General features: G+C 62.2%; 53 protein-coding genes and 1 pseudogene (1 of these 54 running past the window's edge). 33 read left to right on the top strand and 21 right to left on the bottom strand.

Annotated elements, in window-relative coordinates:
- Together IYY11_RS04785 and IYY11_RS04780 are read right to left on the bottom strand one after the other, a co-directional pair.
- Window positions 1-360 carry the 5' portion of a P-loop NTPase gene (locus IYY11_RS04785; protein WP_124740536.1) on the bottom strand. It extends 327 nt beyond the left edge of the window, so the window shows 360 of its 687 coding nt (coding positions 1-360); the start codon lies at window positions 358-360; its stop codon lies beyond the left edge, outside the window.
- 11 nt (window positions 361-371) lie between these two features.
- The gene (locus IYY11_RS04780; RefSeq protein ID WP_124740535.1) at window positions 372-770 is read right to left on the bottom strand and encodes a hypothetical protein; all 399 of its coding nucleotides are present in this window, start codon (window positions 768-770) and stop codon (window positions 372-374) included.
- A 417-nt stretch (window positions 771-1187) separates the two neighbouring features.
- Between IYY11_RS04780 and mobC the strand changes: the two genes are divergently transcribed.
- Window positions 1188-1595: a plasmid mobilization relaxosome protein MobC gene (gene mobC / locus IYY11_RS04775; RefSeq protein WP_164479495.1), complete on the top strand. Its 408-nt coding sequence runs from the start codon at window positions 1188-1190 to the stop codon at window positions 1593-1595.
- Window positions 1592-4558, top strand: coding sequence for an LPD7 domain-containing protein (locus tag IYY11_RS04770; RefSeq protein WP_154454024.1), 2967 nt, complete (start codon window positions 1592-1594; stop codon window positions 4556-4558). The genes mobC and IYY11_RS04770 overlap by 4 nt, the downstream gene beginning before the upstream one ends.
- Window positions 4559-4695: 137 nt before the next feature.
- On the opposite strand, the gene IYY11_RS04765 is transcribed toward IYY11_RS04770, so the two are convergent.
- Both IYY11_RS04765 and IYY11_RS04760 read right to left on the bottom strand, forming a co-directional pair.
- The gene (locus IYY11_RS04765; protein WP_154454025.1) at window positions 4696-5943 is read right to left on the bottom strand and encodes a type II toxin-antitoxin system HipA family toxin; all 1248 of its coding nucleotides are present in this window, start codon (window positions 5941-5943) and stop codon (window positions 4696-4698) included.
- Window positions 5936-6271: a helix-turn-helix domain-containing protein gene (locus IYY11_RS04760; RefSeq protein ID WP_154454026.1), complete on the bottom strand. Its 336-nt coding sequence runs from the start codon at window positions 6269-6271 to the stop codon at window positions 5936-5938. The genes IYY11_RS04765 and IYY11_RS04760 overlap by 8 nt, the downstream gene beginning before the upstream one ends.
- A gap of 191 nt (window positions 6272-6462) precedes the next feature.
- On the opposite strand from IYY11_RS04760, the gene IYY11_RS04755 reads away from it, so the two are divergent.
- The 7 genes from IYY11_RS04755 (at window position 6463) to IYY11_RS04725 (ending at window position 12601) form a co-directional block, all read left to right on the top strand.
- A complete protein-coding gene (locus IYY11_RS04755) occupies window positions 6463-7140 on the top strand; it encodes a vWA domain-containing protein (protein ID WP_154454027.1) in 678 nt (225 codons plus the stop codon).
- Window positions 7122-7946, top strand: a complete 825-nt coding sequence (locus IYY11_RS04750; protein WP_154454028.1) for a PP2C family serine/threonine-protein phosphatase — start codon at window positions 7122-7124, stop codon at window positions 7944-7946. The genes IYY11_RS04755 and IYY11_RS04750 overlap by 19 nt, the downstream gene beginning before the upstream one ends.
- Entirely contained in the window at window positions 7946-9892 is a 1947-nt protein-coding gene (locus tag IYY11_RS04745; RefSeq protein ID WP_154454029.1) for a helix-hairpin-helix domain-containing protein, read from the top strand. Before IYY11_RS04750 ends, IYY11_RS04745 begins: the two co-directional genes overlap by 1 nt.
- Window positions 9893-9990: 98 nt before the next feature.
- A complete protein-coding gene (locus IYY11_RS04740) occupies window positions 9991-10329 on the top strand; it encodes an invasion associated locus B family protein (RefSeq protein WP_154454030.1) in 339 nt (112 codons plus the stop codon).
- A gap of 15 nt (window positions 10330-10344) precedes the next feature.
- Window positions 10345-11025 (top strand): SOS response-associated peptidase, encoded by a 681-nt coding sequence (locus IYY11_RS04735; protein WP_154454031.1) that lies wholly within the window; start codon window positions 10345-10347, stop codon window positions 11023-11025.
- Window positions 11022-11315, top strand: coding sequence for a DUF3761 domain-containing protein (locus tag IYY11_RS04730; protein WP_154454032.1), 294 nt, complete (start codon window positions 11022-11024; stop codon window positions 11313-11315). The genes IYY11_RS04735 and IYY11_RS04730 overlap by 4 nt, the downstream gene beginning before the upstream one ends.
- 386 nt (window positions 11316-11701) lie before the next feature.
- Entirely contained in the window at window positions 11702-12601 is a 900-nt protein-coding gene (locus tag IYY11_RS04725) for an ArdC family protein (protein WP_154454033.1), read from the top strand.
- A 67-nt stretch (window positions 12602-12668) separates the two neighbouring features.
- Here the strand turns inward: IYY11_RS04725 and IYY11_RS04720 are convergent, their stop codons facing one another.
- The 12 genes from IYY11_RS04720 to IYY11_RS04665 all read right to left on the bottom strand — a co-directional run bounded on the left by IYY11_RS04720 (window position 12669) and on the right by IYY11_RS04665 (window position 25332).
- The gene (locus IYY11_RS04720) at window positions 12669-15083 is read right to left on the bottom strand and encodes a type IV secretory system conjugative DNA transfer family protein (protein ID WP_196402910.1); all 2415 of its coding nucleotides are present in this window, start codon (window positions 15081-15083) and stop codon (window positions 12669-12671) included.
- Between the two features lie 15 nt (window positions 15084-15098).
- Window positions 15099-16073 (bottom strand): P-type DNA transfer ATPase VirB11, encoded by a 975-nt coding sequence (gene virB11, locus IYY11_RS04715; RefSeq protein WP_246695855.1) that lies wholly within the window; start codon window positions 16071-16073, stop codon window positions 15099-15101.
- Window positions 16048-17391: a type IV secretion system protein VirB10 gene (gene virB10 / locus IYY11_RS04710; protein ID WP_246695846.1), complete on the bottom strand. Its 1344-nt coding sequence runs from the start codon at window positions 17389-17391 to the stop codon at window positions 16048-16050. The genes virB11 and virB10 overlap by 26 nt, the downstream gene beginning before the upstream one ends.
- Before the next feature lie 16 nt (window positions 17392-17407).
- Window positions 17408-18256 carry a P-type conjugative transfer protein VirB9 gene (gene virB9, locus IYY11_RS04705; protein ID WP_154454036.1) on the bottom strand — a complete coding sequence of 283 codons (849 nt, stop codon included), beginning with the start codon at window positions 18254-18256 and terminating at the stop codon, window positions 17408-17410.
- Complete coding sequence (locus IYY11_RS04700; protein WP_154454037.1) at window positions 18253-19044, bottom strand: virB8 family protein; 792 nt, start codon at window positions 19042-19044, stop codon at window positions 18253-18255. The genes virB9 and IYY11_RS04700 overlap by 4 nt, the downstream gene beginning before the upstream one ends.
- A gap of 5 nt (window positions 19045-19049) precedes the next feature.
- The gene (locus IYY11_RS04695; protein ID WP_154454038.1) at window positions 19050-20144 is read right to left on the bottom strand and encodes a type IV secretion system protein; all 1095 of its coding nucleotides are present in this window, start codon (window positions 20142-20144) and stop codon (window positions 19050-19052) included.
- 200 nt (window positions 20145-20344) lie between these two features.
- Window positions 20345-21061 carry a type VI secretion protein gene (locus tag IYY11_RS04690; RefSeq protein ID WP_154454039.1) on the bottom strand — a complete coding sequence of 239 codons (717 nt, stop codon included), beginning with the start codon at window positions 21059-21061 and terminating at the stop codon, window positions 20345-20347.
- Window positions 21062-21073: 12 nt separating this feature from the next.
- Complete coding sequence (locus IYY11_RS04685) at window positions 21074-21742, bottom strand: hypothetical protein (RefSeq protein ID WP_154454040.1); 669 nt, start codon at window positions 21740-21742, stop codon at window positions 21074-21076.
- Window positions 21732-24167, bottom strand: a complete 2436-nt coding sequence (locus tag IYY11_RS04680) for a VirB4 family type IV secretion system protein (RefSeq protein ID WP_154454041.1) — start codon at window positions 24165-24167, stop codon at window positions 21732-21734. The genes IYY11_RS04685 and IYY11_RS04680 overlap by 11 nt, the downstream gene beginning before the upstream one ends.
- A gap of 9 nt (window positions 24168-24176) precedes the next feature.
- Window positions 24177-24467 carry a type IV secretion system protein VirB3 gene (locus IYY11_RS04675; RefSeq protein ID WP_154454042.1) on the bottom strand — a complete coding sequence of 97 codons (291 nt, stop codon included), beginning with the start codon at window positions 24465-24467 and terminating at the stop codon, window positions 24177-24179.
- Window positions 24467-24784 carry a TrbC/VirB2 family protein gene (locus tag IYY11_RS04670; protein ID WP_154454043.1) on the bottom strand — a complete coding sequence of 106 codons (318 nt, stop codon included), beginning with the start codon at window positions 24782-24784 and terminating at the stop codon, window positions 24467-24469. Before IYY11_RS04670 ends, IYY11_RS04675 begins: the two co-directional genes overlap by 1 nt.
- Window positions 24781-25332: a lytic transglycosylase domain-containing protein gene (locus tag IYY11_RS04665; RefSeq protein ID WP_196392044.1), complete on the bottom strand. Its 552-nt coding sequence runs from the start codon at window positions 25330-25332 to the stop codon at window positions 24781-24783. The genes IYY11_RS04670 and IYY11_RS04665 overlap by 4 nt, the downstream gene beginning before the upstream one ends.
- A gap of 441 nt (window positions 25333-25773) precedes the next feature.
- Between IYY11_RS04665 and IYY11_RS04660 the strand changes: the two genes are divergently transcribed.
- From IYY11_RS04660 to IYY11_RS04635, 6 genes are all read left to right on the top strand, one after another.
- Window positions 25774-26106, top strand: coding sequence for a hypothetical protein (locus IYY11_RS04660; protein ID WP_154454045.1), 333 nt, complete (start codon window positions 25774-25776; stop codon window positions 26104-26106).
- Window positions 26103-26720: a hypothetical protein gene (locus tag IYY11_RS04655; RefSeq protein WP_154454046.1), complete on the top strand. Its 618-nt coding sequence runs from the start codon at window positions 26103-26105 to the stop codon at window positions 26718-26720. Before IYY11_RS04660 ends, IYY11_RS04655 begins: the two co-directional genes overlap by 4 nt.
- A gap of 233 nt (window positions 26721-26953) precedes the next feature.
- Window positions 26954-27493: a hypothetical protein gene (locus tag IYY11_RS04650; protein WP_154454047.1), complete on the top strand. Its 540-nt coding sequence runs from the start codon at window positions 26954-26956 to the stop codon at window positions 27491-27493.
- A 23-nt stretch (window positions 27494-27516) separates the two neighbouring features.
- A complete protein-coding gene (locus IYY11_RS04645; protein WP_154454048.1) occupies window positions 27517-28284 on the top strand; it encodes a hypothetical protein in 768 nt (255 codons plus the stop codon).
- Between the two features lie 8 nt (window positions 28285-28292).
- Window positions 28293-28856: a thermonuclease family protein gene (locus tag IYY11_RS04640; protein ID WP_154454049.1), complete on the top strand. Its 564-nt coding sequence runs from the start codon at window positions 28293-28295 to the stop codon at window positions 28854-28856.
- A gap of 2 nt (window positions 28857-28858) precedes the next feature.
- Window positions 28859-29767 (top strand): toprim domain-containing protein, encoded by a 909-nt coding sequence (locus IYY11_RS04635; RefSeq protein ID WP_154454050.1) that lies wholly within the window; start codon window positions 28859-28861, stop codon window positions 29765-29767.
- 273 nt (window positions 29768-30040) lie between these two features.
- Here IYY11_RS04635 and IYY11_RS04630 read toward each other — a convergent pair whose 3' ends face one another.
- From IYY11_RS04630 to IYY11_RS04620, 3 genes are read right to left on the bottom strand one after another with little or no spacing between them, the layout of a single operon-like run.
- Complete coding sequence (locus tag IYY11_RS04630; RefSeq protein ID WP_154454051.1) at window positions 30041-31432, bottom strand: exonuclease domain-containing protein; 1392 nt, start codon at window positions 31430-31432, stop codon at window positions 30041-30043.
- Between the two features lie 11 nt (window positions 31433-31443).
- Window positions 31444-31956, bottom strand: a complete 513-nt coding sequence (locus tag IYY11_RS04625) for an ImmA/IrrE family metallo-endopeptidase (protein WP_154454052.1) — start codon at window positions 31954-31956, stop codon at window positions 31444-31446.
- 2 nt (window positions 31957-31958) lie between these two features.
- Window positions 31959-32276 carry a helix-turn-helix domain-containing protein gene (locus IYY11_RS04620; protein ID WP_196392045.1) on the bottom strand — a complete coding sequence of 106 codons (318 nt, stop codon included), beginning with the start codon at window positions 32274-32276 and terminating at the stop codon, window positions 31959-31961.
- Between the two features lie 184 nt (window positions 32277-32460).
- Between IYY11_RS04620 and IYY11_RS04615 the strand changes: the two genes are divergently transcribed.
- From IYY11_RS04615 to IYY11_RS04600, 4 genes are read left to right on the top strand one after another with little or no spacing between them, the layout of a single operon-like run.
- Complete coding sequence (locus IYY11_RS04615; protein WP_154454054.1) at window positions 32461-33168, top strand: multiubiquitin domain-containing protein; 708 nt, start codon at window positions 32461-32463, stop codon at window positions 33166-33168.
- Window positions 33165-33497: a hypothetical protein gene (locus IYY11_RS04610; protein WP_154454055.1), complete on the top strand. Its 333-nt coding sequence runs from the start codon at window positions 33165-33167 to the stop codon at window positions 33495-33497. Before IYY11_RS04615 ends, IYY11_RS04610 begins: the two co-directional genes overlap by 4 nt.
- Complete coding sequence (locus IYY11_RS04605; RefSeq protein ID WP_154454056.1) at window positions 33494-34009, top strand: hypothetical protein; 516 nt, start codon at window positions 33494-33496, stop codon at window positions 34007-34009. The genes IYY11_RS04610 and IYY11_RS04605 overlap by 4 nt, the downstream gene beginning before the upstream one ends.
- Window positions 33996-34919 carry a HesA/MoeB/ThiF family protein gene (locus tag IYY11_RS04600; protein ID WP_154454057.1) on the top strand — a complete coding sequence of 308 codons (924 nt, stop codon included), beginning with the start codon at window positions 33996-33998 and terminating at the stop codon, window positions 34917-34919. Before IYY11_RS04605 ends, IYY11_RS04600 begins: the two co-directional genes overlap by 14 nt.
- A 144-nt stretch (window positions 34920-35063) precedes the next feature.
- On the opposite strand, the gene IYY11_RS04595 is transcribed toward IYY11_RS04600, so the two are convergent.
- On the bottom strand, window positions 35064-35627 hold the full coding sequence (locus tag IYY11_RS04595) for a helix-turn-helix domain-containing protein (protein ID WP_195838309.1): 564 nt from the start codon (window positions 35625-35627) through the stop codon (window positions 35064-35066).
- Window positions 35628-36010: 383 nt separating this feature from the next.
- On the opposite strand from IYY11_RS04595, the gene IYY11_RS04590 reads away from it, so the two are divergent.
- The 8 genes from IYY11_RS04590 to IYY11_RS04555 all read left to right on the top strand — a co-directional run bounded on the left by IYY11_RS04590 (window position 36011) and on the right by IYY11_RS04555 (window position 48137).
- Window positions 36011-36379: a hypothetical protein gene (locus IYY11_RS04590; RefSeq protein WP_154454059.1), complete on the top strand. Its 369-nt coding sequence runs from the start codon at window positions 36011-36013 to the stop codon at window positions 36377-36379.
- A gap of 80 nt (window positions 36380-36459) precedes the next feature.
- The gene (locus IYY11_RS04585) at window positions 36460-38523 is read left to right on the top strand and encodes a ParB/RepB/Spo0J family partition protein (protein ID WP_154454060.1); all 2064 of its coding nucleotides are present in this window, start codon (window positions 36460-36462) and stop codon (window positions 38521-38523) included.
- Between the two features lie 177 nt (window positions 38524-38700).
- Window positions 38701-39114 carry a hypothetical protein gene (locus IYY11_RS04580; protein ID WP_154454061.1) on the top strand — a complete coding sequence of 138 codons (414 nt, stop codon included), beginning with the start codon at window positions 38701-38703 and terminating at the stop codon, window positions 39112-39114.
- A gap of 140 nt (window positions 39115-39254) precedes the next feature.
- Window positions 39255-43700, top strand: a complete 4446-nt coding sequence (locus tag IYY11_RS04575) for a strawberry notch-like NTP hydrolase domain-containing protein (protein WP_196402909.1) — start codon at window positions 39255-39257, stop codon at window positions 43698-43700.
- Window positions 43701-43711: 11 nt separating this feature from the next.
- Complete coding sequence (locus tag IYY11_RS04570; protein ID WP_246695847.1) at window positions 43712-44713, top strand: toprim domain-containing protein; 1002 nt, start codon at window positions 43712-43714, stop codon at window positions 44711-44713.
- A gap of 310 nt (window positions 44714-45023) precedes the next feature.
- Complete coding sequence (locus tag IYY11_RS04565; protein WP_154454087.1) at window positions 45024-45851, top strand: sulfurtransferase/chromate resistance protein; 828 nt, start codon at window positions 45024-45026, stop codon at window positions 45849-45851.
- Entirely contained in the window at window positions 45848-47221 is a 1374-nt protein-coding gene (chrA, locus tag IYY11_RS04560) for a chromate efflux transporter (protein ID WP_195838310.1), read from the top strand. Before IYY11_RS04565 ends, chrA begins: the two co-directional genes overlap by 4 nt.
- 25 nt (window positions 47222-47246) lie before the next feature.
- A complete protein-coding gene (locus IYY11_RS04555; protein ID WP_154454063.1) occupies window positions 47247-48137 on the top strand; it encodes a DUF1259 domain-containing protein in 891 nt (296 codons plus the stop codon).
- A gap of 127 nt (window positions 48138-48264) precedes the next feature.
- Here the strand turns inward: IYY11_RS04555 and IYY11_RS04550 are convergent.
- Window positions 48265-48897, bottom strand: a pseudogene (locus tag IYY11_RS04550) (tyrosine-type recombinase/integrase).
- A 755-nt stretch (window positions 48898-49652) separates the two neighbouring features.
- Here IYY11_RS04550 and IYY11_RS04545 point away from each other — a divergent pair.
- The 6 genes from IYY11_RS04545 to IYY11_RS04520 form a co-directional block, all read left to right on the top strand.
- Window positions 49653-50057, top strand: a complete 405-nt coding sequence (locus IYY11_RS04545; RefSeq protein WP_109025217.1) for a FixH family protein — start codon at window positions 49653-49655, stop codon at window positions 50055-50057.
- A 14-nt stretch (window positions 50058-50071) separates the two neighbouring features.
- Complete coding sequence (locus tag IYY11_RS04540; RefSeq protein ID WP_246695848.1) at window positions 50072-51313, top strand: TolC family protein; 1242 nt, start codon at window positions 50072-50074, stop codon at window positions 51311-51313.
- Window positions 51310-52731 (top strand): efflux RND transporter periplasmic adaptor subunit, encoded by a 1422-nt coding sequence (locus tag IYY11_RS04535; protein ID WP_196398832.1) that lies wholly within the window; start codon window positions 51310-51312, stop codon window positions 52729-52731. Before IYY11_RS04540 ends, IYY11_RS04535 begins: the two co-directional genes overlap by 4 nt.
- A complete protein-coding gene (locus IYY11_RS04530) occupies window positions 52728-55889 on the top strand; it encodes an efflux RND transporter permease subunit (protein ID WP_196402908.1) in 3162 nt (1053 codons plus the stop codon). The genes IYY11_RS04535 and IYY11_RS04530 overlap by 4 nt, the downstream gene beginning before the upstream one ends.
- 34 nt (window positions 55890-55923) lie before the next feature.
- A complete protein-coding gene (locus IYY11_RS04525) occupies window positions 55924-56136 on the top strand; it encodes a hypothetical protein (protein ID WP_154454066.1) in 213 nt (70 codons plus the stop codon).
- 199 nt (window positions 56137-56335) lie between these two features.
- Window positions 56336-57671 (top strand): HAD-IC family P-type ATPase (locus IYY11_RS04520; RefSeq protein ID WP_281431677.1); only part of this gene is annotated, 1336 nt, incomplete at its 3' end.

The following is a 57671-nucleotide window of genomic DNA, read 5'->3' as shown; positions in this document are numbered from 1 at the left end:
ATTGACGACCCACAAGGTCACCAGGCGCCGCTTCAGTTCATCGAGGGTGCCGCTCAGCGTGACGCCGTAGGCCCCTACCCCCTGGTTGTTGCGCGCCGCCGTATTGACGATAACGGTCTTGTCCGCGTTTTCGTCACAGAGATTGACGAGCCGAATCCAGCCGTCGGCATCGTCCAGATTGACACCCTCGCACGGGATCTCTTTCTCATAGTTCTGCATGACGTCAGGATTTGACGTGTCGGCATCGACCACGACAACCGCCTCGCCGCGCGCCGTGAGAAAATGGATGAGCGCCATTGTCACCATGGACTTGCCGACACCGCCCTTGCTGCCGCCGATCATGTAAATCGCCTTATCCATTCGCCGATCTCCTAGATTTCATCGCGGTCGCGACGCACGCGGAAGGACGACGCGCGCGGCACAGGTTCAGACTCGATGGTCCCGGTGGATACGGGCCTTGTAATTTCCGATGACGTAGGCACCCGCATTTTCCCATTCGCGCGGAAGGGATGGCTTCCCCGCTTAGAGCCGCGCCGGGCCTTTTGTTCGGCAAGCTGTCTCAGCACCCGAAATAGCGAGGGAGCCGAAATCATAATGCCCTGCTCTCTGAGGTAATCGAGAAGTTGAGCATTCGTCAGTCCGCGGCCTTTCGCCTTCATCAAAGGCCCATAGATCGCGCCAATTTGTTCGCGCAGCGTGAGCCGACGGTTCGGCTTCAGCGCGTTAATCCCCTCCTTCAGACGCTGCAGGTCCTCACCGGTGAGCTTCATGCGAGCCTCTAATAAAATGGCAACTATTTAGACCCACTCCCTTCCTTACGCAAGACCTTTATGACAACGATGCGAGAGCATCTTGGAGATCGAGCTAATATGCGCCTGATGCGACGGTGAGAATTTTATGCGAGTCCGCTGGGTCTCTGTGTGAGACGCTTTCGATGTTGATCTAAGAGCCTCGTGAGACTCTCTTGATAGTGCGCTGAGAGTGTTCCGAGACTGCTTTGAAAACCGCACAAAGCCTCGAAAAACGTTGAGAAAATGAGGGTTTTGCCGTATACAAAGCGAAGAGTGGTGATGAGTGGCAGGATAGGGATTTTGTGAAACAAAATCTGTATGTGCGCTCGCCGCGCCGGCCATGTTCGCGTCCGGCAGTTTGCCAAAGGCAAACCGGACGCTAAGGACGATCGACGAATGGCGGACAAGCGACATTACGATCGGCGCAAGACGCGATTTATCGGTTTCCGCGTCGATGAGACGGAGGCGGCGGCGTTTCTGTCATTCTGCGAAGCGAGGAATCTGACGACAACAGAAGCGCTGCGTCGCATGGTTCGCGCGGCCAGCGACATGGGGCCGACGTTTGACGGCGAAGGACGCGTCGAAGTCGTCGAATTGACGCGACAGCTGCGCGCGATCGGCGTTAATCTCAATCAAGCCGTTCATCATATGAACGCGGGCAACGCTTTCCCGGGAGAGAATGTGCGCGCGTGGCTTATCGAAGCGCATGGGATCATGCGGACGCTCGACGCGCTCTACGCGTCATTGACGTATCGAGCGCGGAGACGCGCCGAGACGGCGATCGAGAAGGACTGCGCCTCATGACGACTCTCGCGGCGCTTGATCTTTCGATTCTGACGGAAGGCTTGCAGCGTCGTCTTGCGGCGAAGAATCGGGCGGCGCTGGACGATCTTGCGGCTGCGGTGCAATCGGCTGAGCGTTACCGCGCGCAAACAGCCAACAGCTCGCGCGCGGCGCCCCGGCCCCGACACGACGAGCGGCCGGACACAGGGCCGCGCGCGCCGGCGCCAGGCGAGAAGTCCCGGGCCGACGATGAATTGCGCGTGAAGCGCGCGGTCGCAGCGAAGGGCAGCGTTTCGCAGACCGACGTCTCGGCGCGTGCGCCCGCCGCGGTTGCGCAAACGGCGCGACCCTCATCGCCGGCACTGGGCGGCCGCGCGCCGGCGACGGGCGCAGCGATCGCATCCGTGCGGTCCGCCTTGATCGCGAAGGCTAATCTTGCGGCCGGCTCGCAGGCGGCGGTCGTCAAGATCGCGAGTTTCGGTTCTGGCGCGGCACGGGCGAAATCGCTTCTGAACTATCAGAGCGACAAGGGCGAACTGACGCTGGAGCGCCATGATGGGTTGATGATCACCGGGCAGCGCTCCGTCGCCGACTTCGCCGCCACGTGGCGCGCCGAAGATGGCCGCGCGCCGTCCAACGACGTGCTGCAGTTCGCAATGCGGTTCGACCGCAGGCTGGAGGCAACGCAGGCGCAAGACGCGCTTACGGAGGCTCTTCGCGGCCATCACTATGCATGGCGGCTTTCGCAGCATGGCGCGCATAGCCGCGTCGACATCGTCATGACGGCCGCGAGTCGCGAGCGCAATGCGGGCGGCCGGCTTCACCGGATCTACGACAATCAGCGGTCGATTGACGGTTTGCGCGATCGGTTGGAGGGCGCATTCGGCCGGGACGCCGAATTTACCGACCCGAAATGGGCGCATGGGGTCGAGGGCGCCACGACGGCGCTGGCTCGACTTACCCGCGGCGGTGAGATCGAGGTATTTGGGCCGGACGGCCGTGTGCTCAAAGATGAAGCCGAGCGCCTCGCGCGCGAGCTGCCGAACCGCCCACCGCGCGCCGCGTCGCGTGAGGCCAATGTCAGCCTGGAAATCGCCAAATCCTGGCGGCCGCATATGCGATCGAGCGCGCCGCGCGACTTTGCGCATGTCATTTTGAGCGCCAAGCCCGGCACGGACAAAGCGGCGTTTATGGACGCCGCGCGGGCGACCCTGGCGCGCGCGTTTGCCGGACATGAGTATGTTTTCGTGATGCATACGAACCGAGAGCATATTCATGTGCATGCGGCGGTTCGACTTGTCCGGGACGACGGCAAGCGGCTCGACCCAAAAATTCAGGATTTTTCGCGCTGGCGCGACACGCTCGCGGCCGAAGCCCGCGTCCGCGGGATCGCCATGGAGAATGTCCGGCGGTTCGATCAGGCGCACGCGCCAGCCTACAAGCTTAAAGACGTGAAGATGCTGGCGCGTGGCATTGCGCCGCCGAGCGTTCGCCGGCGCATCGAGCGTGTGAAGAACCGTGAAATTCACAGACCGACGCGCGAGGAAGGCCGGCGGCGCGCGCAGGATGCCGCCCGCCAATGGCGGAACGTCGCCGCCCTGTCGCCGCGTCGATCGCCGCCGCCAGCGCCGGGCGCCGTGCGCCTTTATCGTCTCGACAGCGGCGGCGATCGTCGCGGCGCGCTGTTTGCCGCCGATATGGAGACGGCTGCGGCTTATGCGAAGCCAGGTGTCGCCGCACGGATAATTTATGTGGACGTGCCGGCCGCTCGAGTAACCGAGCTGAAATCCTCGCGAACGCAGCCCGGCAAAGTTTTTGTCGTGCCGCGCGCCATCAGCGCTCTAAGCCGACCGTTGGACGGCGCGCCGAGCGCCGCTATCGCGCATTTTCAGCACCGCGCCCAGAGCGCTCTAAGCGGTCGCGCGCCGTCGACCGACATAGAGGAGAAAGGCCCCATGCGAACAACCGAAACGATGATCGCCGCGCGCGACAGCATGGCCGATACGATTGCGAAAATCGACAAGGCGCTTCCCGACGATGAGGCGCGCGCGCAATTCGCCGAACAGTCGCGCCGGCTACTCGACAAGGCCGACGAAGCCATCGCCGCGCAAACCAATCTCGAACAGCAAAAGGCGGATGTGCAGGGCGACCGCTACGTGAAGCCGGAGCCCGCGCGTGACCTCGGGCCGATTATCACGTTCGAGCGTAAGGGCGACGAGATCCATTACCACCGACACGATGCGACCGGCGCGCTGCAAGTGCTTGCCTTTGTCGACAATGGGAAGCAGCTCGATATTCGCGACTGGAATAACGCGGATTCCGTCAACGCCGCGCTCAAAGTGGCGTCCGAAAAGTGGGAAACGCTCAACATCACCGGGAGCGACGCTTACAAGGAGACGGTCGCGCGGCACGCCGCCGAGCATGGCTATAAAATCACAAATCCCGAGATGCAGGATCGCATTCGCGAACTTCGCGCCGAGATCGAAATGAACCGCGCGCGGATTGCCGAAGGCCAGGGCCAGTCGGATGAAAATCAGCAGGCCGCGCCCATGGCGCGGCAAGACAAACGAGACGAACCCGCCCGCGCCGAAGGTCCGACCTCGACGGCGGCCGAGCGCGAAATGCGCCTACAGGATATTCGCGGGCGAGTGGATCGCGAAGCGGCGCGCGAAACGGAACAAGGCAACCGCGCGCAGGCCGGCAAGGAAGCAAAGGCTGCGCAAACGAACGACCAGCCCCGCGATCGCTCGCAGGGCGAGGCCGCAAGCGCGCGTGAAGCTGATCGATCCATGGAGGACAACACGCGCCGCGAAATGCCCGCCGATCCCCGACAGAGCGAGCAGATGCAGAACCTTCGCGACCAGCAATCGCGCGTGCTGAAACAGGAGGAAGAGCAGCGGCGCGTCGATCAGGAGAATGCGGCGCGCATCAATCGCGAGCTGGCGCAGCCTAGGCGGTCGGAATCCGAGGGCGAAAGCCGATAGTGTTGCTCGGACCTGCAGCTTCAGGTCGCTCCTCCTGCGCTCAGCTGGTCATGTCTTCGACGAGGTCGACGGCAGTGACGTCGATCGGCGCGCCTGGCGCAGAACCCAATGGTCTGCGAGGAAACAGGACGGACTGGTCAAAGCGCGAGCGCCCGCTTGAGATCATCGTGCTCAAAAGCGCTGGCCATGCGGGTGATCTCGGCCGAGCGCGCTCCGACAGCCTTGGCGGCGTCACGCCATGTCGCCGTCACCGCCGCGACCTCCTTGATGATTGCGCGTGCCTGCGGCAGCGTCAGCGCGAAATACTCTGAAGCCTTCTCCAGAAGATCGAGCGAGCACGTGCCCTCGTCGAGGTCGATGTTTGTCGTCAGTACGCGCGCCCTGAGGTCCGTTGGCGTCGGATTGAGGTCATAGGCGGGCGAGAGCGACCATCCTGCCTTGCCGAGCCAGAGGAAGCCGTGGTTGCGCAGATGATCATCGACATTGGAGATCAGCACATTGAAGACGACGCGCCGGTAGAGTGCGTGGGCGTCGGCCTTTCCCTGCGCGCCATGTTGGGCAAGGGCATCTACAATCTCGGGGTAGCTGCCACGCTCGCCATCCTTGGCGCCCATCATCGCCATAGCGGACAGGAACGGGAGGCGGATCGCGCCGTGGCGATCGAACCGTCGCGACAGCATGGCCGCTTTGCCGGCAACGTCGACGAGTTCATGTTGCGGCGTGACGATGCCGGCTTGGCCGGCCAGCCGCAGCGCGATCCCCTCCCAGGTCTCTATGCTGTAATCATCGGTCTCCTTGGGAAACTTGGCGATGGAGAGTTGGCCGTGTTGGTCGATGATTGACGCCTTCGGCCGCGCGCCGCCGAGGGAGGAGCCGGGCGCGAAGATGAGTTGAAGGTCGTCGGCTGTTTCCTCGTCCCGGAGAATCCGCTCGGTGATCTGGAGCAGACGACCAAGCTCGATCAGGGCTGGCACGCCTGCCCCGATCGGCGCCTGGAAGACCTCGTCACCGACCCGACGAAACCGGAGCGCGCCAAGCCGGGTCTCATCGGCGACTCCCAGCAGGTAGTCGCTTTCCGAGAGCGTACGGACAGCGCGGCCTTCGCGTTCGGCGAGCCGACGTTCCGCACGCTGCATCAACCGCCGACCCCAGGTGTCTGGCGCAGAGTCTCCGATCGAGCCGAAAGTCGCGAGACCGGCAGGAGGCGCGAAGGCGCCGCGGGTCAATGCGAGAGCAGGCTGAAGCGAGAAGCGGTCCGCGTCATCGAGCCAGGCGTCGTCATATTCGAAGAGGATCGTCTCCACGCCCCGGACGCGATTGCTCCTCGCCCTTCCGACCGGGCGCGTGCGTCCCTTGAGATCGATGTCGACTTCGAAGTCAGCCATCGCGAGGCGATCCCTTTGGCCGCTTGAGGTGGACGCGCTTGGGCAGGTCGGCGCTCGCAAGCGCTTGGCCGACGCTGTCATTGCCGATGTCGGCGACTTCGCTCAGCCCGTCGAGCAACCCAAGCGCCTGGAGGACTCCGGCATAAATGCCGATGCTGACGTTGGTGTCCCCGGCCTCGACCCTTTGCAGGGTCGATCGGGAGGTGAAGGCGCGTTCGGCCACCACAGCCATCGGCAGCCGCCGGCGTCGGCGGGCGTCGTGAATGTCCGCCCCGAGCTTGCGTAGCGCACGGCGCACTGCGGCGGGAGGATTGTGAGGAGTGGGCACTTGGAGCCTTGGCGCTACAGAAAACATAATTGTGTAGCACAAAGATTACAATTTGCCTAGATGTAAGCGCCGGTCCGTCGGCGATCAGAGGCGTTACCTCCCATTCGAGACGCAGGCGCGGCGACCGGACGGTCCCTTGACGATCCGGAAATGCATGGAGTCATTATGGCGAAAGTTTCAAGGAGGCCCGAATGTCCAGTTTCGATCAGATCCCATTCAACGCGGATGATTTCACCGACAATCCGGAGCCGCGTTGTCCATGTCTTTTGCTGCTGGACACTTCCGTTTCCATGCGGGGCCGACCAATCGACGAGCTGAATGCCGGCCTGATTGCTTTCAAGGACGAGTTGATGAGCGACAGTCTCGCTGCCAAGCGAGTCGAAATCGGCATCGTGGGCTTTGGCCCCGTCCAAACGATATCGGAATTTGCGACCGCCGATATATTCGTCCCGCCGACGCTGTCGGTAATCGGGGATACCCCGATGGGCGCCGCAATAACTCAGGGACTCGAACTCGTCCGGCAACGAAAGGAAGTCTACAAGAGTAACGGCGTCGCCTATTACCGCCCGTGGATTTTCCTGATCACGGATGGCGGACCGACCGACTCTTGGCGACACGCCGCAGATATGGTTCGCGAGGGCGAACAATCCAAGGCATTCCAATTCTATGCGGTCGGCGTCGAAGGAGCCAATTTCGAAACGCTTGCTCAGATCTCCGTCCGTCAGCCGTTGAAGCTGAAAGGTTTGCAGTTTCGCGAACTCTTCCAGTGGCTCTCCAACTCGCTCGGGTCGGTATCTCACTCGCAACCCGGCGACGCCGTGCCGCTCGCGAACCCGACGGCGCCTGACGGATGGGCTTTTGCCGGATGATCCATAGCGGATGGCGGATTGCAGCCGCCTCGGCGATTGGTTCGTCGCATGTAAAGCAAGGGACGGTTTGTCAAGACAGCCATGCCTGCCAAGTCCTGACGGACCGCGACGGCGGAACGGTGATAGCGCTCGTCGTTTCAGATGGAGCCGGCAGCGCCGCCTTGGCGGACGAAGGGTCCGATTTGGCATGCCGAACCATCGTAGAGGCCGTCGAGGTCTTCCTCGCTCGCGGGGGACGAGTCTCGGACCTCTGCCTCGACGAGGCCCGCTCTTGGGTCGAAATGGTCCAGGAGGCCATCTCCCTTCGCGCCACGGACGCGGGGACAACCCTGCGGGATTACGCGTGCACTCTTCTCGTCGCCGTCATCGGGGAGGACGGCGCCGCTTTCTTGCAGGTCGGCGATGGCGCGATGGTCGTCGCCGACGAGGGAGGCGAATGGGCATGGGTGCATTGGCCGCAACGAGGCGTCTACGCCAATTCGACCTTTTTCGTCACGGAGAGCGGCGCCGCGGACCGTATGGCTTTCGACCTCGTTCCAAGGAAGGTTGACGAAGTCGCGCTATTCACAGATGGCATCGAGTCTCTGGTCCTGCATTATGCGACCAAGAGCGTCCACGCCCCGTTCTTCGAGAAGATTTTCGGTCCCGTGAGATTGTCGACGGCAGAAGGCCTCGACGTCGCATTGTCCGGCGGGCTGGAGCGGTACCTATCCTCGCCCGCGGTATGTGACCGAACCGACGACGACAAGACCCTCATCCTCGCGACAAGAGTCGAGGCGGCTGAACGCCCTGCCGAAGCGTCATAATGACAAAGCCGCTGCCCAAGGTCCGAGATTCCAAGGGATCTGTTACTCTCGGGCGACTGCTTGGACGAGGCGGAGAAGGCACCGTCTACGAAATCGCAGACCGAAGCGGCCAAGTAGCGAAGCTCTATCATCAAGACGTCTCCTCGGAAAAGGCATCCAAGATCGAGACGATGGCGTCGTTGCAAAACGACCGCCTGCTTTCGTTGGCCGCATGGCCGCTAGATCTGTTGCGCTCCACCGACGGCAAGCCTGTGGGCCTGCTAATGCCGCGCGTCGACGGCCACAAGGACATCCACAACCTCTACAGTCCACGCAGCCGCAAGGCCGAGTTTCCTGCCGCAGACTGGCGGTTTCTAATCCGATCTGCCGCGAATACGGCCCGCGCTTTCGCCGCCATTCACGAAACCGGGTGCGTGATCGGCGACGTCAACCATGGCGGCGTCTGCGTCTCGGACAAGGCGACAGTCCGTCTGATCGATTGCGACTCGTTCCAAGTCAGTGTCGGCGCGCGTCGATACCTTTGCGAGGTCGGCGTGCCGACGTTCACGCCGCCTGAGCTTCAGGGGAAACGTTTCCGCGGCGTCGTCCGAACGCCGAACCACGATAACTTTGGGCTGGCGATCCTCATTTTCCATCTGTTGTTCATGGGACGCCACCCGTTCGCTGGCCGGTTCCTCGGGCGCGGAGACATGAGCATCGAGAAAGCGATTGCGGAATTCCGCTTCGCATACGGCGCCAACAGTTCCACGTTCCAAATGGAGCCGCCTCCGAACGTGCCACCCATTGGCATTGCCTCCCCGGCTATCGCCTCGCTGATCGAACGCGCCTTCGCACAGAGCGGCGTACAAGATGGCCGTCGGCCAACCGCGAAGGAATGGGTCGCGGATCTGGATAACCTGGAGAAGCAGACCAAGGCCTGTCGCATCAACGCTTCTCATTATTACGTTGGCGGGCTTGATCATTGTCCGTGGTGCAGATTGGAGGCGGCGACCGGCGCCGTTCTGTTCAGTTTCGTGATCAAGACCGCGCCACTAGGCGGCATTACTGGCAGGATCGATGTCGGCTCGGTATGGGCCAGAATAGCGGCGATCCCGTCGCCCGGCCCGGCGCCGAATCTGCCCGATTGGAATAAAACGGCGCCGTCAAAGGAGGCTCTCGCTCTGGGACGACAACGCAGGTTTAGGAATGCCGCGAAATATGCCGGATTGATCGCCATTATCGTAGTCTTGATGGGCGCCATGCCCGCCGCAGCGTTCATCTGGATCGTTGGCGGTCTGTTCGTTCTGTCAGGCGTTTCGAAGCAATCGGGAGACGGCTCGGAGAGCGCCAAGTTCCGCGACGCGGTGGTGCGCGCCGAGGGTCACTTCAAGACGTTGAAGGCACGCTGGGATCAGGATGCCAGCGACCAACGGTTCACGACCCACTTACGCCAACTGCAACATGAAAAGGAGCAGCTTTTGGATCTCCCGAACCTGCGTCGGCGCCGCTATCAGGAACTCGAGAGAGCACGCGAGCGCGATCAGCGAAAACGTTATCTCGAAGCCATCCAGATCGAACCGGCCAAGATCCCCGGAATCGGCCCGGGCCGGAAAGCAATGCTTGCCAGCTACAACATAGAAACGGCTTGGGACGTCAGCGAAGCCCACATCACGAAGGTGCCGGGCTTCGGACCGGCGCTCACGCGCGAACTGATGAAGTGGCGCCAAGTCGTCGAAAGCGGGTTCAGATTCGACGCCTCCAAAGGTGTCGATCCCCGCGACATCGCCGCGCTCGATCGCGACGTCGCCGATATGAAACAAAAATTGGAACAGAGCCTGATCAACGGGCCGCAGGCGCTCACAAAAATTCGTGATCACATTCTGGCTCAGAGAATCGCCTTGAAGCCAAGCATCGAACAAGCTGGGAAAGTCCTCGCGCAAGCCAAGGCTGACCTGAGCGCAATTTAGAATATTTTTTCAACCAGGAAGTCGAGGGGCAAAGATGCGCGTTGGAGGAGTTGAACTATGGCGATGATGCTACGCCCGAACTGTAGCGCGCGCGCTCAATTCCTCGTCGCCATTGCCCTGCCGACGTTCAAGTCATTGTCACTTTTACAAAAATTCCGGCAAGTCCCAACGCTGTCATTCAAATCATTGCGCCGCTGGACACGTTTCTGCTGGAAGGCGCGAGGATGAAAGTCGATCAGGACGAGATCGGTAAGCTTCCCTTCTTCAAGTGTGCGCCGATCGGCTGCGCCGCGGAAGGACCGATCAGCGACGATGTGATCAGCAAGCTTCTGACCGGCAGGAATATCATCATCACGATCTACATTCGTCCCGGCGAAGGGCTTCGGCATGTTCTCTCGCTCGACGGCTTCGCGGATGGATATAAAGCTTTGAAGTGAATTGCGAGCATCATCATGTGCGGTCGTTTCACACAGCGCCTTTCATGGGAAGAGTTGCACAGGCTTGCCGACCTGATCGGGCAGCCCCGCAACCTCGCGCCGCGCTACAATATCGCGCCGACGACCCAGATCGAGGTCCTTCGGCCTGCGGAGACGGGCGGCAACGAGCTCGTCCAGATGCGCTGGGGGCTCGTGCCCGGATGGTGGAAGAAGCCGCTCAAGGATCTTCCTGCAACGTTTAATGCCCGTGCGGAGACGGTCGCCGAGAAGCCTATGTTCCGAACAGCCTTCAAGACGAGACGCTGCATCATTCCCGCCTCGGGCTTTTACGAGGGGACGGGCAAAGCGGGGGCGAAAACGCCGCACTATTTTTCGGCGCGGTCCGGTGAACCGCTCGCCTTCGCCGCATTGTGGGAGCAAGCCAAGCATCCTGGCACAGGCGAGCCTCTCACATCGGCAACAATTATTGTCGGCGCGGCGAACAACTGGATGAACCGTTTCCATGATCGGCAGCCCGTCATTCTCGACTGGCGCGACGCCAACGCATGGATGCGCCGCGATGATCCAGGCGCGCTCCAACGCGCGCCCCTGGAAGATTCCTTGAATGAATGGATTGTGTCGACTCGTGTCAACAAGGCAGGCGCCGGGGACGACGATGCATCGCTTGTTGATCCCGTTGAGACTGTGCTCCTGTGACGCGGGCAATTTTTTTAGCTCTTGGACTTTTATTGAGTGCGAGCTTTGCGCTCGCGAAGTCGCCGCTCAAGCCCGAACTCGCGCCTGGAACGCCAATTGAGTCGCAGCTACAGGAACATGGCCACTATTCCAATTCGAGCGGCGAGGATGTTCACGCGCCAGCACATAGCAGAACCGGCGGCGCGCCGGATGGCGCAAGCGCGCGTTGTCGCGATTCAACCTATAGCTTTTCCCATTCTCGTAGTGGAACTTGCTCGCGGCATGGCGGCGTCGGAGAGTGGTTGCGTTGAAAGCGCGACGCTCGTGTTTCAGAAGCGGACGCTACTCGCTTCGATCAGCGGCAGGCCTTTGGCGTGAACGTCAGCCGTTCCGTTCACCCGATGTGCGGAACCGCTTGTCGCTTCCGCCTCAAACCCAATCGAAGGCGCGCTGAATAGGCGCATGCTATGGTCGTCCGAGTAGGTTCGCGCAGCGCTTACCCCTTCTTCGCGCTCCTCAGCGCCGCACGACCTGAATCATCGGTCTATGCCTGGCAGGCGGGTCCCAGCGCCGCAACGGCGTTGCCGTCTTCCACTTCGTTTCATCCCTGCGGGTGCGGCCCTGTGCTGCCCCCTGCCTCTTCGGCGACCGATCAGGTCGCGGCGGTCGCGGCCGACCAACCGAAGAGGAAAGACACATGTCCCGCGAATCCAGCCTGGACATCCATCAGGAAATCACCAGCCGCATCATCGCCGCCATCGAAGACGGCGCAGGCGAATTCCGGCTCCCCTGGAATCGCGGCGGAGCCTCAGGTCGCCCACGTAACATCGCCTCCGGCAAGCACTACAATGGCGTCAATGTCCTCGCCCTCTGGGTGGCCGCCCTGCATCAAGGCTACGCGCAGCCCATCTGGGGCACCTATCGCCAGTGGCATGAGAAGGGCTGTCAGGTCCGGCGTGGCGAGCAATCCTCGCTCGTCGTCTTCTACAAGACCTTCACCGTCGAGACCGACGGCGAGGACGCTGCTGAGCCCGAAACGGCCGAGCGCTTGCTCGCGCGCGCGAGCTATGTCTTCAACGCCGACCAGGTGGAGGGTTACGCCGCTCCCGAGGAGACGCTTCCCGTTACTCCCCTCTTCTCTCCGATCGACGAGGCCGAGCGTTTCCTCGCCGCTACCGGCGCCCGCGTCACCGAGTCCGGCACGAAGGCCTGCTATCGTCCTTCGACCGACGACATCATGATGCCCGAACGCACCCGCTTCGCCGGCAGCGAGACCATGTCGGCAGGCGAGGCCTTTTACGCGACGCTGATGCATGAGCTGACGCACTGGACGGGCCATGCGTCGCGCTGCGCCCGCGACCTGAAGAATCGCTTCGGCTCTGAAGCTTACGCGATGGAAGAGCTTGTCGCCGAAGTCGGCGCGGCGTTCCTCTGCGCGGATCTGGGCGTCACGCCGGAACTTCGCCCCGATCACGTGAGCTACATCGCCAACTGGCTGACCGTGCTGAAGGCCGACAAGAAGGCGATTTTCACCGCCGCCTCCAAGGCGCAGCAGGCCGCGAATTATCTCACGGTCCTTGCCGGAGAGCGCCCATAGCGCGCATCGCCAATAATCGGCGGAATTACAACGCAGCGCCTCTCGCAGGCGTAGAACATCCGTTCGATTATTGCTCCGCAGTCTCCGCTTCCACAGCCGCGGTCAGCGCCGCCAGATCGCCGGGCGTCGGCGTATCAATGAAGAGCTCGGCTTGAACGCTTAACGCGTCGACAAGCGCGCCGAGTTTCGCCGCGTCGTCTATGTCAGCGCGCGTCGCGGCCGACTTCACAATTTCAGCCGTGATGTCCGATCGCCCTTTTACCTCATGCAACTGGGCCAGCATGTCGTCGCCAATACGAAATGCGGGGCTCTCGGGCGAGCCGCTGTCATTGGACGTTGCGCCATCACCGATGGCTGGCTCAAAAAACGGCGCGGAGCTGGCGATGGCCGCGGTGGCGACAGGAGCCGCCGCTCTTGGCGTGGCTGCCGCGCCGGTCGCGGGCGCCATTTGGGCGCGTTCATCATTCAACAACCGACGTGCCGAATAGACTTCCTGCCTCAGAGCGGCCGTCGCCGCTTCTGGTGAAGGGGCCTTCGCGAAGATCCTTTTTCGGGTTGCGCGCAGCTCGCCAAATCGCGCCGGCTCAATCCGCAGCAGGTTCAGCAGTTCCGCCGTGGCGCTGTTCCCGGTTTCGGTCATCGCCTGCACAAACGCCGCCTCGAACGCAGAGGCGTCGAGATAGAGTGCACGCGCTTCGCTCACGACACGATCTTTCGCCACAAGATGCTTGAAGCCGCCCGGCGCGCCGGGGACGACCGTTTCGATTTCGCCGCCCTCCGCGTCCGTCACGTCAGGAATGGCGATCCGATGCGCGAACCCCCGCGAGGCCTCGACCCGTCGCTTGAACCTGGCTTCCTTGAAGAAATGCGCCTTGTCGATGACGGCGCCATATTCGCCGCGCACCAGCAGCACCGCCTTGGTCGCCTCGAGGCGGCGCATCGCCTCGCTCGTCATCAGCGGCTGCAGCTCCCACCGTCCTTGCGTCGTGCGCGTCGCCCTGCCCTGTGATCCGCCGAATCCGGCCCCGACCGACGTGCCCCATCCTTCGCGGCGGACGTAGTGTTTTCCGAGTTCCTCGGCGCAGTAGCGCGCCGTCGTCTCATCGCTGACGCCGATGAGCAGCTTCACGTCCATATTGCCGATGAGCATGTCGCGCGTCGGCTTGCCGTAACGAACGTCGAGCTGGGTCAGGCCTTGGGCGATGACGGCGATCTGAAAGCCGTAGCCGGCGACGAGCGGCGCGCGATCGACGATTTCGGGCATGCGGCCGAACTGAAAGAATTCATCGAGCATCAGCAGCAGCCGATGCGGCTCATCGAGACCCGGCAGATTGCGCAGCAGGACGTCGTGCACCTGTTGGACGAGCAGACGCACGACGGCTTCGACCGCCGCGAAGTTTCCGACGGGCGTTCCGATCAGGATCGTGAAGGGACGTCGCCGCAGCTCCGAAATTTTGAAGTCGGATCGGCTTGTCGCGGCGTCGACGAGGCTGTTGTTCCACGGCTCCAGGGCCGTGACGATATGCGACTCGAAGGATTGACGCTGCTTTTCTTCGCGGCTGATATGCTGGCGGAACTTGTCCTGCACGAAGGCGTTGAGCCCCGGCTCATTGGCCAGAATATTCGCCAGTTCCGCGACGAGCGGGCGACCGCGGCTGAACATTTTCAGCGCCGCCTTGATCGTCCGCCCTTCGATCGGCGGCTCGCGCGCGTCGAGGACATAGGCCAGGAGACCCGCAAACAGTCCGCGGGCGGTCTCGGCCCAATAGGGATCGCCAGATTGCGACAGCGGGATCAGGCTATGCGCGATATTCGCGACATCGGTCGCGCGCTCCGGCCAAGGCGACACGAGATCGAGCGGGTTCCAGCAGTGCGTCCGCGCAGAGCCGGGCGAAAACATGAAAACGTCCTGCCCCAGCGCCGCGCGCGCCGCGCCGATCTGGTCCCACATTTCGCGTTTGATATCGAGCCCGATCAGCGATCCGCGCCATTCGATGGCGTTGGGGAGGACGAAGCCGACGCCCTTTCCCGCGCGCGTGGGGCCGTTGACGTAAATATGACTGGCGCCGCTATAGCGAAGATCCTTGCCATTGAAGCGGCCGAGGAAGACGGAATAGCCAGGCCGCCCGTTCAGCAGTCCCGCCTTGCGCAAATCGCGTTCTGTCGCGAGCCGGGCGCCGCCGGACGGCTGGCGCGCCCCGCCGAGCGACTCCAGGACTTGCGCTAATCCGAGCGTCACGAGCGCCAGCGCGATCAGCCCGCCCAGAAGGGCTTTGGTCGCGAGCTGCTGAACCACGGGAGACGCCCATTGCCGATAGGCGACTTGCGCCGGCAAGACGATCTCATGGCCGTGGGCAAAGCGATGCCACAGCTCCCACGATTTGGTTTGCAGTCCGACGAGGGCCGCGAAGGACGCTTCCCAGGCAATGAGCGCGCAGGCAAGGGCGATCAGTCCGATGATCCCATAGGCGAGAGCCCGCATGACTCGCCCTTTCCGTTACTCGCCGCCATAGCCGCGAAAATAGATTTCCGCGACGCCGCGCGTCGGGCGGCGTCGCAGCTGGATGACCATCGGCACCACCGAACGCACATATTCGATGATTTCCGCCTTGGTCAGTTTCAGATTGGATTGCAGCGTCATCAGCGCGAGCCGCTGAAACGCGCCGTAGGCGCTGTCGGCGTGCAGCGTCGTCAGCGAGCCGGGATGACCGGTATTGACTGCCTGCAAGAAGGTCGCGGCTTCCGCGCCGCGAATCTCGCCGAGAAACAGCCGATCGGGCCGAAGACGAAGGCTCGCTTCGAGCAGCTCCTGGACTGTCACATCGGCAAGGCCCTGCCCGCCTTTCGAGGCGACGAGCGGCAGCCAGTTCGGCTGCGGCGGTTTCAGTTCGCGCGTGTCTTCGATCGATACGACGCGCTCCGTCTCCGGCACATGTTTGAGCAGCGCATTGAGGAACGTCGTTTTACCCGAGGACGTTCCCCCGGAAATAATCATCGTCACATGATTGACGACGGCGAATTCGATCGCGCGCCGAATGCCATCCGGCGAATGATCCTTGAGGAGAGTGGCGAGCTCCCGCTCGATTTCCGGGTATTCGTCGGCCTCAAACGTCCTGGGGCCGCGGACTTTGACGCCATTGAGCGCGCCGCGCGCCCGATAGTCGGCGAGCGTCAGATTGGCGATGACTTGCTTGCGGATCGAGAATGAGCCGCCATGCGGCGTCGCCGGCGCGAGCACCCCCTGAAATCGCTCGCCATGCGGCATCGCGGCCGAGAGCAGCGGCGTCGACGAATTGACCGACTGTTGCGTCGAGGCGGCGACATGCGTTGCCAGCCGCGTGATCGCTTCCTCGGTCAGCTCGGGAACGTCGAAGCGCTCCATATGCGGCTTGCCGAGCGCTTCCACCCAGACTTCGCCCGGCCTGTTGGCGCAGATTTCGATGACGTCAATATCTTCTAACCAGCGCTGAATCGGACGCGCAGCCTCGCGGAAGTAGACCGGCAGCGTCTCCCAGAGCGGGCGCGTCGCAACCTCGGGCGCCTGCGGCTTTCTTGGGGTGACGAAGTTCATACAACGCCTCTTTCACAGGATCGGGGTAGAGATCGGAGAAATCGAGATCGCGTTTGACAAACACGATCACGGGCGTTCCCTGGTCGATATGGATCGTCGGCGGAACCTTGATGTCGTTGCGCAAGGCTTCCTGCGCCATGCGCGTGATGCTTTGTGCGACCGTTTGCGCACCGATCTGACGCGCATTCAGTAGAATTTGTCCCTGCGACACTGCATTGAGCGGGATCAGCGTTCCCGATGCGGGATCGAGTACGAATTGCTGGCCTTGATTCTGATTGAAATTTTGTCCCAGCGCCGACGCGAATTGCGCGGCCCCGCCGGCCAGCGTCAGCAATGTGGCGCTGCCGAAGCGTTGCAGGAAATGGGTGTCGACCTCGCCGGTTAGCCCCGAACGACCAAGCGCATCCGTTCCCGGCGATTGCAGCATCAGCGACACGCCATCGGCGCGAAGCAGGCGCGTCCACACGACGAAAACCCGGGTCTGCCCATAGGCGAGACCCGATTTATATTCGCCGGTGAGCATCGTTCCTTTCGGGATCAGAACGCGGCGGCCATCAAAGGAATAGACATCTTCCGTTGTAATTGCCCGCACCATGCCCGTCAGATCAGACTGGATCGCCGTCTCCAGCGTCGCCCGGATCATGTAGCCTTGCGGGACAAGGGCATCAGTCCGCCTGATTTCTTCCGCGTAAGCCTTCGTCACCTGCCGCTCAGAATTGGCGAGGAACCGCCGATGCGGATCTTCCTCCTTGTCTTCGGCCGTCACTCTTGACGGATCGCCATTCGTGAGGCCTTCCTTGTCGCTGACGATCAGCATCGGGGAGCGCAGACGCGCCTGTATTCTCGCTTCCGCCTCCTTGCGCAGCCGCTCCAGTTCGGCGAGGCGCTTCGCTTCGCTATCGTCGAAAGGTTCCGCCTTCGGCGCGGGCGGTGGATCATTCACAACGACCGGCGGCGGGATCACGAATTTGTTTTGAGGCGGCGCGGGCGCCGGCGTCGCGTTGATGCCGAGCCCCGGCTGCAACCTCGCCGTCGCGAATGTTTCTTCGGCGACGTTTTGCGGCCGGTTCTGCTTGCGCGCGGACGCATACCAGAACAGGCCGAGGACAAGCACGGCGAGGGCGAAGAAAAGCGCACCCAGGGCCATCCCCGGATTGGACGACTGGCGCGTGATGGTTTCGCCTGCGAGGCGTCCCTCCTCATCGAAATCCGCAGCCATGTCGGTTTCCCTCCGTCTATTGCGCTGATGACGCGGCCTGCCCCGGCGCTAAAATCTGCGTCCAGAACGGTTGCGTCGCGTGTTCGGCTTGATATTGCGGCTGCACATCGGTTTCCCACGTGATCGGCGCGGGCATGGACTCGGCGCGCAGATTGAACACGCAGGCCATCTCGTCACCCTTTCGCATGGTGAATTGCCCGGCGACCTTGTCGACCACGATAATCTCGCCTTCGCGGCGGTAATTGACGAGCGTTTCGCTGCGATCGGGCTTCACGAGGAAGATCGCCGGGACCTCTCCGCCGAACCGGAAATAGGTCTTGATCCCGTCGTCAAAGACGAAATCGGGCTTTGCCGTGATCTGGCCTTTGTAGGTGTAATCGAAATTCGTGCCGGGCCGCGACATGAGCGCGCGATAATTGGGCATCGCGGCCTTCGCTTTCGCGAGCGCCAAGAGACGCTGATCCTCTTCGACATCGGGATAGGTAAAGCGGACCTTGAACACCACCGACGCCCGATTATCGACGGCCCGCAGGAGAAAATTGTAGATGCGCTTTCGCGTCACGACGTTCATATTGGTGACGGCATGGGTTTCGAGCGGCTTGATGAAGAGAAAGCGCTTCGACTGGTCCGGCACAGCCTGCCATCCGACGGAATCGCCGATCGCGACGGTTTCGATGCGTTCATCGTCACCAAACGCGACCATCGTCGAGACGCCGAGCGCGCCATGCACCACGACAACATTGTCACGCTGAAACGGCACGGTTCGGATACGGGAGTCCTGGATGACTGCGCGCGGCGCCTGTTCGGCCAGCGCGGGAGCGGCGGCGAACATAGTCAACACCAGAAGAAGGGAGATCGCTCTCATGGCGCGGGGGCTCCCGTCGGTGGCGCAACGGTCGGCGCTTCGACCGGGGCCGCGCCGACGATTGGCGCGACAGTCTCCTGGTCCTTCCGATATTCGATAACCTGAAAGCCGAGCGGATTGTCCCACCGCCATTCGTTCTTCATCGGCTCCGCCGTGTAGCGAAAGCGCACATTCGCGGCCCAGTGCTCTTCCATCCGCTCGCGATCGCTTGTGCGAACGGAGGTAAAGCGCACGGCCGCTGTCGCTGGCGATTTGGGGTTCTCCATCCACCCTTGCGACAGGAAATTCACGCTATGAACGATGACGCGGATGCGGCCGTTGATCCCGTAGAGCTTGACCGGGTTATGAAGATTGTTCGGCGAGAAGGCTTCCTGCAGATCCTTGCTGGCTTGTCCGGCTGAGAGCAGCGACGCCAGCTCGAAATTGTCCCGTAGGGCGGGCGGATCATAGGTTTCGCGGGCGCGAATGTAGCGAACGATATTGGCTTGCGTGACCGCTTCGCGCTGCGAAATCGGCCCGCCTTCTTCCAAAGGTTTGGCGACCTCGACAAAACCCGTCGCCTTGTCGACGAGCAACGTCACGACTTCGGTTGATTTGAGTGGAACCAGCGACAGCAGGGTCAGCAGCCCGATCGCAAGACAAACGAGCGCCGCGACCGCGACGACGCGCCAGACATTTCTTGAAATCTCGAGACGCCGGTAAATATCCCGCTCCCAGCGCGCGCCGTCGTGAAAGTAGGACTCGTTCACGAGGGGCTGGTCGACCCCGTTTCCCGCCTTGATTTGCATCTGCCTCAGCCTTCACGATTTCGGGCGCGCGCTTGCGCGACGCGGGCTTCGATCAGCGCGCCCGCCACTTGCTCGGCGCGTGGATCGGCGGAAAAGTCGCGACTGCCAGCCCCGGGCGAAATCGTCGCCGCCCCTTGGGTTATGGTTGCATGTGGGGGCGGGAGCGCGGCCGGCTCCGACCGCGCGCCGCCGCCATTTTGCCAGCCTCGCGCGATACGCCAATACGCATAATCTCTCACGCCGCGCATAGCGGTCCCGGGCAAGGCGTTGTGCAACGCATGTCCGCCGGCGATCGACGCGGCGATCGACAGGGAGAGCGGCAAGATGAACGATCCCACAAGGCACAAAATCAGAAACGGCGCGATGACCGTCAGACCTGAACTCACGTCTGTGATCCCGCTGAGATTGTTGACCGTCGCCGTCATCAGCGTGAGCAGAAAGCCGAGAACGCCATAGACAATCGCGGGAACGATTGCGTATTGGGCGCAGGTCCGCAGCCACCCGGAAAAGAGAGCCGACGAGAACTCGAATAGCGCCATTGCGATAAAGAGCGGCGCGAGCCCGAGCAGAATGAAGAGCGCAATCTTGCCGACCAAAACGTAGGTGATCGCGAGCGCCACGAAAATCACTGTGAGCAGAACCAGGACAATCGCCATTAGCGAAAGTCCGATTGCGGCTCCCCATCCGCCGGAAGCGGCGATCACCTTTGCCGCTTGCATCGCGGTCGAAAACAAATTCGAGAGCTGGGCCGCGACGGTCGTTTCCGGCGCGCCGCACGACGTGCCTCCCGTTCCCGTGCAAATGGCCGTCGCGATTCCGTTCGCCGTCTTCGTAAACACCTCGACGACGATCTGCGAAAAGTCGCTCCAGTAAAAGCCAACGGCGTAAATCAGGCCGATCCGAAAGATTCGCCACAGAAACGCGCCCGCTGTCAGCGGCGCGCGGCCGTAGACCATTTCATAGCCCCAATATGCGATGTAAGCCGTCAAAGCGACGGTGAAGACGGGAAGCAGCTCGGTCGCGATCGAATCGTAGATCACTTCAATGGCGCTAACCGCGATCGTGTCGACCCTCTGAAAGAGCTGCGTCACCATATCCATGGTGGCGTGGCCTCAGCGATTGACAGGGCGCATCGGCCCGCAATCGTCGGCATAGGCGGCGCCGAACGTCATCCTGCTATCGCGTGTGCAGGGCGCAATCAAATCCCTGTGCGCGCAGGACGAAAGTGCAACCGTCCCGACCGCCAGGGCGGCGACAAGCGCCGATCTTATCCACCATCGCCGCATTCGCCTGCCCTTTCTCACTGCCCGACCAGCGTCGCCTTTGACGCATCGAACGACATCATGTTCGAGAGTTTCGACTGCGCCGCCAGATCCTGCTGTTGCTGCGCATTGAGCGACGCGTTGGTGAGATTCACGGAGCCGATCAGCTCATTGATCGTCAGCCCCGTCTGCGTCTGTATCTGCGAGTTTTGATCGACCGAGGCCTTGATGTCGGCGGACGAGCCGATTTGGCCTTGCGCGCCCTGGAAGGCCGAGGAGCGCGCGGTGGAGGCCGCCTGTCCGCCCGCCACCGCCGCCGTAACCGCCGCGGATGTATTGACCGCGCCCGAATAGGCTTGGTCGGTCGGCGCCCCGGCGGACGAGCCGCCGGTGAGCGTTTTGACAAGATTGAGCCCGTTGATGATATCCGACGCCAGCGCGCCATAGGAGCCGAGGCCGTTCATCGACAGGCCGCCGCCGCCAAGAAGCGAACCCAGCTCCGGCACGCTCGACATTTGAAAGCCGCCGCCAAGGCCCATCGAGGACAGCGACCCGGTTGAGCGGCTTCCGGTGACGGCGGCGAGTGTCTGGTTCACCGTGTTCAATATGTTCTCATTCGAGTTCATGATCTGCGCCGTATGCGACGCTGTTTGCTGCGCTTGCATAAATGTTGGATTGTCATGCACCGCCATTTGCGCATGGGCGGTGCCGGCGCCGGCGAGTAATGCGAGGCAAATGAAAAGCAGAGTCTTCATGATCGCACTCCCCTATTGAGGCGACACACGCGGGTCGACGAATGTCGCCCGTGCGGGGTCGAAGCTAAAAATATTGGCGGCGTAACTGCTGCCGCCTGTGACATTGACGTTGCGCTGATTCACGAGTTGCGTGGTCAGAAGCCCGGCCATAATCAGCTGGTTCCAAAGCGCGCCAATATTCGATCTCGCTTGACTGTTTTGGTCCCATGCGCCCTGCGCGAGCGGCAGCGCGCCGATCGCCAGCGACGCGTAGCGTTGATCCGACGTGTTCGAGGCCAGCGCTGGCGCCATTTGTTGCAGCGATGAAACCGTTTGCGCCGACGCCTTCAGATTGAGGGACTGCGGTGTATAGGCGGCGGGCCCACTTGTCGGCTGCGTCGGGGTTAGATTGCTCAGATCCATATTGGAGAGCGAACCGCCGGACGCGTCGGACCGGGAACCCGACACGTCAGCGCTGCCCACAGGCGGCACGGAGCCGGCCGCCGAACCCGGCGTCTTATGGCTCTTGGTGATCGCTTGCGACGGCTCGAGCGTCTGGTCCTTATAGACCCGCGCCTTTTTTATGCAGTCGGCGATGCTCTTTTCCGTCCCCTCGCGTGGCGGATCGATCACAGGCTCGATCGCTCCCGCCGTAGCGGCCCACAAGAAGCCGGCCACGGCGACGCCAAGGCTAAGCCGCATCGGCGACCTCCTTTCGGGCTTCGGTCCAATCGCAGAAGATGGGCACCCAGATGCGCGGATCATTCCCGACCCGCGCGCGCAATTCCTCGCATTCGGCGACCGTCTCGACATTGCCCGAGAGCACTTTCACAAAATCGGGCATGTCCGAAAGATCGAGACGCGCGATGACCGAGTCCTGGTCATGCTTGATCAAAAACTGACGGGAGTCGGGGTGGGTGTTGAGAACCCATACGAATTCGCGTTCCGACAGCTTGAAGCCTTCGACATAGCTCGCATAATCCGCCTTCGCGTTCGGGAAGAAGATATTCGTCGGCGTCTGTTCGAGCAGCGTGTGCCCCATGGGCGACTGGATAATGTCTTTTGCCGACTGCGTTCCGAATCCGACAATGCCGTTGAGCTTACGGATGGTTTTCAGCTTGTCGTTGAGAAAGGACGCAAACTTGTCGTCGGTCAGGATTTTCCATCCCTCATCGATGAACAGCATCATGGGTGTGCCATCCATCATCGCTTCAATGCGGTGGAAAATGTAGCCGAGCGCTGCGGTGCGAATATCGTCGTCTTCGAGCACTTTCGTCATGTCGAAGCCGAAGACGCCGTTTGTGGCCGACCAGCGATCGACGTCATTATTAAACAGCCAGCCGCGCGCATTGGTCCAGACGTCGAAGCGCGACGCGAGATCGTCCTGCCCCATTCGTTCGGCGCCGCGCAGCAATTGCGCAACGTCGGAAAACCGGCGCTCGCGCGCGGGAATCGAGAAAATCTGGTCGACCGCGCATTCGATAATCCTGATTTGCTGCGCCGACAGGTCCGAGCCATCGCGTGGCCGGACCATGAAGCTCAGCAAGTCGTGGAGAAAGGCGCGGTCTTCGGCAGACCCCGCCAGTTGCAGCGGGTTGAAGCCGGTTGGCACGCCCGGCGCCAGAACCTCATAGGAGCCGCCCATCGCCCGGATCAGCGGATCGGCGCCGCGATCCTTGTCGAAGAAGGCGACGCGCGGGCGCGGCGTCACGCGCATCGCTTGCGCGAGCAGAAAGCCGAGCCCGACGGTTTTGCCCGAGCCGGTCGGGCCGACAACGGTAAAGTTGCCAACCTGCCGCCGATGGAAATTGAACCAGTATGGCGTCTGACTCGTCGTCTCCAGGACGGAGATCGCCGGTCCCCAACGGTTCTTGTCCTTCTGACCGACCGCGAAGTTATGCAGGGATGCGAAGCCGACGAAATTGCGGGACGAAATCAGGGAGCGGCGGGCGATATAGCCGAAATTGCCCGGTAACTGCGCCCAGAAGCACGGCTCCGCGTTCATGTCTTCGCGAACGATAATCGTCCCGAAATTCTGCAGCTCCTGCGTCGCCGCCTGCACGCAGGATTCCATCTCGCGGATCGTGCGGCCGAGCGCGCAGACCGTAAGATGATGGTAGCCGAGCACCGTCGCGCCTGTGACCAGCTCGTTTCGCGCGATCGTGATCGCCGCCTCGACTTCGGTTCCGGCTTCGTCGGAGGCTTTGATCTGGCGCTCCACCTTCGCAATATGCGTCATGACCGGCGCCCGATCTTCGAGCGCGAAGGACTGCGACACGATCAGCTCATGGGGAATGCGGAGCAGCCCGTCGAGCATCCCGGCCCCCGTATAGGCGGGATATTCGCGAACCGAGAGCATTGCCCCGAACCGCGTATCGGCCGATGAGGCGCCGCGCAGTTCCAACGCCTTTTTTCCGAAGGTGACGCGTTTTGTCGGGAGATAGGCGTCGAGCGGCATGCGCGGCAGCGCAAGGCTCAGCGGCGCGCCGCCATTGATGAGCATCGTCAGAAACTCCGCGATTTCGGAACAGACGACGCCTTTGCGCATCACGCAGCCGAGGGCGCGCGGCGCATAGCTCGCCATCTCCTTGCAATAGTTCGCCGTCGTGTCTTTCAGCTCGCGGATCGCCTCCCGTTCGATTTCCTTCTCGTCAACGCCGAGGCCCTTGCGAAAGAGAGTCGCGGCCCTCTCCGCCATGCCGACCTTGCCGACGAATCCGCGCCGAATGATCGTCACATAGAGATCATTCACAAACATGCGCTTTTTCGCCTGTCCTGCCATGTAGCGGCGATCCAGCTCCCGGCAGAACCAGTTGTCGAAATCGCCGCCGATTTCGGGCGTGACCTCTCGGCGGATCGTGTGGCAATAGATGGCGAAGCGGCTATCGTTCATCGCCCGTAGCAGCGTGTTGCGCGCCGAGAGCCGCATATCGATGTCGGCTTGATCGGCCGTCTGGAAGCAGAAGCCGCCGACTTTCACGACCATGAGGAAATGACCGTCTTTGGTTTTGACGATCTCTTCCCCTACGTGGCGGAGATAGGGAATATGCTTCGCAATCAAGGCCTCTTTCGCCTCGATCGCGCCGAACGTCAAAGACCGCAGAATGTGCTTTGCGAGTTTTGCCACGTCGCCACCTCACGGCTGGTAGGAGTCGCCACCCCAAAATCTGTGATTGCGGGTAATCGGACACTTGCCGAAGCGCGTCAGGATCACATCGACAAAACGATTGTCCCGAACCGTGAGCACATACGCCACGGCATGTATCGGCGGAAACAACAGGAACATCAGCAGATTCTTCGTGTTGATGAAGATCAGCACGACAACGCAGCATTCGAGAACAAACAGCACATAGGGAACGCCGAGCATCATCGGCGGCCGTGTCAATCCGCCGACGAGAGGATCGAGCTTCGGCCTGCTTGACGCCATCAGCGCCCGCCCATCCCGCCGGTTAGCGACGTCACCACCTGCGCCGCCCCGAAGATCAGCGCGACGCCAATGACGACAGAGAACGCCCATCCCCATGGAATGCGCGATGTGAGCGCGAGATAGCCGACCGCCGCCACCGCGACCGTTGCGGCCGTCGTCGCGAAGGTCCCCGTCATAAAATCAAGGACGCTCGACAGCGCGGTGTTGAGCGGCTGAAAGGTTGCGGATGAGGCTAGAGCCGCGTCGCTCGACGCGAAAATCGCAACGCAAATAATCAAACTCAGCAACAGGCAACCACGCCCATTCCCAACGTTCATTTCACCTCTCCATCATTATCGCTGCTGACGTAAAGCACCGAGCCGCCGATCCATTGCTGTCCTTTGGAATCAGCCTTGGGTTTCTCCGAAGCCTCTTGAACGGACGGCTCGTGGGATCTGGATTGCTTGGCCACGCCCCCAGCTTGCCGATTCAAATCCCCTTCAAAGCCGTAATATTCGTTGGTTGCATTCGCGACGTAGCGTACTGTTTCCGCAATCGCCGGCACGCCGCGCGATTGGTGAACACGTTCAGGCCCGGCGTTGTAGGCGGCGGCGATCAGCATCAGATTCCCGCCAAATTGTGCGCTGAGCTCCTTCAGGAACAGCATCGCCCCGTGCACGTTCTCAACCGGATTGCATATGTCGCGAACACCATATTGCGCCGCTGTGTCCGGCATCAGTTGCATGGGGCCGCGCGCGCCCTTGCGCGAATTAAGAGCCGCTCCGTCATTCGATTCGAGCGAGAGGATGGTGAGGGCGAGTTTTTCGTCGACGCCGACGCTTGCCGCGTCGCGCTCGACGAGATTGCGTAGGCTCGCGTCGTCCATCGCGCTTTCACAACGCTCACCGCGAGCGCCTTCGCTGGCCTGTGCCGCGCCGATCGACGTCTGACGCCGCTTGGCGGGGGGGTGAGCGACGGGGCCCGCCTGTTCGGCCGCTGCGTCAACGGCGACGAGACGCCCGAACCTCTCTGGCACAACCTTGGTCGGCGCATCCTGACGAACGTCTTCAGCCCTCGCGACCACAGCGGTCGGCGTGCTTTTGCGCGCGCCGTCGTTCTGGGCATGGGCGCTTAACGCTGGGAACACGCAACACACGGCAGGCAGCAAAAGGTTCCGCATGGCGAATCTCCGCTGGAGTCGCCTTCCTGTAACGGGCATCTAAGAAATTGGCAACTACCAAAAATTGCGCTAATAAGTTTGCGAGGCGTGCCGTTGAGGCGTGCGCTTGCGCGACCGCGCGCGACAACCAGTCAGGCTGGGCGTTTCATGTCGAATAACGAACCAAACAACCATTATTACGAGCCTGCCGTTCGGTCGTTAGGCCTCATTGAAGGCGCTATCATTGTGATGACCGTCGGCGCGATGGCAGTGGTGCAGTGGCTGGACGAGCAGCCCTTGCAGGTTTTTGGCTGGTTCCTCTTTCCGATCGAATTTCTGTTGAACGCTGTATTTTTTCCCGGGACGGAAACGCGTTTGCGAAAGAATGGTGCCGCGTTGCTTGAAGCTCTCCCGATGTTCTTGCTGAGCTACGTTCTGTATCGCTTTGCAAAAGCGGCGATTTCCGTTCTGCGCCTTGTCCTGCCGAAGCGCCCGCAATGAATTGTTGGGAGCTTTTGCGCGCCAAGAGCGCCGCGATCCTTCTTGTTGGCTGTTACTCCGCCGTTGCAATCGCGCAGACCTACACGGCGGACCCGGGAACTTGGCGCCCCGTCGCCTATTCGGACCTTACGTTCCCGCGCGGCGAAGCCGAATCATTCGCGTCGCTTTGGCAGGACAGCCTCGATGAGAGCAACAGGAAGTCGGCGCCCATCGATTCTGGTGGGCTCAATATGAGCATCGCTGTTGGCAATCGCGGCGCCAGCGAGTGGCACTTCTCGATCAATTTCCAGACGAAACTCGTCGCCTTCAGCGTGCTCAGCACGCCCTACCTGTGCACCGACGAGTATCCGTCGCCAACACAAGGTATCCGAATCAAGGTTTGCCCGTCGCGTCTCGCGACGTTTGAAAACAACAGCTACAGCGTCATCGACGGCGCCGCATGCTTTGTCGAGAAGACGCCTGGCGCGCCGGCTGAGGACTCGACCGCGACCGTCACTTATGCCGCTTACGATGTTCCGACGCGCACGATCCGCCTGCGCTACACTGTGTCGCATCAAGAGATCGACCGCTGCGCTCAATCCGTGCCACTTCACCCGGAGAATGCGGTGCGGTAGCGCGCCGTCAGCGGCTGATGAAAAGGAGCCACGCCATGCAGCACATCACCCTTCCCTCGCGATCAAGGCCGACCATGCGGATGATAGCGCGAGCGGGCGGCTATGAGCGTCAATCACAAAATCCGTCTCCACAAGCGGACCCTCGGATTTTCTGTCGGCGCTTTGCGCCTTTGACGCCGCCGCGCGGTCCCGCCGTATCCATGGCATTGGCTGGCAATGTGAAGGAGGTCGTCATGAGCGCTGCAACCGTCATCGCGCTTCTCATTCCGTTCACCGCCGGCGCCGCACAAGCTGAATCACATCGCCTTATCGCTCAGGAATTTTCGCTTGTCGGCGCCGGCGACTTGCAAAGCGTCATTTGGGCCGACAAGCTGCCGCAGCTTCAAGCGAGCCGCAACGCCCTGCAGCGGGCGGCTCCGAGCGCTCACCTAAAATCGATCGCGCAAGTCTGGACGGCGACTTTCTCGGGAAACGGTCGCTCCTATGTCGTATCTGCGATCAATGACGGCTGCGAATCGAGCTCCGCGGCTGAGAACGCCTTGATTTGCCCGGTCCGCATCGCCGAAGTTGTCGGTGGAAAGGTGCAGGTTGTCGCCGATACGACGCTGCCGATTTCGTCGGTACGCGGCAATGCCGGCTACGACGCGTCATCCAATGCAAATTCGCAATACATGACCATCGCGTCGTTCGACCCCGTGTCGCGCGCAATTTCTTTCACCGACGTTTCCGCCGGTCAGAAGACCGCGCTTTCCGTTCGCGTCAATCTCCGATAGCCGTTTCCCGCAAGAGGCCCGAAATGCGACGCCACTCATTCACAATCGCAGCGTTGCTTACCACGGCGGGCGGCTCGCCGGTCGAGGCGTTTTTCGCGGCGGGCTGCACCAATCAGCATTATTCCGCGTCCGACGTCGCCACTGCAATCCAAAACTGCGACAGCGCCAGTGACACACTGAAAAGCAACGCATGCAATTTTGGCGGAGCGGCGATGGCCGAGTCTGGGGGCAATACCTGCGAGTCGAATGGCAACAACTTTGGCGTCCTTCAGCTTACACGCGGGAATCTTCCGCAAGGCATGACGTCCGATGAATATCTGCGCCTCCCGATGCAACAGCAGGTGTGCACCTGGGCGCAGCAGGTCGGCAATTCCAATACACGCGGCGGCTACGCTACGCTCGCCAATAATCGTAATGTCGGTGGAACGCCCGTCACATCAGGTATGTTAATGGCCTGCTTTCAGTTCGGTCAGCTGATCTGCAAAAACGACATCGCCTTCATGCAGTCACACGGCGGGGCTTGCGCAACCGCAGGCAATGGCGGCGTGCGGGCAACAAATGCGACCCTCGCGAACGGTTCTGCAAATCTCGACGGAAATAGCCAGTCGATTTGCTCTTGGGGTGGCGCGATCCAGAACAAGATCAACCAGGCAGCCGCCACCTGCAGACCGGGCAATGACGGAAATAACAATGGCGGCACTGAGTGCCCCGGCAACGGCACGACGCCGAATGGCGTCATCCCACCGACGCCAGGCAACGCGCCCGTGCAACTTCCGCCAAATCTGGCGTGACGAAAACCATGCGCGCCGCAGCACGACTCGCCCTCATCGTCGCATCGACGGCGCTCCCCTTGCTCGCCAGCGCACAGACGCAAACGGTGAGTGCGCTGCCAGTGTTCAATTTCCCGCAATCCGGCGTTACCTTCCAGACCGGCGACACTTGGTCCGCCAACGGTCAGACCTTTCGGCTCTATGGCGTTCAGAGCTGTATTCGCGGGACGTTTTTCACGAACTCGGCCAAGGTCCGCACCGATTGTGGGGAGGCATCGGTCGCCTATCTCGCTGCGATCGTTCGCGACGCGAAGCCTCGATGCACTGCTATTGCGCGGGCTGGCGCGCCACCAGTCATCTTCTCGGTTTGCGCCGTCCATATCGGAAGGAATACGCTCGACCTCGGCACCGTGCTTATCACGCAGGGCTTCGCCTTCGCGGCGACTGACGCCGCCGGCAAAGCGACGAAATTCGAATACGCCGTCGCCGAGCGCGAGGCGTCGAAAGCAAAGCGTGGCCTTTGGGCTGCGGCCGACCTACCCCACCCGTCGAAGATCCTCATCGAAGCGGCGCGCGGCGCTCGACCGCGATAGCGATGCTGGTAAGCGCCGATGCCGTCGCTCAGCTCCTGGGCGGGCGACGCGAGGGACGTGGCTATCTCTGCCATTGTCCGGTGAAGACTCATGGAAAGCAACGCGGCGATCGACGGCCCTCGCTCAGCGTCAACAACGGCGACAAGGGCGTGATCCTGCATTGTTTCGCTGGCTGTGATCCGCGCGATGTTATCGCCGCCATCAACGCCGTTGACCTGAACGCGCGCGCCGAAATCACAGATCGACCGCCGCTCAAGGACAAGCCGGCGCCGAAAACCACGAGCGCCTATGCGCGCCGAATCTGGCAATCGGCGGTGTCCGTTAAGGGGACGATCGCCGAGGGCTTCTTGGCGGAGCGCGGTCTACCGACCACGCCGCCGGCGTCAATCCGCTTCCTACCCTCCTATCGCTACGACAAAGAGCGGCCGCGAAGCGCCCTGCCCTGTCTTGTTTCCGCCGTCCAGGCGCCGACGCGCGAAATCATTGGCGTTCAACTCACCTTCCTGCATCCGTGCGGCCGGCGCAAAGCCGACGTTGAATATCCCAGGCGTGCGATCGGCCCGCTCGGCGCGTCCATGCTCCGCCTCGCACCGGCCGCTCTCGCGCTTGGCATCGCCGAGGGTTTCGAGAAGGCGTGGGCCGCGCAATTGCTATTCGACGAGCCTGTATGGGCGACGCTTGGCGCCGACCGCTTCGGCGTCGTCAATTGGCCCAACGACGTGACGAGGCTCACGATCTATGCCGACAACGATGGGCCGGGCCTCAAGGCCGCACGTGAACTGCGCGCCGCGCACCCTGAAATCACGGTTCGAATCCTCTACTGCGTCGCGAAGGGTCAGGACTTCGACAAGCTCTACAAGACCGTGGCTGGGGATCGCGCCGAAGCCCTAAAACGCATAATCGAGGAATGAACGCCAAAAGCGGAAGTTTGGCCCGCTTCGCTTCGGTACCAAATGGGCCACTTGCCGCCCGGCAGCTATTCGGTGGCGAACCTGCCGAAGCGGACGTCCCGCCAGAGCGCGCGCGTTCGCGCGCATTGACGATGCGCGCCATCTACAACCGTCCTCGGCGATGCGCCCGCAGTCTGCCTCCGGAAAACCTGGTGATGGCGGTCGCTCGGCTGCCGCCCCCGCGATGGGCCCCCGCCGGTCCAGACGGGATGCTAGGCCGAGTGGCCAGTGGCCTCACGCGGCGGCGACCAGCTGCGCCTGCAGATAGGCCCGGTAGCTCCGCAGCGAGGGATCAATCGTCACGACCTCGGCCTGCAGCGCGTCGAGCTCGTGAAGTGTCGCGGCGAAGGTGCGACCTGGGGCGTTCGGCTCCTGGCCCCTGAGGCGGCCCCAGACGGCCAAGTCCATCCGCCCACGCATGTCGGCGTCCAGCAGATCGGGACGTTCGAAGTAGATGAGCCGACGCGCAAGCTTTTTCAGCCGAGGGTCTTGGAAGCGGTCGATGATGGCGAGGCGGTCGGGCCACGGCGCGGCGTGGAAGCGTCGGCAGACGCCTTCGTCGTGGTCCTCGATGAAGTCGTCGTAGATTTGAAGCTCGACGTAGCTCGACTTCGACCAGGTGGGTTCCGAAGCAATGGCGGCGGCAACAAGTCTACGAACGAAGTTCTCGTCGCCGCGAACGGCGGCGGCGGTCGCCTCGAGGTCCGCCTCGGTGAAATCCCCGAGCAACTCGGCGTCCAATTCCCAAAGCTCGGTGACGATCGGTGAAGCGTTCGCCTTCAGGCGGCGGATCGGCCCTTCGCGCTTCGACACTTCGGCCAGCAACTCGTCCGCCGTCATTCGCCGCAAGGTGTTGTGGTCGGCCGTCAGATCCAGGCAGTAGCGCACGTTCTTGTCGGCCGGCTTAAAGCCGATGGCCGTCACAGGATGAACGTCCTGCCGCCCGCCGGTGAACTCGAACGCCGCGAAGGCGTCGTGTTCGGCGATGAACTCAATGACGGCCGCCTTGTTAGAGAAACGCATGAAGCTCGACCAGAGAACCGGCGCCTTGGCGGCGATCAGCTGGCAGAGCGCCAGGGTCGTCGCCACGTCGGCGTCGGCGGTATGGGATCGGCCGGGATCGATCCCATTCGCCCGAGCAAGCTCGGCCAGCCGGAAGACCCGGCGGCCATCCGCGTCACGAGCGCACTTCAAGACATCGGGTCGGAGCGTCCCGACCACGCGGGCGAGCTTGAGCAGATCGCCGCGCGAGTTGCCCTTCATGTTGGTGATGAAGATCGGCGGTCGTAGGGCCTCATAAAGCGCCTGGCGCAACACCTCGTCGTCGTAACCGACCGAGTTAAAGCCGATGAACATCGAAGGTGTCCAACGTATCAGGGTCTCGTGGATGCTGCCCATCATGGCGTCATATGACGGACGCAGCGGGTCGATCAGATCACCGTAGCGGGCCCCGGTAATGTGAAGGGCGCCGGGCGAGGGAAGAATGTGCGGCCGAAGGCGGCCCTCGAACTCGACCCGCTCGACCACGGCAAGGCTCTCGTCCGTCCGGACCGCGGCGAACTGTATGATTTGGTCGAAGCGCTTTTTGAGGCCTGTGGTCTCAAGGTCATAGATCACGAAGCCCATTGGTCCACCCTTTAGATCCGCTGAACTCGGAATTGCAGCGCCATGGTGCTGACCTTGAACTTCTTAGCCAGGGCCTGGACCGCCTCCTCGTCTTCGAAGTCGAGGTTGTGGCCATCGAGGGCGGCGGCGAGTAGCGGCTCGGGCATCAGGAGTTCGGCCGCGAAGTTATTAGCCTCAATCTCCTGATCATCGACGCCCTCAGAGGCCAAGCTGTCGCGCCGCAGGCTCCCCTTGTCGACATGCACGCCGCTGGCCTCGAGCACAGGTCGGTGGAGGAGGATGTGTCCAAGCTCGTGCGCCAGGGTGAACCTCTGGCGGGTCGAGGCGTGAAGAGAGTTCACGCCGATCATCGGCTGGCCGTCCTTGATGAAGGCCATCCCCGAAAGTTCTCCATCGAAAGGCCCATACTGCACGACCACGCCGGCCGCCCGTATGATGCGATCAAGCGGTACAGGCGCGGCGCGCACACCGTGTTCTTCGATGAGTCGGAGCGCCGCCGCGCGGGCCTTGGCCTTGTCCGCCATGGTCAGCGCTTTCCGGCTGACTGAACGAACCGCTGCACCAGCGCATGCTGCTGCTGGCTGAGTGGACTGCCGTGGGTGGTGATCGGCTGGACGTCGTCGGAGAAATCAAAGCTCGCGGGCACGAGTTCGATGATGGAGGCGCAGTCGAGCGCGTTGGCCAGGCGGAAGACGTGGTGCATCAGGACCTTCTGGCGACCGGTTTCGATATTGGCGAGCGACGCGCGGGTCAGCCCGATCTGCGCGGCGATCTCGGCCTGAGTGCTGCCCCTCTCGTTCCGTAGGCGTGCGACGTTTTTGCCAAGCTGCCGGTAGATTTCCATGTCGTCCATGCAAACATAATGACAGCTTTGCGAAGCTGTGTCAATGGAGCTGACATCTAATGTGCTTTACACAAACATAAACGCCAGCGATAGTGCGTTATATTGACTCCGTGAGGAATTGCTGTCATCACCATTGTCGCGGGCCGGCGTTGGCCCTGAACCCAAGACCGAGGTGAACCACCCCATGACCCAGCTCATTCCCCAGGAGGAGAGCGCCATCGACCGAGACGCCGCCGGCGTTTTCTCGGTCGAGCTTGGTGACGAAACCTTCCAGTTCCGCCGCGTGCGTTTCGACGACCGCACGGTGGTCGGCGCGCAGATCGCTGAAGCCGCCGGCGCCCATCCGATCGAGGCGTTCGTCATCCTGCGCCACCTGCGTTCTGGCGAGCTGGAGTCGATCCGCCCCACCGAACCCGTCGACCTGGGCGAGGAAGGCGTCGAGCGCTTCTTCGTCACACGCGGCGATGACCTCCACCGCTTCACCGTGGAGGGGCTCTCGATGAAGTGGCCGAAGGCGAAGCTGGCGGCCAAGCACATCAAGTTCCTGGCCAAGGTTGAGGATGGGCGGGTGCTCGTGCTCGACAACGAGGACGGCGACGTCGTCCTCGACGACGACGACCAGGTGGACCTGGCCGGCAAGGGTGTGGAGCGGCTGATGCTGCGCAACCCGCCCAAGACGGTGACGGTCTACTACAAGGAGGCGCCGTTCGAGCTGGAACGGGGTGTTTACACAACCGAACAGCTGATCGCGGTGTTCTCCGCCCCGGCTGGCTACCTGCTCGACCTGATTGAGCGGGACGGCGAGTTCCGCGAGCTGAAGCCGGGCGAGCACATCAAGATCCGCGAGGGCATGGAGTTCTCCTCGCACCCGCCGGCGGGGCACTCGTCGTGAGGGACCCGGCGTCAGAACTGCGCAAGCTTCGCCGGATCTGCCGTCGGGCCGAACTCCACGAAGATGGCGGGCAACCGCTCGTCCATCTTCCGGAGTTGCGGGTCCAGCACGCGGGCGCGGTGGAGACGGTCGACGGCCTGCTCTGCCCCCGCCAGCACAGCGGCTACGTCTCCCGCCTTTTCCTGTCGAAGCCCTTCCCCAACCGCGGCCAGAACTGGACCACGCACAACATCCTCGGCGCGCCATGGCACGCCATGTCGTGGAACGGCGTCGATCCCGGCCTCGGCTGGGACGAGATCCTGGGCGCGCATTTGAGGCCGCTGCAATGACGGTACATCTGAAGATCGACGGCCGGCTGCTGGACGCCGTCCGCCAGGACCTCCATCGGCCGCACGCCTTCGCCTACGAACGCGTGGGCTTCTTCACGGCCGGCGCCGCCGACCTCGGCGACCGCCTGCTTCTAACGGTCCGCGACTATATGCCGGTCGCGGATGAGGACTACGAGGTCAACCGCAAGGTCGGAGCCAAGATCGGCTCGGCAGCCATGCGCAAGGCCGTGCAGTCGGCCTACCGGCCTGCGGCGGCGCTGTTGCACGTCCACACGCACGGCGGCCACGGCAAGCCAGGGTTCAGCGGCGTGGACTTGAACAGCGCCAAGGACTTCGTCCCCGGTTTCTTCGAAACCACGCCGCGTATGCCGCACGGCCTGCTTGTCCTAAGCAACGACGCCGCCCACGGCCTCCTGTGGCTGGCCAACCACCGGCCGCCGGTGACCATCGACCAGTTCCAGCGTATCGACGCGCCGATGCAGCGCGAATGGGGGGCCCATGACCTGGCTTGATCGACAAAGCTTCCTCGGCGCGAACAGTGACGCGCGGCTGGCGGCGGCGACCGTCGGCCTGGTCGGACTGGGCGGCGGCAACTCGCATGTGGCCCAGCAGCTGGCCCACCTTGGGATCGGCGGCTTCGTCCTCCTCGACGACGACATCATCACCCTGACCAATCTCAACAGGCTGGTCGGCGGCACCCTGGAGGACGTGAAGGCTGAGCGCCCGAAGGTGGAGATCGCCGCACAGGTGATCCGCGCGGTGAACCCGGACGCGCGGATCGTCATGCGCCGCGCCAAGTGGCAGGATGTTGGTGACCTTCTGAAGGGCTGCGACATCATTGTCGGCGGCCTCGATCATATCGGCTCGAAGGACGAACTCGAGGCCTTCTGCCGCCGCTTCATGATCCCCTACATCGATATGGGCATGGACGTAACACCGTTGCCGAGCTCGGGGCAAAGCCTGGTTAGCGGCCAGGTCGTGTTGTCGATGCCCGGCGAGCCCTGCTTGCGATGCCTGCAGCTGGTCACCGATGAACGACTGAAGGCTGAGGCCCAGCGGTACGGCGTCGCCGGCAGCAGGCCGCAGGTCGTCTGGCCGAACGGCGTGCTGGCGTCGACGGCCGTGGGCCTGGTCGTGCAACTGGTGAGCCCCTGGATGGGAGACCCGCCCCGTAGCGCGTACTTTGCCTACGACGCCAACCTGGGGACGGTCGTCCCGTCCGACCGCCTGACGCGGCGGCACGGCAAGGCTTGCCCGCACTATCCGGCGAGGGCTGTCGGCGACCCGATGTTCGACGTTCGGCGGTATCTGGATCGCCTGGATGTGCCCCCAGCCCAGGAGGCACCGCCCCATGCGACGGGCCTCCGCGCCTTGATCGCGGCGGTCTTGGGTTGGTTCGGGAACAGGACTCCGCGCGGCTGAGGCCGGCCTTGGGCGAGCGCGGCGGCGGTGAATATCTCATCAGAATGCGCGGCCTCGCGCGGGAGACCTAATCGCTGACCCAACAAGGCGTCGAGGCGGGCGCTGGGGGCGCAAACCAAGGAATGGACCCTGTGCGCTCGCTCCTTATGCTCCTCGTTGAGCAGGAAGCCGCGCAACTCGCGAAGTTTTTGGTTTCGCCGCGCGGTTGGCGCCGCTCGCCGGTTTGCGTGCTGATTCGACGCCGAGCAATTCCCACAAGCTGATGTCCAATCGTTCCGCGAGTTCGACGAGCACGAGCAGCGACGGGTTCGATACGCCATCGGTGATGAGGTAGAGCTGCGGTAGGGAAACGTTCAGAAATTTTGCAAATTCCTGTTTGGTCAGGCCGCTATTGCGGAAGCGCTCGTTTACGACGGCGCCGATCGTCTCGACCATTTTCGCCCCGGAGGGATTCTTACGATCGCGAACCGGCTTGGCTTCGAGCAACTCGTAGAGCGGGACGCGAAGCTTTTTCGAAATTTCCGCCAACATCGTGATGGACGGGTTCCCGAGCCGGCGACGCACATAGCGAAATTGCGACCCTGACATGCCGACGAATTCGGCGAATTCCGGCTTCGACAAGCCGCTTGCCGCGTGTTCGGCGATCAGTCGGTTCGCAAGGTTTGCAAGATAAGGCGAATCGAGCCGATCAGCGATCGTGACGACCATGAGCCGGCGTCGTCGATCCGCCTCAGCCTTACCCCCCGCTTTATTAGCCTTACGCGACCGCTTTGGCCCGCTGCCGACCATCTTGCCCCGAAAAACTCACGAAACCGCCCGCGCACTGTCATAGATTCCCGTGCGGCTGCCAAGGGCAATTCGGGAATTTTTGCCAGTTTATTAGACTTGGCCGGCTTGCGCGTCGCGCCGCAGCGCACCCAAAACGGGACCATCGTCGGTCAAGCCACGCTCGCGGGACAGTCTGCCGCCCGCAGCCGCGCGCCGGGCCATTCGCCGAAGCTTTTCCAAAGAGCGAGAGCGGGGAGCGCGCTTCACGACGGGATGGAAAGCGAGAGAGAGGCTCCCGCGCGCCCGTCGCGGAGGTTGCGCTCATGACCGACAGTTACGCCGAGACGATCGCCAAGGCCCTCGCCACTGAAGGTGGGCATCTCAGTATCGGAAGAGGCGGGTTTTCATTGCATTACGAGGCCGGCTGGCTGAGCGGCTATGACTGCGAGACAGTCAAAGCCGCGGCGATCGCGGCGGGCTTGCCCGTGATCGATAGCCGCATGGTCGATTTGGGAAAGGTCGCGGACCTCGCGGTTCCTGGTCCGATGATCGCGGTCGGCAAGCCAGCCGATCTGCCGCCCTGGCGCGCGCTCTCCTATGCGCCGCTCGCCGCGGTCGCCGAGGCTTACGCGCGCGCGGGCGCCGAGGTGCGGAACGTGCCCGGCTGCGGCGGCGGGGAGGCGGCGGCCTGAGAGCGAGAGAGCCCTTTGGGCTTTTCGACGGAGAACAGGGTGAGAGAGGCTCTCGCCCATCCGTCGCGGAGTTCAGGGACATGGCGAAGATTGTTCTGACGGCGGCGCGGGATATCGCGCTCGACAAGCTTGTGGCGTCGGATGCGAATGTGCGGCGGATCAAGGCGGGGGTGAGTGTCGAGGATCTGGCCGAGGATATCGTAAGGCGTGGACTGCTGCAGTCGTTGAGCGTGCGGCCCGTGTTGGACGACGGGGGCGCCGAAACAGGGCAATTCGCGGTCAGCGCGGGCGGGCGACGTCTCGCGGCGCTTAAATCGCTCGTCAAGCAGAAGCGCCTCGCGAAGAACGCGCCCGTCCCCTGCATCGTGAAAACCGACGGGATCGAGGAAGAGGATTCCCTCGCAGAGAATACGATGCGCCAGGCGCTGCATCCGCTCGATCAGTTTCGGGCGTTCAAGAATCTGCAGGATCAGGGCGTCACGATTGACGAGATCGCCGCGCGGTTTTTCGTCGGCGCGCCGGTGGTGCGACAGAGACTGAAACTCGCGGCGGCGAGCCAGAAACTGCTCGACCTTTACGTCGCCGAGGAATTGAGCCTCGAGCAGCTCATGGCCTTTTGCGTCACCGACGACCGTGCGCGGCAGGAGGAAGTTTGGGAGACTCTCAGCCGGTCCTACAATAAGGAGCCCTACACGATCCGGCGCCTGCTGACCGAAGGCGCGGTGAAGGCCGGTGACAAGCGCGCGGTCTTCGTCGGCGTTGAAGCCTATGAGGCGGCGGGCGGCGTCGTCCTTCGCGATCTCTTCCAGCAGGATCACGGCGGCTGGCTGCAGGATGTGGCGCTGCTCGACCGTCTCGCACGGGAGAAGCTCGCGGAAGCTGCCGACGCGCTGCGCGCCGAAGGCTGGAAATGGTCGCAGATCGCGATCGATTTCCCCTATGGTCACACGAATGGGCTGCGGCGGCTGCCGGCGACATTTGCGCAGATCTCGGAGGAGCAGAAGGCGCGTTACGACGCCGCGCTCGCCGAATATGACGCGCTGTCGGATGAGCACGAGGGCGCGGAAGATCTTCCCGAAGAGGTCGACCGCAGGCTCGCGGAACTCGAAAAGGAAATCGCGGCGGTTGACGAGCGACCGGCCATCTACGATCCGACCGAACTCCCGCGCGCCGGGATTTTTGTCAGCATCGACTATGACGGCACCCTGAAGGTCGAGCGCGGCTTTGTCCGTCCCGAAGATGAGGAGCCCGCCGGCGCGCCGGCCGCTGGCGAACCCAGGGGATCTGTGGTCGCCCCAAAGCCTGCGGGCGACGGCGCAGTCCGCAACCCTTATGAAACCGCGGCCGACCGGGACGAGACGGAAGTCTCGTCAAAACTCTCCGACCGATTGATGAGCGACCTCACCGCGCACCGCACGCTGGCTCTGCGCGTCGCCCTCGCCAATGATCCGGAGGCGGCGTTTCTCGCGGCGACCCATGCGCTGGCGCTGAAGAGCTTTTACTCTTCCGGTCGCTTCGACGGCTGCGTGGAGATCGACGCCAAATCCGCGCTACTCGGCGGCTATACTTCCGGCCTCGCCGATAGCGTTACGGCGCGGGCACATGATGAGGCGCAGGGCCATTGGCAATTGCGATTGCCCAAGAAATCGGACGATCTCTGGGACTGGCTGGTCAAAGCGGATCGCGAGTCGACGGCCGGGCTTTTCGCCTTTTGTGTCGGCCAGAGCGTCAACGCGCTGCAGCTTCCACACGAACGTCGCTCAAAGCCACTGGATCACGCCGATCGACTGGCCGAACATGTCGGACTCGATATGAGCGCGCATTGGACGCCGACGGTTGAGAGCTATTTCGGCAAGGTCACCAAGGCGCGGATCCTGGCGGCGGTGCGCGAAGCGAAGGGCGAAGCGACGGCGCAGATGATCGATCATCTGAAAAAATCCGACATGGCTGTCGAAGCGGAGCGCCTGCTTCAGGGAACCGGCTGGCTGCCCGAGCCCCTGCGCGGCGCGTCAACGCAGGCGGCCGACGCGCAAATCGTCCAAACGGAGGAAAGCGACGCCTTGCCGGATTTTCTCGGCGATGATGACGACGCGGCTCTGCCCGACGCTGAGGAAGAGGAACCGCACGCCACGGCCGCGGAATGATGCTGGACGCGGGATGGCGCGGGCTGTCCCGCCCTCCTCCGCGGCTGCCGCGTCGATGCTGACGTTCGGCGCGTCCGCTCGAGACGCGCATTCGTCGCGCCCTGAATTTCTGTCTTCCGACACCGTCGCGCGCGCACTGGCGCGCGCGTCCTCCTTCCATTTTTGAAAGGCGCCGCCATGGGCTGGCTCTATATGCAATCGCTTGGCGGTCACGCAGGACCGCGTGAGTATCTCGACGCGCAATTCACCTTCGAGAATGCGGAAGGCCGATCAAAGATCCTGCGCTCAACGCTCCTTGGCGACACCTATTACGCCGCCGTCGAGCAACAGCGCCGCAACGGCGGCGAGAGCGCCGTCTTCGCGTTCGTCTGCCTCACCGACTACAACCCGCGCGACGCCGAAGGCTTCGTGTTCGGATACAAAGATATGACCGAGCACATGGGGCCCTGCGAGAGCGACTGCCCCGAGGACATTCTGGATCTGCTGACGCCGACGGATCGGCCTTACGCCATAGCCTGGCGCGCGCGCTGTCGCGCGAACGCCGCCGCGCGGCGCAGTCAAGCAACACAAAAATCCGCGTGGTCGTCCTGACGGATTGGCGGCGGCGTCATGGCGCTGATCGTCGGCGCGGCGGCGGGGGAGAAAAGAGCAAGAGGGCTTGGCCGGGAGGGCGAGCCCGGGAGGCGCAAAGAGAGAGCGTCCCGGGCTGGTCACAATCCCGGAGACACTCGATGAGCCCGATCCTCGCCGCTACGCCCCGCCAACAAGCCGAACTTTCCTTCATTTCGACAGACAAGCCGCATGCGCTGATGATGGCGGCGCAGACGCTCGTCACGCACCTTGCAAAGGGACGCGTCATCGACGCCCCTGCCCTGCGCGCGGCAATGGAAGGCGCGTTCGGCGCGAGCGATGCGCAAGGCGCCTGGAGCTGGAAGGGCGCCTACGAGGCGGTTGAGGCGGCGCAGGTTTCGTTCCTGCGTCGCTATGGGCCAGCAATGGCTGTGCGGACTGCCAATGATCCGGCGCGCATTCTCGCGATGCTCAAGAAAATCGCCGCGCTGCTGCCGAGCGAAACGCGCCGCTCGGAGGAAGCCCAAGCGCTGCAGCAATTCTCGACGCCGCTGGAATTCGCCTATGTCGCGAGCATCGCGGCGGGGATCGTTCCGGGCGATGTCGTGCTTGAGCCTTCCGCCGGCACGGGGATGTTGGCCATCCAGGCCGAACGCGCCGGCGCGAAACTCATCCTCAATGAATGGGGAGAGACGCGCGCCGATCTCCTGAAACGTCTATTTCCTGAAGCGCCGCTCAGCCGCATCGACGGCGCGCAGCTCCACGATCGTCTCGACGCCGATCTGGTTCCCAGCGTCGTCTTGATGAACCCGCCCTTCTCCGCGTCGCCCTTGATCGAGGGACGGCACGCCGCGGCGACTTTCGAGCATATCCGCGCTTCTCTCGCGCGCCTTCAAAATGGCGGACGCCTCGTCGCCATCACGGGTGAGAATTTCTCCCCGACCGCGAACAGCTGGCGTCGAAGCTTCGAACGCTTGCAGGAACAGGGCCGGCTGGTGTTCACGGCCTCGCTCGCGCGCGGATTTTTCGCGCGGCATGGGACGAGCGTCGAAAGCCGGCTTTCGGTCTTCGACAAAACGCCCTCGGAGAACCCGAAAGAATTAGTCGCGGGCCTCGGTCCGGTCGCCGATCTCTCGGAATTGCTCGCGCAGGTGCAGCGCGAAATTCCGCCCTGCGCGTCTCTTGCTGCCGCGGTTGGCTATAGCGATAAGCCTATCCAGGTAGGCGTCCGTTCGACCGCGAAGCGTTTCACGCCGATCATTGAACCGCGCCGCGCCGCGCCGCGTCTCGCCTTTGCGGAGTCAGCGCATCGCAACGCCGTCGCTCTTCCCTCCCCTAGCCCGCGCGCGGAGATCGTCGAACTCGCCTATGAGTGTCGCGACTGGAAAGCGCCCGAGGGCGGCGCGCTCAGCGCCGGGCTCTATGAGCCCTATGCGGTGCAGTCGATCTCAATTGACGGCGCGAAGCCGCATCCGACGACGCTCGTTCAATCCGCCGCCATGGCGTCGGTCGCGCCGCCAAAGCCCAGCTATCGACCGCATCTGCCAAAGAGCGTGATCGAGTCTGGGCGCCTTTCGGACGCGCAGCTTGAGAGCGTCATCTATGCCGGCGAAGCCCATAGCGACCTTCTCGCCGGCGCCTTCCTCGTCACTGAAAGTTTTGACACGGTCTCCGTCGCGCCGGATGACGCCGAGAAGGCGGTCCGCTTTCGCCGCGGCTATTATCTTGGCGACGGCACCGGCGCCGGTAAAGGACGTCAGGTCGCGGGCGTCGTCCTCGACAATTGGCTGAAGGGCCGTCGCCAGGCGCTCTGGATCTCGAAATCAGACAAGCTGTGTGAGGACGCGCAGCGCGATTGGTCCGCGCTTGGCCAGGAGAAGCTGCAGATCGTTCCGCAGTCCCGCTTCAAGCAGGGCGCGCCGATCAAGCTCTCTGAGGGCATTCTCTTTACGACCTATGCAACCCTGCGCTCGGATGAACGGCAAGGCCGCGATGGCGCGGTTAAGGCGTCGCGTCTGTCACAGATCATCGACTGGTTAGGCGCCGATTTCGACGGCGTCATCGTCTTCGACGAGGCGCATGCGCTCGCCAATGCGGCGGGCGACAAGGGCGAGCGCGGCGAGAAGACCGCCTCGCAGCAGGGCCGCGCCGGATTGAGATTACAGAACGCCCTGCCCGGCGCGCGTGTCCTCTATGTCTCGGCGACCGGGGCGACGACGGTCGCCAATCTCGCTTATGCGACGCGTCTCGGCCTCTGGGACTCGACCGACATGCCCTTCGCGACGCGCGCCGATTTCGTCGTGGCGATGGAGGCGGGCGGCATCGCCGCCATGGAGGTGCTGGCGCGCGATCTGAAAAGCCTCGGTCTCTATGCGTCGCGCGCCCTCTCTTATGCGGGGGTCGAGGTCGAGATGCTGGAGCATCCGCTCTCAGTGGAGCAAATCCGTATCTATGACGCCTATGCCGGCGCATTCGAGATCATTCACAATAATCTGACCGCGGCGCTGGAGGCGGCGAACATCACCGGTGAAGGCGGCAGGGCCTATAATCGTAACGCCAAGGCCGCGGCGCGTTCGGCTTTCGAATCCAACAAGCAGCGCTTCTTCAATCATCTGATCACGGCGATGAAGGTCCCAAGCCTCATCGCGTCGATCGAGCGCGATTTGGAAGCCGGCCATAGCGCCGTCATCCAGATCGTCTCGACCAGCGAAGCCTTGATGGAGCGCCGCCTTGCGGAAATCCCGTCCTCGGAATGGGGCGATCTTTCCTGCGATATCACCCCGCGCGAATATGTCCTCGACTACCTCGCCCATTCTTTCCCGACACAGCTTTTTGAAGTCTATTCCGACGAGAATGGCGATCTTCACTCGCGCCCGGTAATCGACGAGCACGGCAATCCGGTCCAGTCGCGCGAGGCGATGGAACGACGGGATCGTCTGATCGAGCATCTCGCGGCGCTGCCCGCCGTGCAGGGCGCGCTCGACCAGATTGTTCAGCGTTTCGGGACGGATATAGTGGCCGAGGTCACCGGCCGCTCAAGGCGGATCGTGCGCAAGACCAACGCCGATGGCTCCGACCGGCTTTGCGTCGAGAACCGGCCGGCCTCCGCCAATCTTGGTGAAACGCAGGCCTTCATGGATGACGAGAAGCGCATCCTCGTTTTTTCCGATGCCGGCGGCACGGGCCGCTCCTATCACGCCGAGCGGAGCGCCAGGAACCAGCGCCTGCGCGTCCACTATCTGCTCGAACCCGGCTGGAAGGCGGATAACGCCATTCAGGGCTTAGGGCGCACCAACCGCACCAATCAAGCGCAGCCGCCATTGTTCCGGCCGGTCGCGACCAACGTGAAAGGAGAAAAGCGCTTTCTCTCGACGATCGCCCGTCGGCTCGACACGCTCGGCGCCATCACGCGCGGCCAGCGCCAGACAGGAGGTCAGGGCCTGTTCCGGCCGGAGGACAATCTCGAATCCCCTTACGGTCGCGCGGCGTTGCGCCGGCTGTATCAGCTCGTCTTCGCCGGCAAGGTCGAAGGCTGCTCGCTGACGGGCTTTACGGAAGCGACCGGCCTCGATCTCACCGATCAGGACGGCAGCCTCAAGGAGGAGCTGCCGCCGATTTCGACTTTCCTCAACCGCATCCTCGCACTGCCGATCGCGTTGCAGAATCTTCTCTTCGACGTGTTCGAGGGGCTGATGGCGGCGCAAATCGAGGCGGCGATCGAGGCCGGCGTCTTCGATGTCGGCGTAGAAACGCTGATGGCGGAAAGCCTCGTCGTCAATAATCGCCAGACCATCGCCGTCCATGGCGGGAGCGGCGCGGAAACGCAGCTCTTGACCATCCTGCGCAAGGATAAGACGCGGATCACGACGCTCGACGCGGCGCTCGGCTATGCGACGGCTGCGCAAAAGTTGCGACTGATGATCAACGACCAGTCGGGCCGCGCGGCGGTGAAGCTGCCGGCGTCCGCGTTGATGCAGGATGACGGCTCGGTCGTACCACGCGTTCGGCTGCTGCGGCCTGCCCATGCCGATGTGATCACGGTTGAGGCGCTGGAGCGCTCGCATTGGCGCGATGCATCTTCAGAAGAATTTCAGCGGGCATGGGAGAGCGAGGCCGCCTCCCTTCCCGAACTGACCGAGAGCACGTTCCATATCGTGACCGGCCTCCTGCTGCCGGTCTGGAATAGGTTCCCCGACGAGGCCGCGCGGGTCTATCGCCTGCAGACCGATCAGCGCGAACGGGCCATTGGCCGGCTCGTCTCGCCGGCAAGCGCCGCTATGCTCCTTGAGGCGACGGGCGCCGGCGCGCCTGCCCTCGCGCCACCCGCCGCCATTGCGGCGGTCATGCAAGATGGCGCGAGCCTCGTCCTGACTGACGGGCTGGTGCTCAAGCGTGCGCTCGTGATGAACCGGCATCGGCTCGAACTCACAGGCTTCTCCGACACGATGGTCGAGCGCCTGAAAGCGCAGGGTCTCGTCTCCGAGATCATCGCCTGGAAGCTACGGCTCTTCGCTCCGCTGGGCGATGAGGTTTCAAAAATCGTCGAGAGACTTCTTGCCCTCTATCCGCTGCTCCGCGTCGCGCCCGCGACCCGCGTCAATTCGTAATGCGGGAAGCGATGATGGAAAGCCCGGCCCGGACTCTGTCCAGCAGCCTCGCCGAACATGTCGAGGCCGTTTGCAAACATTATCTGTCGAACGGTCGTCGATGCGGCAATTACTGGATCGTTGGCGACGTCAACAACAATGCGGGCCGCAGTCTTTATGTGCGGCTCAAAGGGCCGCTCTCCGGCAAGGGCGCGCGTGGAAAGTGGACGGATGGCGCGACGGACCAACATGGCGACCTTCTCGATCTCATCCGGGAACGAGAAGGGCTTACGTCCTTCCGCGACACGCTCGACGAGGCGCGGCGCTTCTTGGTCGCGCCGCGCGAGACGACGACCGAGAGTCGCGGTCGGAATTCAGAGGCATGCGACACGATCGCGTTCGCCCGCAAAATTTGGGCGGCGTCGCAGCCGATCATCGGCACAAAAGCCGAGGCCTATCTGCGCGCGCGAAAAATCACCGCTGATTTGAGCAACGCGCCACTGCGCTATCACCCGGCGCTGATTTATCGCGAGAGCCGCAATTCGCCGTCGCGCAAATTGCCGGCCCTCGTCGCCGCCGTCACCGACAACAGCGGCGCGATCACAGGCATTCATCGGACGTTCCTCGACCCCGTGCGGAACGCAAAAGCAAAGGTCGCGTCGCCGCGCCGCGCGCTCGGCGCCATTCTCGGCAATGGCGTGCGCTTTGGAGTTGTCGAAGAATTCGCGATCATCGGCGAAGGAATCGAAACCGTGCTTTCGCTCAAGAGCGCAATGCCACATCTCCCAATGGTCGCGGCGCTTTCGGCGGGGCATCTCGCGGCGTGGAAAATTCCGGCCGGGATGCGTCGCCTGATCGTCGCCGCAGACAATGATCGCGCCGGACAAAACGCCGCGCACAAGCTTGCTGACGAGGCCAAAGCAGACGGCGTCAAAGTGCAAACGTTTGTTTCAACAGAAAAGGATTTCAACGATGATTTGCGGCGCGTCACACGGGAGCATCTTCTGCGCCGGCTAGTTAATCACTTGCAATGACGGAGTTCGAAGAAAGCAGACGTTCCCGATGCTCTCCCTCGAGGGCTCACCTTGACCCATTGCGGACCTTTACGATCGAGTCGAGCGCCAGAGAAACTGCGCCTCAGTCGTATCCTTTGCGGCGCGCAATCCGCTAATCTTTAGCGTAACCGCATTATCCGAAGTCTTGATTTTCGCACAAAAGCGGAGTGTCGAAACCGGCCTTGACTTTTAACGCCAAGGCGGCGGATTGTCGTCCCATGGGGAAGCGATCTCCCCACGAGGCGACATGCCCAAGAATCGCGTCCGGGTTTTCCACCAAGGGCGCACCATGTCGTCAATCAACTCGATCTCTCCCGACAAGCTTGCGCGTCTCATCGGCGTCCCGCATTGCCCAGCCCTCATCGATGTGAGGACTGATGGGGACTATGATGCCGATCCGCGCTTTCCGCCCGGCGCTTCGCGCCGCCGTCCCGAATCTGTCTCGGACTGGGCTTCGGAGTTCGTCGGTCGCCCGTCCATCGTCATCGATCCGTGTGGCGAACAGGTCAGCGAAGGAGTCGCCGCATGGCTTCGTCATGCAGGCGCAAGTTCCTCCGACGTGCTAGCTGGCGGGCACTTGGCCTGGGTAAAGTCAGGCGGCCCGCTCATTCCGTCTTCAAAAGTGCCTCAGCGCGATGCCTTCGGGCGAACGATCTGGGTCACACGCTCACGCCCGAAGGTTGATCGTATTGCCTGCCCATGGCTCATTCGCCGGTTTCTCGATCCCGCGGCTATCTTTCTTTTCGTCGCGCCAGCAGAGGTGTCCGCCGTTACGGAACGCTTTGGCGGTGCGCCATTCGATATAGAAGGCGCTTTTTGGAGTCACAGAGGTGAACGTTGCACCTTCGACACCATGCTCGAGGAATGGGGCCTAGCGATAGAGCCGCTACAAAGGCTTGCGGTCATCGTGCGTGGAGCGGATACGGCGCGCCTCGATCTTGCCCCTGAAGCAGCGGGGCTGCTCGCGGCGTCGCTCGGTCAATCCCGCATGTATGCGGATGATCTCGAACAGCTCAAAGCCGGGATGGCGCTCTACGACGCCTTTTATCGCTGGTGTCGTGATGCGACTGATGAAGCCCATAATTGGCCTGCCACCAAATCCGGAAAAGCGTCGTGAACGTCCATATTCAAACTACCGCCCACGATCATGGCGTATCCCTCGCTGAAGCCTCTCGTGTCTGGGCGCGCATTGCTTTGCTGAGCTTCGGCGGACCTGCCGGACAGATTGCGGTGATGCACAGAATTGTTGTCGATGAGAGGAAGTGGGTTCCCGAGAGCCGCTTCTTGCACGCCCTCAACTACTGCATGCTGTTGCCCGGCCCCGAGGCTCAGCAACTCGCCACCTATATCGGCTGGCTCATGCATCGCACCGTCGGCGGCCTCGTTGCGGGCGGGCTGTTCATTCTCCCCGGCGTCATCTCGATCATGGCGCTCAGCATCATTTACGCGCGCTGGGGGAATGTCGGGATCGTGGGCGGATTGTTCTTCGGGTTGAAGGCCGCCGTTCTCGCCATTGTCATCGAAGCTGTCGCGCGGATCGGCAAGCGCGGGCTCAAATCTCCGGCGATGCAGCTTCTGGCCGCCGCCTCATTCGTCGGCATTTTCTTCTTCGCCTTGCCGTTCCCTGCGCTCATCCTTGCATCGGCCTTGCTCGGTTACGTCAGCGCGGCGCGCGGGAATCCCGCCTTCGTGTCAGTCGGACATGGGGCGGCGCATGAGGACGGCGAAAGTGTTCTAGGCGATGGCACGCCCGTTCACGCCCACCCTTCGGGTAAGCGGGCGCTGCAAATCGGGCTGATCTGGTTGGCGGTCTGGCTCATCCCGGTTGTTGCGATCCTGTTTGTCGCCGGTCAGGGGAACGTCTTCTCCCAGATCGCGGTGTTCTTCAGCAAAATGGCTGTCGTGAGCTTTGGCGGAGCCTACGCGGTCCTCGCCTATGTCGCGCAACGGGCGGTCGAGACCTATCACTGGCTGACGCCTGCGGAGATGCTCAATGGACTCGGCATGGCGGAAACGACGCCTGGCCCGCTGGTCATGGTCTTGCAGTTCGTGGGCTTTATGGCGGCGTTTCGCTCGCCAGGCGACTTGCCGCCGCTTCTGGCAGGAATGCTCGGCGGGTTGCTCGCAAGCTGGGTCACCTTCGCGCCCTGCTTTCTCTGGATATTTCTCGGCGCGCCATACATCGAAAAAATCCGCTCCAACAAGGCGCTCTCCGGCGCATTGGCGGCGATCACCGCCGCCGTCGTCGGCGTCATCCTGAACCTCGCTATCTGGTTTGCGATCCACGCCATCTTTCGCAAGACGGTCGCCGTGGCCGGCTATGGGCTGTCTTTTGACGCGCCCGTGCTCGCAAGCGTGGATTTCTGGAGTCTCGCCCTCTCGGTCGCTGCGGCGATGGCGATCTTCCGGCTTCGTGTCGGCGTGCTCCAGACCTTGGCGGGTTCCTGCCTGGCGGGAATAGGGCTGTTTCTCGTAGGAGCGATTTAGACTTTCGGCGGAAAGGGAGAACGCCATGAAACAGAGGCCGCAAGCCACTCTCTGCACAATATGTCTGCTCTTGCCCGCGTCTGTTGCTGTAGCTGAAACCGACTGGTCGCAGGTTGACGCCGCGATCGGCAAGAAGGCCGCTGTCTCTGGAAGCGTGCACAAATACGCTCTCCCGCGCAGCGATCTTCACGTCACCCTCGACGGCGTCAGCATCAAGCCCGGTCTCGCCCTCGGCGGTTGGATTGCCTTCGAGCCAACCGGACATACGGCCATGATGATGGGCGACCTGGTGGTGACTGAAACCGAGGTGAATCCCGTTTTGCGGTCGCTACTCGCCAACGGCGTCCAGGTGACGGCCGTCCATAACCACCTCCTGCGTGCCAGCCCCGCAACTTTCTATATGCACGTCGGCGCGCACGGCGACCCGGCGAAACTCGCTGCGGTGGTTCGGGAGGCGCTCGCGGAAACAAAAACGCCTTTTGAGCCGCCCGCGGCTCCGGCTGGCGAGCCCCCCAAGCTTGGCTTTGATGCGGCGGAGGTTGATAATGTCCTCGGGTTTCCGGGGAGAAACAACGGCGGCGTGCTTCAGTTCAGCATCCCCAAGGCTGAGCAAATTCGAGCGGGGGGAATGACGGTCGCTCCCGCCATGGGAACCGCCATCGCCATCAATTTCGAACCTACTGGCGACGGCAAAGCCGCCATCAGCGGGGATTTTGTTGCGACGGCGAAAGAGGTGGAGCCGCTGCTGAAGACCCTTGAGGCGTACGGGATCGAGGTCACGGCGCTCCACAACCACATGCTCGATGACGAGCCGCGGCTCTTTTTCGTGCACTTCTGGGCGAATGACGACGCTGTGAAACTGGCGCGTGGATTGCGCGCAGCTCTCGATACAGTCCATGTGGCCGCCAGGAGCTGACAGCCTCATTTCGTCGCCTCAATGAACCGGCACTGCCATCACACCCTGCGCCGGTCACATAAGACCGAACGTCCGCTTATGGTGCGACGCGGCCATGGCAATTGGCTAGTCCGAGTCGCCTGTTGCCTCAGAGTTCTACTTGCTCTGAAATGCTAAGAGCATCGTCGACCTCGATTCCGAGATAGCGGACCGTGCTCTCCAGTTTAGTGTGACCCAACAGGAGTTGGACGGCACGCAAATTTCCCGTCTTTTTGTAAATTTGAGCAGCCTTCGTCCTGCGCATGGAGTGCGTTCCGTAGGCCGAGCTATCGAGCCCTGCGCTCGCCACCCACTTCTTCACAATGCGAGCATATTGCCGAGTCGAAATATGAGGATGTTTCGCAGATCGGCTAGGGAAAACATATCCGCTGTTGGCTACTCAACGCCGATCCAGCCATTCCTGGACTGATAATCGCGTTTGCTCGGTCAGCTCGAATTGCACAGAACGGCCAGTTTTCTTCTGAATCACGACCGCACGATCGCGAACTCTGCCGCCCGCGCAAACGTCATTCACTTGCAAGCGCACGAGATCGCATCCTCTCAGCTTGCTGTCGATAGCGAGATTGAACATTGCGAGATCGCGCTTGCGGCTTTCAATCTGTAAACGGACCCGAATGGTCCAGACATCCTTTGGCCGCAGCGGGCGCTTTTGGCCCAGCAGGCACCCTTTGTTCCACGGGCGAGTGATGCGGTTGGTATCGGATGAGGAAGGTAGTAGCATGCGCGCCTCCATCAGCGCCGACCCAACCCACCTCAGCGCCCGCAAAGCAGGGCACGAAATAGATTAGATCCCCCGCCGCCCGCGGGGACAAAATCTGACTAGACTTTTGGGGGCTGATTTTGGCTCACTTAAGTCGAACATTGCGGTTCCCGTCCCTGGGCCGGCAATCAAAAAACGGATTGGGGCATGACGTCCGTCGTGGTAAGCTGCTGCCATGACGGTAGAAACAATGCGCCGCTGCTTTCGCCTTATTATCTCTGCGCTTGTTCTCGCTACAGCTTTGGCTGGAGTTGGCGGAGCTTTTGCCGCGAAGATGAACCACGCCTGCATTGAAATGGGCATGGTCGATTGTCCCGCCGACCACGGCGATGATGGCGCAGCACTCCCCGTGTGCAGTGATGTCCTGTGCGGGCCGAGTCAGGCAACGCTTCCGCAGTTTCAACCGTTCGTTGATGCCGCTCTTTGGGCGTTTGCGCCTTCGCTAATCCCCTCCGACGACATTGAGCGCGGCAGATTACGAAGCCCGCCAGCCCTCCGACCTCCTATCGCCTAACGTCGAAAGTCCAGTCGCTCGCAGATGCGCCGTTAGTCGCGGTTCAAATGACCGCCGACTGACTCGACGGGAGTTCGATATCCGCGATCAATTCCCGCGAAACCCAGCATCGGCTGAGGCAGACGACGCTTTCAATCGGAACCGATCGCCGCTGCGATTCGCACGCCGATCAGACGAACTAGAGGGACATGGAGAGAGTCTGATGATTCTCGCGACTTTGGGCAATGCGCGCTTATTCGCGCTGCTCGTGCTCGCCGCGTTGGGAGTGGCGCCGGTGGCCCGCGCCAACATCGACGATTACGAATTCACTCTTGTTGAACAGGAAATCAAGAAGGGTGACGCAATCGTTTCGGTGCGCCTTATTCACAAACCCGACGGCAAGCTTGTTCCTGATGCGGTAATATTCGCGACTCGGCTCGACATGGCGCCTGACGGCATGGAGATGATGACGACTGACATCGAGCGTCTGGCGAGTGTGGAGCGTGGCGTTTACCGATTTAAGACGGCGCTAACCATGGCTGGCAGATGGCGGCTATCGTTGGCAGCCAAGCTGCAAGGCGAAAACGGCACCCTCCAAAGCAAGCTGATGCTGAAGGCTTTGCCATGAGGCCGGCGAGCCAAATGTGTCGACTCGCTATGATCGGCGCAGTCACGGCGTCATGGTTGTTTCAGGTCGAAGCGCAAGATCGTCAAGTCGAGCGGCGTCAGCTGCCTGGCGCCTCCGTCGAAAGCGTTGTCGCCCTTGCAAAGCAGCTAAGCCCCGAACTGGCGGCGGCCGTGCTGGATGCCGATGCGGCAGCGCACAGAGTGGGCGCGGCTGGCGTCCTCGCCGATCCGACAGTCACGCTCCAAGCGTGGGACGTGAATGGACGCGGCGTCGGCCAACGTTGGATCGGCGCCGAACAGGAATTCAAACTTTGGGGCAAACTCGATCTGGAGCGCGGCGTCGCAGAGGCCGACGCCGATGCCGCGAGGCATCAGAGCCGCGCGGCAGACACGGATTTGATCGCCCGCGTTAAAACCGCCTATGCGCAATACGGCGCCGCGCATCGGGCGATCGACCTTTCGCTTGGATTAAAGCGCCGGCTCGACGAAATTCTTGCGCTCCTGCGCTTGCGTTATGGCGCGAGCTCGGTCGACCAGCAGGAAGTGATCAAGGCCGAGATCGAGGCGGCGACGGCTGAAGCAGAAGTCGCGCGCCGTCAAGGCGAGGCAAAGTCCGCCTCCGCTCGCTTAAACGCCCTGATCGGTCGCGGCTCCCAAGAGCTGCTCGCTATGCCCAGAGGCTTTCGGCCGCTGAAAACAAAGCTGACGCTCGCCGGCGTTCAGGAGCTCGCGAGAGTCGCCAATCCAGCGCTCGCCGCGACGAGCGCGCAGGTTCGCGCGGCGACCGGAACTAAAGAACTCACGGACCTGAATTACTACCCAAACGTCACCGTTGGCGCGAATTTCGTGCAGCGTCCCACCGGCGACAATAGCGGCATGTTCATGCTCGGATTCAAGGTGCCGCTGCAGTATGAAGCGAAAGACGCCGAACAGCGCGCCGCCAGTTCGCGGCTCGGCGCTGCGCAGATGCGCTACGACGCCATCCGAATCCGGCTCGACGGCGATGTCGCCGAAGCGTGGTTCGGGCTGGAGGCGGTGCGCAAGGCGATCCGGATTGTCGAACAACGCCAGCTCATTCCGGCGCGCCTGTCGGTAGAGACGGCGCGAAGTGGCTTTGCGGCCGGAGCCGCGGACTTGGCGACGTCTCTGGAAGCCGAACGACGCCTGCGAGCGATCGAACTCGAAATCCTTAAGCTCAAAGTCGAAGAGCAAGCCCGATACGCCGAGCTTGAACGTCTGGCGGGAGGCTCTCTATGACTCGCCGTCACATCGTTATTCTTTTGGGCTTTGTCGTCGTCGCGGCCAGCCTTGCTTGGCTGCTTGAGGGCCGCTTCAAATGGGTCACACCTACAGGAACGCCTAGCGACGCCGGGCCTAACATCTCGGGCAAGGCGCCTGCAACGACTGGCCCTATCATTTACTACCGAGATCCCGACGGTCGCCCGGCCTATTCCTCGACGCCCAAGAAGACATCGGCAGGGAAAGATTATCTGCCGGTGCGTGCGGGTGAGGACATCAGCTTCGAAGACAAGCCGCCTCCCGCGACCGTCGCGAGCGGCGAGCGGCGCGTGCGCTTCTATCGCCATCCAATGGGCCTGCCCGACACTTCCCCCGTTCCCAAGAAGGACGCGATGGGAATGGATTACATACTGGTCTACGAGGACGAGGCGGAGAACGGCGCGACCATCACGATCAGTCCCGGAAAGCTGCAAAAGACCGGCGTTCGCTCCGAACCCGTCGAGCGTCGGACGCTGAACGTCCCAGTTCGAGCGACGGGCAGGATCGAGTTCGACCCGCGCCGTATCTCGATCGTCTCCCTGCGCTTCGAAGGCTTCATCGAATCGGTCGGGAGGTTTGCGGAGGGCGATTACGTTCGCAAGGGCCAGACGCTGATGCGCGTGTATGGGCCGAATCTTTCGAGCGCAGCCGCCGAATATGTCGCCGTCCTCAACATGCGGCGTGGCGGCGGGATCGACGCCCAGCGTCTGGAGGGAGCCAAGCGGCGGCTCGTCAATCTCGGCCTCGACGAAAGCGCCATCGCCGTGATCGGGCGCGCCCGCAGCGTTCCACGTGTGATTGCATGGCCGGCGCCGCAAGACGGTCATGTCCTGGAGCGGGCGGCGATTAACGGCATGCGCGCCGCGCCTGGGGACATTCTGTTTCGCATCGTCGATCATTCCGTGGTCTGGGTCTTGGCTGACATCGCCGAGCGGGACATCGCCTTGATTGCGCCCGGACAAAAGGTCGACGTGCGGCCAAGGGCGTATTCCGATCGATCCTTTAAGGGACAAGTCGCGCTAATTTATCCCCATCTCAACATGGAGACGCGCACGGCGCGCGTCAGGATCGAACTGCCGAACCTCGATGGGTTGCTGCGGGGAGACATGTACGCCGAGGTCGAGATCGCAGCCGGCGGCAACGAAAAAGTGCTAACGGCGCCAGAAAGCGCGGTCATCGACACCGGGAAGCGGCAAGTGGCGATTGTCGACAAGGGCGAAGGGCGCTTCGAGCCACGCGAAGTCAAGATCGGTCGGCGTGGCGAAGGCTTCGTCGAAATCAAGAGCGGTGTGAACGAAAACGAACGCGTCGTCACGGCCGCGAACTTCCTCATCGACGCCGAAAGCAATTTGAAGGCGGCGTTACGAGCTCTCGACCAAGGGGAGGCGGGCAAGTGATTGCGCGTCTCATCGCCTGGTCGGCGCGCAACCTTTTGCTCATATTCGTGGGCGCTGCCTTCGCGGTCGCAGGCGGCGTCTATGCCTTGCGCACACTGCCGCTCGACGCCATTCCCGATCTCTCCGACGTGCAAGCGATCGTCTACACCGAATATCCCGGTCAGGCGCCGCAAGTCGTCGAGGATCAAGTCACTTATCCGCTCACCAGTTCGATGTTGACCGTTCCGCGCTCCAAAGTGGTGCGCGGATTTTCATTCTTCGGCGTATCCTTCGTCTACGTCATCTTCGAGGATGGCGTCGACATTTATTGGGCGCGCTCGCGCGTCCTCGAATATTTGAGCGCGGCGAGTAAGAGATTGCCGGCGGGCGTGACGCCAGTTCTCGGTCCCGACGCGACGGGCGTCGGCTGGGTCTATCAATATGCGCTCATCGCCAAGGATATGACGCTCGCCGAATTGCGCTCGATCCAGGATTGGACGATCCGCTACGGCCTCGCCAAGGCCGAAGGCGTCGCCGAGATCGCGAGCGTCGGCGGCTTCGTCAAGCAGTATAATGTCGTTGTCGATCCTAACCGACTGCGCGCGCTCGGCATTCCGCTGTCGAAAGTGCGCGGCGCCATCCGCGCCAGCAATGCCGATGTAGGCGGTCGCACGGTCGAGCTTTCCGAATTTGAATTCATTGTGCGTGGACGAGGCTATCTGCGCAGCGTGAGCGACCTGGAAAGTATTGTCCTGCGCGTCGAAAACGGCACGCCGCTTCTCCTGAAGGATGTCGCGCGCGTCGAACTCGGCCCCGACGAGCGGCGTGGCGTCACCGAACTCAATGGCGAGGGCGAGGTTGCGAGCGGCATCGCGCTACAGCGTTATGGCGCCAATGCGCTCACAGTGATCGACAATGTCAAATCGGCCCTTGCGCAGATGGCGATAAGTTTGCCCAAGGGCGTTGAGATCGTCTCGGTTTACGACCGCTCTCAGCTCATTCATGCCGCCATCGAGACGCTCAGGAGCACACTTGTCGAAGAAGGCGTCATTGTCGCGCTCGTCTGCGTCGTCTTTCTAATGCATGTGCGCAGCGCACTTGTCGCCATCATCATGCTTCCCGTTGGCGTATTAATGGCTTTCGCCGCGATGAAGGCGCTGGGAATTGGCTCCAACATTATGAGTTTGGGCGGCATCGCCATCGCCATCGGCGCGATGGTGGACGCCGCCATCGTTATGATTGAGAACGCGCATAAGCATCTAGAGCGCGCACCGCCCAATAAGCGGCGCGTCGAGATTATAATCGACGCTGCGACCGAGGTTGGCCCCGCACTGTTCTTCAGCCTGTTGATCATTACGGTTTCGTTCCTGCCGATCTTCACGCTCGAAGCGCAAGAGGGACGTTTATTCAGTCCGCTCGCCTTCACTAAGACGTTCGCCATGGCGGCGTCGGCGCTCCTTTCCGTGACGCTCGTGCCGGCGCTGATGGTCGTCTTCGTGCGCGGAAAAATCGTTCCCGAGGCGAGGAACCCCATTAATCGCGCGCTCATTTGGCTCTATCGGCCCATCATACGTTTGGTGCTCAAAGCGAAGGTCGCCACGATTCTGCTGGCGCTCGGCGCGCTGGCGCTGACCATCATTCCGGCGCGGCAGCTCGGAGCCGAATTCATGCCCACTCTCAATGAGGGCGCGCTCCTTTATATGCCGACGACGCTGCCCGGGCTCTCGGTCACCAAGGCCGCCGAGCTCCTGCAAAGGCAGGACCGTATCATCAAAGCCTTCCCCGAGGTTGAATCGGCCTATGGCAAGGCCGGGCGCGCCTCAACTGCGACCGATCCGGCGCCGCTCGAAATGTCCGAGACCGTCATCCAATTGAAGTCTAAGGATCAGTGGCGTTCTGGAATAACCATCGACAAGCTCATTGCGGAAATGGATGCGGCGCTGCAATTCCCCGGCGTGTCGAACGCCTGGACCATGCCGATCCGAAACAGGATCGACATGCTGGCGACGGGGATCAGAACGCCGATCGGCGTCAAGATTTTCGGCCGCGATCTATCGCAAATGGAGGGGCTGGCGCGTCAAGTCGAGTCGGTCCTGAAGCGCGTGCCCGGAACTTCGAGCGCCTACGCCGAACGCGTCATCGGCGGCTATTATCTCGATATTGTTCCCGACCGCGCGATGCTCGCGCGCTACGGACTCATGATCGGCGACTTGCAAGAGGTTATCGCGACGGCTCTTGGCGGCGAGACCATAACCACGACCGTCGAGGGGCGTGAACGCTATGGCGTCACTATGCGCTATCCGCGCGACTTTCGTTCTGATCCGAGGGCGATCGCCAGCGAAGTGCTCATCGCCATGCCGGGCGGTGGGACGGTTCCGCTCGGCGAGGTGGCGAGGGTCGAACTCGTTCGTGGTCCAACTTCGATCCGCACCGAAAACGGTCAGCTTGCGGTCTATATTTTCGTCGATATTCGGGACCGCGATCTTGGCGGCTATGTCACGGAAGCGCGCAAATCAGTCACAGAAGCGATCGAGTTCCCACCCGGCTCTTATGTCACCTGGAGCGGCCAATTCGAATATCTGGAGCGGGCCGACGCGCGCATGCGGATCGTCGTGCCCCTGACGCTGCTCGTCATTTTCCTGCTGCTCTATCTGAACTTCCGCCGCTTGACCGAGACATTGATTGTCATGCTGTCGCTGCCCTTCGCGCTGGTCGGCGGCGTGTGGCTGATGTGGTGGTTGAACTTCAACATGTCCGTCGCGGTGGCGGTGGGATTCATCGCGCTCGCCGGCGTGGCCGCCGAAACCGGCGTCGTCATGTTGATTTATCTCGATCAAGCGATGCGCGAAATCAGGACTGCACGTAACGTCTCGCGCGCTGCTTTCACGAGAGCTGATTTGCATGAGGCGATCATGCTCGGCGCTGTCGAACGCGTGCGGCCGAAGATGATGACGGTTGTCGCGATCATGGCGGGGCTTGTGCCGATCCTCTGGAGCACGGGCGCAGGATCAGAAGTTATGCAGCGTATCGCCGTTCCGATGATTGGCGGCATGGTGTCTTCGACGGCTCTGACGCTCATTGTCATTCCGGCGATCTATGCGCTGATCAAGGGGTTTGGCCTGTCTCAAATAGGAGAGGTCAAACAGGAGTTGGAAGGAACTATCCACGCAGCTCCATAATGTAATGACAACAATCTTCAGAGGAGGAACACCAATGCTTAGACTCCCCATCGCCTTAGCGGCGATGCTGTCCTTATCCGTTCCCGCGATGGCGCAAGGCATGGACGAGCACGACCCGCAGATTCACGGAATGGTCCCCGGCGGCCATGGCCGGCACATGCATCGTGATTGGAGCACCCCCGGTCAACACAGACATAATGTGTGCTGGCACCTCCATCATGGAAGATGGGTGTGGGTCTGTCGCTGACGGAGAGAGCTTCGTAATTGAACGCATATTCAATGCGAAGCTGACGTACGGTAATTGTCGTCGACAATAATGGAACGGTCCGACTATCGATTTGCTGTCGGACCGTGTTCCTTAGGTAACCGCGCGAGCAACGACGATCGACCTTGCGCAAGGGACGCCTAGATCAATTGCGATGCCGCTTCTGACGGCGCAAGGAAGGATGAACCGCGTGGCCCAGGAGCATCGGAATGATCACGCCTCGCATGAGGGATCGGAGCCGGCCGGCGCCGGCGGCGCAACCGAGGATGCGGCTGAACGCGAGACACACGCGTCGAACGTCATCTACACATGCCCAATGCACCCGCAGATTCGTCAGATCGGACCCGGAAATTGTCCGATCTGCGGCATGACGCTCGAGCCGCTGGTCGCTTCAAATGAAGCCCAACCGAACGCCGAACTCATCGACATGACTAGGCGGTTCTGGATCGGGCTGGCGTTGGCGACGCCGGTCCTCGTCTTGGAGATGGGCGGCCATTTATTCAATCTGCATCATTTGCTAGCGCCGCAGGCGTCGAACTGGCTGCAGCTCATTTTGGCGACCCCGGTCGTGCTCTGGGCTGGCTGGCCGTTTTTTGTTCGAGGCGCGCAGTCGCTCGTGACACGCAATCTGAATATGTTCACGCTCATTGCCATGGGAACTGGCGTCGCCTGGATTTACAGCGTCGCCGCAACATTCGCGCCGTCTCTTTTTCCACCTGCATTTCGTAACATCGACGGCTCTGTCCCGATCTATTTCGAGGCGGCGGCGGTGATCACCGTCCTCGTTCTGCTTGGACAAGTTTTTGAATTGCGCGCACGGGAACAGACCGGCGGCGCCATACGCGCGCTCCTCGATCTCGCGCCAAAATTGGCGACTCGGATTAACGCTGACGGATCCGACGAAGAAATTGTGCTGGATCTTGTGAAGGTCGGCGAGCGCCTGCGCGTCCGTCCAGGAGAAAAGGTTCCTGTGGACGGCGAACTCATCGAGGGCCGCAGTTCGGTCGATGAGTCCATGGTCACCGGCGAATCAATGCCGGTGACCAAGACTGCAGGCGACAACGTCATTGGCGGCACGCTCAATCAGACTGGCGGCTTTGTGATGCGCGCCGAGAAGGTTGGCCACGACACCGTGCTCTCAAGGATTGTCGAGATGGTCGCTTCCGCGCAACGAAGCCGCGCGCCAATACAACGCCTCGCCGATCAAGTGGCGGGATGGTTCGTGCCCGTCGTCATTCTCGTCGCCGTTCTAGCATTTCTTGCCTGGGCGATGTGGGGACCGGAACCACGTATGACTTTTGGGCTAGTTGCAGCCGTTTCCGTCCTCATCATCGCCTGCCCCTGCGCGCTCGGTCTTGCGACGCCGATGTCGATCATGGTCGGCGTGGGACGCGGCGCGCAGTCGGGCGTGCTGATAAAAAGCGCCGAGGCGCTGGAGCGCTTGGAAAAAATAGACACGCTGGTGGTGGACAAGACCGGGACGCTCACCGAAGGCAAGCCGCGCGTCACGGCCATCC

The organism is Methylocystis sp. H62 (assembly GCF_015709515.1).
Classification (GTDB): Bacteria; Pseudomonadota; Alphaproteobacteria; order Rhizobiales; family Beijerinckiaceae; genus Methylocystis.
This window is presented reverse-complemented; position numbering and strand designations above follow the sequence as displayed.

Coding starts and splice junctions, on each gene's coding strand:
- IYY11_RS04780 (WP_124740535.1), bottom strand. CDS start 770: ATGAAGCTCACCGGTGAGGACCTGCAGCGTCTGAAGGAGGGGATTAAC.
- mobC (WP_164479495.1), top strand. CDS start 1,188: ATGGCGGACAAGCGACATTACGATCGGCGCAAGACGCGATTTATCGGT.
- IYY11_RS04770 (WP_154454024.1), top strand. CDS start 1,592: ATGACGACTCTCGCGGCGCTTGATCTTTCGATTCTGACGGAAGGCTTG.
- IYY11_RS04765 (WP_154454025.1), bottom strand. CDS start 5,943: ATGGCTGACTTCGAAGTCGACATCGATCTCAAGGGACGCACGCGCCCG.
- IYY11_RS04755 (WP_154454027.1), top strand. CDS start 6,463: ATGTCCAGTTTCGATCAGATCCCATTCAACGCGGATGATTTCACCGAC.
- IYY11_RS04750 (WP_154454028.1), top strand. CDS start 7,122: ATGGGCTTTTGCCGGATGATCCATAGCGGATGGCGGATTGCAGCCGCC.
- IYY11_RS04745 (WP_154454029.1), top strand. CDS start 7,946: ATGACAAAGCCGCTGCCCAAGGTCCGAGATTCCAAGGGATCTGTTACT.
- IYY11_RS04735 (WP_154454031.1), top strand. CDS start 10,345: ATGTGCGGTCGTTTCACACAGCGCCTTTCATGGGAAGAGTTGCACAGG.
- IYY11_RS04725 (WP_154454033.1), top strand. CDS start 11,702: ATGTCCCGCGAATCCAGCCTGGACATCCATCAGGAAATCACCAGCCGC.
- IYY11_RS04720 (WP_196402910.1), bottom strand. CDS start 15,083: ATGCGGGCTCTCGCCTATGGGATCATCGGACTGATCGCCCTTGCCTGC.
- virB10 (WP_246695846.1), bottom strand. CDS start 17,391: ATGGCTGCGGATTTCGATGAGGAGGGACGCCTCGCAGGCGAAACCATC.
- virB9 (WP_154454036.1), bottom strand. CDS start 18,256: ATGAGAGCGATCTCCCTTCTTCTGGTGTTGACTATGTTCGCCGCCGCT.
- IYY11_RS04700 (WP_154454037.1), bottom strand. CDS start 19,044: ATGCAAATCAAGGCGGGAAACGGGGTCGACCAGCCCCTCGTGAACGAG.
- IYY11_RS04695 (WP_154454038.1), bottom strand. CDS start 20,144: ATGGATATGGTGACGCAGCTCTTTCAGAGGGTCGACACGATCGCGGTT.
- IYY11_RS04690 (WP_154454039.1), bottom strand. CDS start 21,061: ATGAAGACTCTGCTTTTCATTTGCCTCGCATTACTCGCCGGCGCCGGC.
- IYY11_RS04685 (WP_154454040.1), bottom strand. CDS start 21,742: ATGCGGCTTAGCCTTGGCGTCGCCGTGGCCGGCTTCTTGTGGGCCGCT.
- IYY11_RS04675 (WP_154454042.1), bottom strand. CDS start 24,467: ATGGCGTCAAGCAGGCCGAAGCTCGATCCTCTCGTCGGCGGATTGACA.
- IYY11_RS04670 (WP_154454043.1), bottom strand. CDS start 24,784: ATGAACGTTGGGAATGGGCGTGGTTGCCTGTTGCTGAGTTTGATTATT.
- IYY11_RS04665 (WP_196392044.1), bottom strand. CDS start 25,332: ATGGACGACGCGAGCCTACGCAATCTCGTCGAGCGCGACGCGGCAAGC.
- IYY11_RS04660 (WP_154454045.1), top strand. CDS start 25,774: ATGTCGAATAACGAACCAAACAACCATTATTACGAGCCTGCCGTTCGG.
- IYY11_RS04655 (WP_154454046.1), top strand. CDS start 26,103: ATGAATTGTTGGGAGCTTTTGCGCGCCAAGAGCGCCGCGATCCTTCTT.
- IYY11_RS04650 (WP_154454047.1), top strand. CDS start 26,954: ATGAGCGCTGCAACCGTCATCGCGCTTCTCATTCCGTTCACCGCCGGC.
- IYY11_RS04645 (WP_154454048.1), top strand. CDS start 27,517: ATGCGACGCCACTCATTCACAATCGCAGCGTTGCTTACCACGGCGGGC.
- IYY11_RS04640 (WP_154454049.1), top strand. CDS start 28,293: ATGCGCGCCGCAGCACGACTCGCCCTCATCGTCGCATCGACGGCGCTC.
- IYY11_RS04635 (WP_154454050.1), top strand. CDS start 28,859: ATGCTGGTAAGCGCCGATGCCGTCGCTCAGCTCCTGGGCGGGCGACGC.
- IYY11_RS04630 (WP_154454051.1), bottom strand. CDS start 31,432: ATGGGCTTCGTGATCTATGACCTTGAGACCACAGGCCTCAAAAAGCGC.
- IYY11_RS04625 (WP_154454052.1), bottom strand. CDS start 31,956: ATGGCGGACAAGGCCAAGGCCCGCGCGGCGGCGCTCCGACTCATCGAA.
- IYY11_RS04620 (WP_196392045.1), bottom strand. CDS start 32,276: ATGGAAATCTACCGGCAGCTTGGCAAAAACGTCGCACGCCTACGGAAC.
- IYY11_RS04615 (WP_154454054.1), top strand. CDS start 32,461: ATGACCCAGCTCATTCCCCAGGAGGAGAGCGCCATCGACCGAGACGCC.
- IYY11_RS04605 (WP_154454056.1), top strand. CDS start 33,494: ATGACGGTACATCTGAAGATCGACGGCCGGCTGCTGGACGCCGTCCGC.
- IYY11_RS04600 (WP_154454057.1), top strand. CDS start 33,996: ATGACCTGGCTTGATCGACAAAGCTTCCTCGGCGCGAACAGTGACGCG.
- IYY11_RS04595 (WP_195838309.1), bottom strand. CDS start 35,627: ATGGTCGTCACGATCGCTGATCGGCTCGATTCGCCTTATCTTGCAAAC.
- IYY11_RS04590 (WP_154454059.1), top strand. CDS start 36,011: ATGACCGACAGTTACGCCGAGACGATCGCCAAGGCCCTCGCCACTGAA.
- IYY11_RS04585 (WP_154454060.1), top strand. CDS start 36,460: ATGGCGAAGATTGTTCTGACGGCGGCGCGGGATATCGCGCTCGACAAG.
- IYY11_RS04580 (WP_154454061.1), top strand. CDS start 38,701: ATGGGCTGGCTCTATATGCAATCGCTTGGCGGTCACGCAGGACCGCGT.
- IYY11_RS04575 (WP_196402909.1), top strand. CDS start 39,255: ATGAGCCCGATCCTCGCCGCTACGCCCCGCCAACAAGCCGAACTTTCC.
- IYY11_RS04570 (WP_246695847.1), top strand. CDS start 43,712: ATGATGGAAAGCCCGGCCCGGACTCTGTCCAGCAGCCTCGCCGAACAT.
- IYY11_RS04565 (WP_154454087.1), top strand. CDS start 45,024: ATGTCGTCAATCAACTCGATCTCTCCCGACAAGCTTGCGCGTCTCATC.
- IYY11_RS04555 (WP_154454063.1), top strand. CDS start 47,247: ATGAAACAGAGGCCGCAAGCCACTCTCTGCACAATATGTCTGCTCTTG.
- IYY11_RS04545 (WP_109025217.1), top strand. CDS start 49,653: ATGATTCTCGCGACTTTGGGCAATGCGCGCTTATTCGCGCTGCTCGTG.
- IYY11_RS04540 (WP_246695848.1), top strand. CDS start 50,072: ATGTGTCGACTCGCTATGATCGGCGCAGTCACGGCGTCATGGTTGTTT.
- IYY11_RS04535 (WP_196398832.1), top strand. CDS start 51,310: ATGACTCGCCGTCACATCGTTATTCTTTTGGGCTTTGTCGTCGTCGCG.
- IYY11_RS04525 (WP_154454066.1), top strand. CDS start 55,924: ATGCTTAGACTCCCCATCGCCTTAGCGGCGATGCTGTCCTTATCCGTT.